Genomic DNA, 57,671 nt, shown 5'->3' with positions numbered 1-57,671 from the left:
CGGATCGCCATGAACGACCCTTCGAAAGTGGTCAGGCCGTAGAAGACTGCCGCCGCCATCATGAAGCGCAAAGTGGCGTCGTCGCGCACCTTGTGCCAGGCGCCGTTCAGCGTCGCGAGCGCGTTTCCCGCCGAGGCCCACGATGGCACCAGGAGGACCAGCGAAAACGTCATCCCCAGCGTTTGGACCCATTCGGGCAGGGCGGTGTAATGCAGGTGGTGTGACCCCGCCCACATATACATGAAGGTGATGCCCCAGAAGCTGATGATCGACAGCCGGTAGGAATAGATCGGCCGACCCGCCCGCTTGGGCAGGTAGTAGTACATCATCCCGAGAAAGCCTGAGGTGAGGAAGAATGCGACGGCGTTGTGGCCGTACCACCACTGCGTCATCGCGTCCTGGACGCCGGAGAAGGCCGAATAGCTTTTGGCATGGCCGAACGACACCGGCATGGCCAGATTGTTGACGATATGGAGGATCGCCACGACCAGGATGAAGGCCATGTAGTACCAGTTGGCGACGTAGATATGCGGCTCCTTGCGGCGAGCCAGCGTGCGAATGTAGATCGCGAAATACACCACCCAGACGATGACCAGCCAGATGTCGGCGTACCATTCCGGTTCCGCGTATTCCTTCGATTGCGTGACGCCCATGAAATAGCCGGTCGCGGCCAGGACGCAGAACAGGTTGTAGCCGAGCAGGACGAACCAGGGGCTGAACTGGTCTGGCAGCCGGGCGCGCGAGGTCCGCTGCAGGACATGGAAAGACGTGGCGATCAGTGCATTGCCGCCGAAGCCGAAGATCACTCCGCTCGTATGAACCGGCCGCAAGCGGCCAAAACTTGCCCAGGCCGCGTCGAAGGTCAGATCGGGCCATGCCAGCAGGCTCGCTACCCAGACGCCGAAGAACATGCCGACCATGGCCCAGATCATGGTCAGGATGACGCCCACCTTGCTCGGGTCGTCATAGTAGTGGTCCAGACGTTCGGCAGAGGGCTCGGGGGCATTGAGCGCCGAAAGCATGACGAAGATCATCGCAACGCTTGCTGCAAGCACGATAAAGCCATGCACCCCAATCGGATCGCCGCGACCAGCTGCCGCCATGGCCAGTCCGACCATTGCCATCAGGATCAGCACGACGATTGAAAGTTGGCGTTCGCCGGATGTCAGTTGAGCAAGCATGTGCGTCCACCGTCAGATGCCCGTCAGGGCGAAATCGTCCCTCGGGTTTCGCATGGCTGTGCGGCGGCTGATTTGATCTGGCGCAAAGACGAAGCTGATTGCACCCGACAAATGTCGTTTTCGAACATCCGCCCGGCGGGTGTTCGCCAGGCAAGGTCCGGCTTAGCCGTCCTCGGCTGTCGCACTGTCGGTTGCCGATGAATTGGGAACCGGAAGGCGAAAGAACATCGCCAGCTTCAGGCTTTTCGCAATGCGTTCGGCACGGTCGACAAAGACCGCAGTCGTTTCCGGGGCAAAGAGCGCCGCGGCGGTCTCGCCAAATATGGCTAGCCAGATGTCGAAATCGGCCTCGGTCACATCCTTGAGTTTCAGGTGCGCGGGCACCGGACGTCCGTGGTAGTCGCCGGTCTTGAGAATGACGGAACACCAGAAGTCGGTCATTTTCTCAAGGTGCGGCTCCCAGTCGCCGGTGATCTCGCGCGCAAAGATCGGCCCGAGCCGTTCGTTCTTCCGCAGTCTGGAGTAGAACTCGCGGACCAGCACGCCTATGCTCGCCCGGTCAACGCCCGGATCGGCCAACGGCCGCTCGGCGGTCGGTCGCGCCTGATCGATGGCAGATGAGTTCATGTTGATCCTTTCGGCGCTTGTGCCTTCTTCCGATCCTCGCCTGGAAACGCGGCATCCGCGCGTCAAGAGGACCCAAGACGCCGCAGGGCGGCTCGCACGAGGTGGAGACGTTCGCGGACAAGGCGGAAACCCAGATTGTCTGGCGGCGTTCCGACCGCGCAGCCGCCACTTTTCCCATCCCGGATGAAGTTGGACATGTATGTGCGGTGGAAGCCCTCCACGACATGCACTCCACAATTGTCGATCGAACTCACAATACTGGTGCCGTCGGCGGCTACCGCTGCATGAACGTAGCAGGTCGACGTCCATTCCCAGACATTGCCCGCGACGTCGGCCAGCCCTTTTGAGTTGAGGCCAAACGCTCCTTGAACCCGCGGCTCGGGATCGGATTTCCGTCCAAGCGAGGCCTCGGTGCGATACTGGACGAGCCAGCGCAGCGCCGGATTGTTGGGGTCGCCGGCGCCGCCTTCGATGTCGCCGCGAAACCGTTCGCTAGCGGCATAGGCCCATTCGGCGTCTGTCGGCAGCCGCCATGTCGCACCGGTCTGGGTCGAGAGCCACGCCGCATAGGCTTCGGCGTCCATGTGGCTTACGCCGGTGACCGGAAAATTACCGCTGTCCAGGGTGTCAGCCGCCTTGCAATTGCCGGCCGTCACGCACCGTCCGTATTCGGCTGCACTCACCTGGTATTTCATGATGCTCAGCGGAACATTGACCGTTGCCAGCGTCCGCGGCGCCGCGACAGGACGGCCGTCCCCGAGGAATTCACCTGGTTGAGGATGGTCGAATGATCCGGGCGCGAGGGTCACAAGTTCGGGGCCCGCCACCAGCGAACCGGCCAACCGATCAAACGCACTGGTCGCACTTACGGCGATCAGCGCGGCAATCGCGATACTTCCGAGGGCTACGATGGGGTTGAAAGACATGGCATTTCGTCCGGCGCGCACGCGACCTTGCGCAGAGTGCGCAAGGTCGCGTCGATCTTCAGGATCGGATACTCGTCACTACGACGTAATTGCCCTTGGGGCTTCGACCTGCTTCATCAAGTCGTCATCCCAGGTTCCGTCGACCGTAAAATGTGCGGTCGCGCCGAGTTCCACGGCCTCGATCAGATTGTGGTTCACGTAGGCGTAGATGCCCGGCTGCAGGAACGTATAGAGGGCCGAGCCAGCGGAGCCGCCGCGAATGAACCAGGTTTCCAGGTCCTTTGCCGGAGGGTTGGCGAACTTGCCCTGTTCCCAGACATAGTCGCCGTGGCCACCGATCAGATGCGGCCGCGTATCGCGATTGGCTTGCGAATGGACGATCAGGACAGTCTCGCCGACCTTCGCCTTCATCGCATTCTCGCCGGTCAGCGATCCTGCCTTGCCATTGAACACGACGTGGGTCGGAATCAACCCGCGCATGACCTTCATGGTGTCATCGAAATTATCGCCGGCCGTGTCGTATTTCTTGAATTTCCCCTGCTCGTCGCGAGGGATGTAGAAGTCGTTCTCGCCGATATAGTAGATGCGGTCGTAACGGACGGGTCTGCCCTTGTCGTCCCTGAGGCCGTCACGCGGCAGCACCATCACCGCACCGCTCATGCCCGATACGACGTGCCACGGGATCATCGGTCCGCCGGGCGCGCAGTGGTAGACGAACGTCCCCGTTCGCGTTGCCTTGAAGCGGAGCGTTACCTGCTCACCGGGGTTGATCAGCGTCAACCCGCCGCCGCCGAGCGCGCCGGTGGCAGCGTGGAAGTCGATGTTGTGCGCCAGCGTATTGGTGTCGGGATTGATGAGTGTCAACTCAAGATAGTCGCCCTCATGGACAACCATCAGCGGGCCGGGGATGGAGCCGTTGTAGGTCATCGCATTGAGCTGCGTCCCGTCCGCGTCGATCACAACTGGCTTTTCCTCGACAGTCATCGCGAACTCGACGACTTTCGGGCCGCCTTGGGCTACCTGGTCGTGAGCGTGGACGAACGGGGGCGCGACGAGGCTTACTTTTTCGCGCGGCAGTCCGGCCACTTCCTTCGCGTTTGCCACAGCCGGCATTGCGCCGACCGTTGCCACCGCGGTGGCGGCAAGGACAGATCCCAACAGAGCTTCACGTCGCGTAAGCATTTCAATCTCCTTGTGCGTCAACCACTTGATGACCCAAGAATAGCCTGCTTGTGGGGATCGTCTTTGCGCTGGCGCAAACCGCATTTATTTCCGGCGACTTTCGAGTTCGTGTTCCGGAGCGCTCCAAATGAAATAGGCCGGACTGGACCTTCCCCGTGGTCCGTCCGGCCGTTTCCCTCCGGCGATCGCCAAGCGGAGGGTATCTATGATGAAGGTGTCAGTTGGAGGCAGCCTTGGTCGCCTCGCCGAACAACTCGGCGAACACCGTTTTGGCCTTGCCGGTCTGTTTGACCGCTTCCGCCGCGTCGAGGTTCACAGGCTTGCCGACGACGATCAGCGCCACCATGCCCATGCCGTAATGCGGGGCGCACTTCACGCCATAGACGCCTTCCTGAGTCATGGTCACGGTTATCCCTTCGTTTGGCTTTCCCTTGAAAGCTTCAGCGCCGTCCGGCAGCATCCCCTTGACGGTTTCGGCATTGTGGGACTTGTCGGTGGGCACGAACTTGATGGTGTCTCCGGGTGCCGCCTTTACGTAGGCGGGCTGGAAGACCATCGAACCCTTCTCGCCCTTGTTGAGCATCTGCACGACGTGTTCTTCAGCGTTTGCTGCGCCGGCCAGAGTAAATAACGCAATGGCCGCGGCGATCAGGGGAGTTTTCATGGAATAGTCCTTTCCTAGGTTCAGCACGGCATCCACCGTTGCGGCTTTCTACTCCACGGGATGGCGCTGCGATTTGCGCTGGCGCAAACTGGCGCACGAAATATCTGGATATGACGTCGCGATCTGGCGCTCCTATGAGGAGCTCTGGCTTGCCTGCCTCGCACAGCGAGTGCTCTTTCTCATTCTGTTCGGCAACGAACGGAAAAAAGCGCTAAGTGACAGCCGTTCAGTTACGTTGGCTGAGCTTTGGCGGCATCCTTTCAGTTCAGCGGTAACAAATTTCATGCCAGCGCGGGACATTACCGGTATCAAAGGACGCTTCCTGCAGGCGGTGCTGTCTCGCCGTTTCGAAGGCCGCAAGGGCTATCTGCTGGCCATCTTCATGGTGGCGGTCGCTGTCCTGCTCCGATTTCTGCTGCAGGGAGTTCTCGAAGACAGGGCGACATTTACCCTCTTCACCCCAGCTATCCTCGTCGCGTCGATCGCTGGCGGCATCTGGCCTGGGTTGTTGTCCGTTGCGCTTTCCTTGGGTGGAGCGTTCTGGCTGGACAATCTTCAGTCAGATCGTGCCCAGAATCCGGTTGAACTCATTGTCTTCGCCCTTGTCGGCCTGGCGATCGCCTGGATGGGTGAAATGCTGCACCGCGCCAGCAAGGCAATTGATCGGGCCGAAAGCGCGCTCGACACGAGGGAGGCCCATCTTCGCTCCATTCTTGATACGGTCATCGACGCGACCGTCGTCATCGAAAAGGATGGCACGATCGTTTCGTTCAATGCAGCCGCGGTACGGCAGTTCGGCTACGCCGAAGCAGAGGTCGTCGGAGAGAATGTGCGCCTGCTGATGCCTGAGCCTTATCGCCACGAGCATGATGGCTATATGCACAGGTACCTGACCACGGGGGAGAAACGGATTATCGGAATCGATCGCGTTGTTGCCGGACGACGCAAGGATGGTTCGACGTTTCCGATGAAATTGGCGGTCGGCGAGATGAAGTCGGGCGGCAAGACCTTTTTTACCGGCTTCATCCGAGACCTTACGGAGCGTCAGGAATTGGCGGCACGTCTGCATGAGATCCAGGGCGAACTGGCGAGGTTGGCCCGCCTCAACGAGCTTGGCGAAATGGCCTCGACGCTCGCTCACGAGTTGAACCAGCCGCTGTCCGCGATCGCGAATTATGTTCAAGGCTGCGCCCGCCTGCTGCGCGACATGGATGACGCGGTGGCGGCAAAGATGAGGGCTGCACTGGAGGAAACCGCAAGGCAGTCGCTGCGTGCGGGACAGATCATCCGTCACCTTCGCGAATTCGTCACCAAAGGCGCCACCGAGAAAGCGCCGGAGAACATTCGCAGCCTGGTGGAGGAGGCAGGGGCCCTGGCGCTGGTGGGTTCGCGAGAGCGCGGGGTACGGACAGTGTTCGACTTCGCGCCGGGACCGGCAACCGTGATGGTCGACCGCATACAGATCCAGCAGGTGCTGACCAATCTGATGCGAAATGCCATGGATGCCATGCGCGACAGCGCGCGCCGCGAGCTGGTTGTGCGCACCCATGCCGCGCATGGTGGCGAAATCGCCGTCATCGTCGAAGATACCGGACCAGGTATTTCCGAGGAGATTTCCGCCCAGCTTTTCAAGCCCTTCGTGACGACAAAGCCCGGAGGCATGGGGGTTGGACTGTCTATCTCCAAGCGGATCGTCGAGGCGCACGGTGGAATGCTGACGGTGAGCCAGAACGCCGCCGGTGGCGCAACATTCAGGTTCACGCTCCCCACATTCAAGGAAGAGGACGCGCATGGAGACGGGTGACTACATCGTTCACATCGTCGATGACGAGGAACCGGTCAGGAAGTCGTTGGCTTTTCTGCTCACGATGTCCGGATTCGCGGTTAAGATGCACGACAGCGCAACCGACTTTCTGGCTGCGGCATCGGGCATAAGAAATGGCGTTCTGGTGACGGACCTGCGCATGCCTGACATGACCGGGGTTGAGCTTTTGCGAAATCTCGTGAAAGCAAATACGTCGCTTCCGGCCGTTGTCATCACCGGTCACGCCGATGTCCCCATGGCGGTTGAGGCGATGAAGGCCGGCGCCACGGATTTCATCGAAAAGCCGTTCGAGGACGTTGTCCTTATCGAAGCGATTGAGCGTGCGGCCGAACAACTTGTCGACAAACCGTCAGAACTCGACGATGTCGCTTCAATCCAGACAAGGCTCGGGCGATTGAGCGACCGCGAACGCCAGGTTCTCTCTGGTGTGGTGGCTGGATTGCCGAACAAGACGATTGCCTATGATCTCAACATCAGTCCGCGCACCGTCGAGGTGCACCGCGCCAGCGTGATGGCCAAGATGCAGGCAAAAAGCCTGCCGCAGCTTGTCCGGATGGCATTGGCCGCTGGTTTCGGCCCAGCCTGAATCTTTGCAGGGATTGATCTGGCGCAAGGCGTGAAGCGCCAGATTGCCGCTTGCTGTGAAATGACTGGCGGGATGACCTCGCTGGCATGTCCGGAAGCCGTGAATCCTTGTCCGCCGCCAAAACCATCCTAGTCGTGGCGCCCGACCCCGGGCTCAGGCGTTCGCTCGAGTTCGCGCTCGAGGTCGAAGGCTTCCCGGTCGAATCGCATGCGTTGCTTTCGACAGTCGAGGCTTCGCCCGCGGCAAATGCCGCTGCCTGCGTCATCGTCGATGAAAGCGCAATCCGGCTCAGTCCTGCCGGAGGCCAGCCGCTTGCCCGTTTCGCCGGGCGGGTGATTCTGCTTGTGGAAGGTATTGATCCATCCGCTGGCACCGAGGGGTTCGCGGTCGTGACCAAACCGGTCGAGGGGAATGACCTGATAGACATGGTGCAGGCTTTTTCAGCCCGCCATCTCCTCGCGGACTAGTGTTTGAGCATGATCTTTTCCGAAACCGGATTCCGCTTTTCGGGATCATGCCCTAAGTAAAACCCCTTAGGACATAACCGAATTTCGCAGGCCGGCATTCTGCGCGATTGCTGTTTCACCGAAATCTGGGAAACAGCCATGAATGCGATCGTCAACACTCGGGTGCCCTACGAGATCCTGAACGTCGCGGCCCAGCAACCAGACGTGTCAAATGATGGCCGGCCGGTGCCGCTCTCGTTCTTCCACGCAGGCTCGGAGATCTACGCGCAAGGCGAAAAGGTCGCTTCCCACTACCAGATCGAGTTCGGCGCGGTCCGCATCTATCGGCTCCTTGCCGACGGGCGCAGGCAGATTACGGCGTTCCATCTGGCCGGAGAGATATTTGGATTTGAAGCCGATCTTGCCCACCATTTCTTTGCCGAGGCCATCGTTACGACAGGGCTGCGGACATTCCGGCCGGTGGTTGGCCTGGACAGATCGCGCGAACTGCTGCCGCTTGCCCTTCGCTGCATGGTGAGGGCCCAGGAACATTTGCTGGTGGTCGGCCGGCAGACAGCGATCGAACGCCTCGCCGCCTTCCTGATCGACATGGCTGATCGCCAGGGGGAACTCGCTCAGATCGAACTGCCGATGTCCCGGCAGGATATCGGCGACTACCTCGGCCTCACCATCGAGACTGTATCGCGCGTGCTATCGAGATTGCGCGACAAGGGTGTGCTCAAGTTTCACGGACTTCGTACCCTGGAAATCCGCAAGCCTGAAACGCTCCGCTCCCTCTGCGAGTAATAGCGCGGCCGCAGGCGGCCTCCATTCGCATCAAAGAAGACTCGAGAACAGCACTTCTATCCAGGACCGAGCAACAGGAACGCGCAGATGCCCATGGTCGCGGCGATCACGGTTGCGACGGCCAGCGGCAACCAGAACCTGACCGGACCAGCAAATACTGCGAGTGACAGGCGGCCGATCGCGTTTGCTGCCAGCGCCGCGAGCACCGCCTGACCCACGGTCTCGACGGGCACCGCATGCTTGACCAGGCGCAGCGCGCCAAGCACCGAGACATCGACATCGAATGCGCCGGCGAGCATCGAACTGGCCAGCAAGCCGCGGCCGCCGAATTGCGCAGCCAGCCCGGCACTAGCGGTGGCCACGACCGCAAACAGCAGGGCGAAGAGCAGCAACGGGCCTAGCTCGAATGGATTACGTGCGATCGCGCCGGCTTCGTGATCCCCGCTATCCCGAGCCAGCAGCAACGCTCCGAAAGCGGCGAAGGAGAGCGCCGCGGCAATCGCCGGAATCCCGATCGAAGCGAAGACGCTTGGCTCGATGATCAGAACCACCGCGCAAACGCGTAGCACCGAAACCATCGCAGCCAGTGAGGCCGCGCCAGCGAGTGGCAGTGGATTGCCTGCCGAGGCGGCGTTGCGAGCCAGCGCAACGGTTACGGCGGTGGAAGAGACGATTGCACCAGCAAGCGAGCTGACGAGCAGACCGCGCGCGTTTCCCAGGACACGGACGGCGATATAGCCGGCGAAGGATATGGAGGCCATCAGCACCGTCAGGAACCAGACCTCCCACGGATTGAAACCGCCCCATGGGTCCATCGTCCGGTTTGGCAGCAGGGGCAGCACGATCGCCGTCATCACTGCCAGGATCAGCGCCGAACGAAGCTCAATCCAGGTCAGTCGCTTCAGGAGGCCGTGCAGGATCTCGCGACTGGCAAGGACCGCCGCGAGTGCTGCCCCTCCGGCAGCCGCGGCCTGGTAGTCACCGGCGACCGAGAGCGCACCGAGCGCGAACACGCCAAGGCCTGCTATCACGCTCGTAACGCTGAAATCCTCATCATGGGCCGCCTCGCGGGCCTTGTACCAGGCGAAGATTGCCGCAAAGGCGATGAAGCCGCCGACCAGCACGGATACCGCGCCGAGCGCGTTGGCCAGTGCCGCGAGAACGCCGCCGAGCAGGCCGGAAATACCGAATGTCCGAATGCCGGCCGTTCGACTGCGATCAGGTGCATCCCGCTCTTGCCAGCCACGCTCCAAACCGACGAGCAAACCTATTGCAAGGGCCAGTCCGAGCCGGGCGATGAGTGAGTCCATTGGCGCGGCTACTTTCAGTCGGCGATCGCCAGCAAGCGGTCGCGAACCCACCTGGCGATCTGGCCTGCCGTCATTGCGCCGGATGTGTGCGCTACCTCGCATCCGCCGAAGAGGATCATGGCAGGGATGCTGCGAATGCCAAGCCATATTTCGACGGCTCCGGGCAGGCTGCTGCGCGCGGTCTGATGATCGAAAGTCGCGACGGCGACGTCTTCAGGATGCACCGAAAAAAGCCTGGTCCCACACGCTCCGCATTTCGCCTCCATGGCATAGCGAGCCGGCGGCAGGCGGTTGACTCCACCGCATTTGTTGCAGAGGACCAGATTCTGCCGTGCCATGATGCTGTCCACCCGCTCATCGACATCATCATTCATGCGCATCCGAGATGTCCATCACCAAGTGCGCGCAACGCGTTGAGGATAACCGCTGCGTCGCAGCGGGCACTTCCGGTTTGCCAGACCGGTCGTTTGCCAACACTCCGCGCGATGCATAGAGCGGTCGAAAGCGGCCTAGTCGCTTGCTTCCCGGCCGGACACCTGCTCGACGAGGATCCGGAAGAATACGTGCGGTGTGCTGTCTGAAACGGGAGGTACGACCGGCTTGAGGGCGCCGGGCTCCCACCAGTCGGCGTGCTTGCTCAGCAACGTCCAGGCATGGTCGCGCTCGAGCTTGTGGCCTATCCGGTCGGGCAGTTCCTCATAGCGGCCATCGACAACCACGCTTTGCCAGCCTCGTCCTTCGCCGCGTTCGTCGACCTGGACAGACACCAGCGGGTTGGCCCGCATCCAGTCGATTTTCTTGCCCGGCATGGAAAACACGTAGAGATGATTGTCGGCATACGCATAGTGCATCGGAACGACATACGGCTGCCCGTCCTTGGCGCACGCCAGGCGGGCCACACGATTGGCCGTCAGTATTTTGGTGCATTCCAGGACGGAGAGTGTGCGGATCAGCATCGTGCAATCTTCTCTATTCGGCGTCAGTTCTTGCCGTCTTAGGGCCTAGGGAACGCTGTTCAGGTAGGGGCGCTATTCCCGCCGAGCGTCGTCAGCCAGGCCGCAGCGTGCCATCCAATGTTGCGAGCACCGAACCGGGTTCGATGACGGCGTTGACTGCCGCGATAATCGTTGCGCGCCCGTTTGCTGGCGCTATGATCTCGTGCAGCGCGTCTTCGATTCGAACTTCGGCTATCCGCTCGCCAACCTTGATCGTGGCACCGCTGGAGATGAACCATCGCTCTACAATGCCCTCCGGCAACATGCTGGATGCCCATAGGGCTTCATCGACCTTGATGTTCTGCATCGTGGTTCTCCTTCGAGTGGGAATCATAGTCCACTCACCAAGGCAATCTTTGATCACGATCAAGGAGTTGCTTCGCGTTCGCTGGCGGCGACGTGCATGCCTGTCAGGGTTTAGATGTCGCACGGGATTCGGAGCCGAGCTCCCGCCGTTGACAAGCCGACATCAGGCTCGATCGGAAACCGAGATTGCATCTCGCGGTCGGCGAGATCAGGCATTCGGGTGCGGTTTGAACACCGATCAGAAATGCTCTCCGGCCTTGAACGGGCCGATTCGGATTCCCGCAGCGATCAGATAGGCGGTCGACCAGCCAATGAGTAGAAATCCGTTCACGCCCTCCAGTGCGGCCAGCACGCGCCATGCGTGATCGGGTACGACGTCGCCATAGCCGACCGTTGAAAAGGTAATCGTCGAAAAGTACAGGGCGGTCTCGAAGTCGCCGAAGATATCAAGCAGCCGGTACAGCCCGGCCCAGAGCCATATCTCGGTGGTCATGACGGCGAAGAGGCCCATCACCACGCTGATCATTGCGACCGTGCGGCTGTGACGCCCGTGCATGCGAAACCGTGCCACAAGGAATCCCATCGCATGGGTAACGGCGATCAGGCCAAACGTGTGGATGAGCACCGTCAGACTGATGACGATGGTGCCGATGAGCAGATTGAGGATCATGAGCGCACCCTAGCGACTCAGGAGGCCCCTGGTCCTTGTGCGAGATCAATCCTGGTGCCGGCGAGCTACCATGGCGGGCTTGAAGGACCTGCTCGACCGGCACTTTTCCCTGGCCAACGAAGATTCGGACGAGATCGCCCGCGCCGGTGTGGCGCGGACGTTTGGAGGCGCGGCCACCGGATAACCTAGGCATATGCGGCTTCGGTCTTCCTCACGCTAGTCTCTATCGGCGCGGTGAGGTCAAGAACCGCGCGGCCCTCGATCTTGCCCGCCTTGAGCCGAGCGAGGACCGTGTTGATGTCGCTCAACGGCGCCTTGGTGATCTCGGCCCGCACCTTGCCCTCGGCCGCGAAGGCAATGGCCTCGTCAAGATCGCGTCGTGTACCGACGATTGATCCGCGCAAGGTAATGCGCTTCAGCACGACGTCGAAGATCGGAGTCGGGAATTCTCCCGCCGGAAGTCCGACCAGGGCGACCGTACCCTTGCGGCGCACCATGTGTATCGCCTGGGAGAAGGCCGGTGGCGAGACGGCCGTCACCAGAATGCCGTGGGCCCCGCCGCCCGTCGCCTTGAGGACGTCGGCCACCGCGTCCGGTGAGCGGGCATCGATGGCCACGTCCGCTCCGGTCGCACGCGCCAAAGCGAGCTTCTCCGGTGTGACGTCGAGCGCCACGACGTTGAAGCCCATCGCCTTGGCATACTGGATCGCCACATGGCCGAGGCCACCTATGCCTGAAATCGCCACCCATTCGCCCGGACGCGCCTCGGTCTCCTTCAATCCCTTGTAGGTCGTGACGCCAGCACACAGGATCGGGGCCATCTGGGCGAAATCGACACCCGTTGGAAGTCGCGCCGTGAAGGCAGCCGAAGCGATGACATATTCGGCGAAGCCGCCATCGCAGCTATAACCGGTATCGTGCTGATGCTCGCACAGCGTCTCCCAACCGGTCTCGCAGTATTCGCAGCTCAGGCAGGCGTCGTGCAGCCAGGCTACGCCGACCGGATCGCCCTCCTTGAAACCGGTCACGCCCGGCCCGAGTGCGGCAACGACGCCCGCCACTTCATGGCCAGGGATGAAGGGTGGTACAGGCTTCACCGGCCAGTCGCCGGAAGCGGCATGCAGGTCCGTATGGCACACACCGCAGGCGATGACCTTGACGAGCAGTTCACCTGGCCCCGGCACTGGCACCGGCACATCCTCGATCGTAAGCGGCTTGCCGAATGCCCGTACGACGGCGGCCTTCATCGTCTTGACCATGAATCCAACTCCTTTGTCGATGAACGCAGACTAGGCATTGGGTCAATAGGTGCTTTGACCGAGATCAATGAGCGTATCGGAGCAGGGCGCAAAGCTCGGATCTCTCCCATGGCTTTGGATGTTCCCGGTCCTACCGGAGGTTGCCTCGATCGCGGCCGAGGTCAGGCTTCTTCAGCGCGCCCTGCCTCGGTGGCTGCTTCAAATCTGGCTACATCGGTTTTTGTCTAACAGAGGCCGCGTAAACATGATTTTCCCAAGCGGGCGGACACCGGGCTTCGCGTCTTGGCTATTGTCACGCCGATATGGTATCGATAACATACCTTTATTCTGATTCCGATGGGTGTTTCATAAGCGATGCCGGACGCCAGATTTGATGTTTGCCATCAGCAGACCCACGCGGACAGCCGGTAAAGGGGCGTGATGGCCAAGGCAGCCTCATCGAGACCGGGCGAGAGCCACGCGCCGACGATGGTCGACGTGGCGCTGCGGGCGGGTGTGTCGACCATGACAGTCTCGCGGGCCTTGAAGGAAGGCAGCCGGGTGTCGAAGGCCACTCGGGAAAAGATTATGGTCGCGGTCAACGACCTCGGCTACGTGCTCGACCAGTCGGCCGGCAGCCTGTCCTCGCGCAAGACTGGATTTGTTGCTGCGATGGTTCCATCGCTCAACAATTCCAACTTCGCCGACACAGCGCGCGGTATTACGGATGAACTGGAAAGCACGGGACTCCAGCTTCTGCTCGGCTACACCGACTATACGGTCGAGAAGGAGGAAAAGCTCATCGAGGCCATGCTCCGTCGACGGCCTGAAGGCATCATTCTGACCGGCGGCGCCCATACGGAGCGCGCCCGCCGGCTTCTTGAAAACGCGGGCATTCCGGTAGTCGAAACCTGGGAGTTGCCGGCGAAACCAATCGACCAGGTGGTCGGATTCTCAAACGAAGAGGCGATGGGGCTTCTGGTCAAGACGCTGGCCAGGAAAGGCTACCGAAAATTCGGGTACATCGGTGGCACGACCTCGCGCGACACGCGCGGCAGCCAGCGGCGCGAAGGCTTCGTCCGCGCCATCGAGGAACTCGGCCTGCCGACCGGCCGGCTCGTCTCCTTCGGCGTGCCGCCGATCTCCATCGAACAAGGCGGCCAGGCGGTTGTCAGCATGCTGGAACGCTGGCCGGACACCGAGGCCGTGCTCTGCGTTTCCGATCTTTCGGCCTTTGGCGCGCTGATGGAATGCAAGCGTCGTGGACTGCGGGTCCCGCAGGACATCGCAATTGCCGGTTTTGGCGACTATGAGGTTGCCGCCTTTTGCCATCCCGGCATCACCACCGTGAACGTGGACTGCTTTGGCATCGGGCGACAGGCCGCCCGCAGGCTTATCCAGATCATCCGCGGCGGCGAGAAGAAGCATGAACAGGAAATCATCCTGACCGGTTATCGCGTCGTCGAGCGCGAAAGCACCTGAGTTCCTGCAGAAAATTCCAAGCGAAAGGCTGTTCCTATTGTGATGTTTCGAGAGACCATCAGCCTCACGCATGACGGCGCGTTGAAAGCCGTGGCCGCCGGAGCCGCACGAGCCGTCACGATGGGCGTGCCGCAATGTCTTGTGGTCGTCGATGCAAGCGGCGAGACACTCGCCAGCCTGCGCATGGACGGCGCACGGTTCCTGAGCTTGCGCACGGCGCAGGCAAAGGCGCGCACGGCGGCGTCGATCAACGCTGCCACCGGCGGCATGGCGTCCGAAGCGGCACTCTCCGCCGGGATAGCCTCGCAGGGCGCCGTGACCAATTTGCCTGGCGGCCTGCCGATCCGCTTCGGTGGCCGCCTGGCGGGCGGCATCGGTGTCGGTTCGGGGACCGGTGAGCAGGATTTCGACGTGGCACGCGCCGCGCTGACGGCGATCGGCGCCGACGCGGTTTGAGGCGATGTGCTGATGCGCTTCTAGCGCAACGAACGGATATTCAGAACGCGATCTGGACCTTCATCGATTTGTTGCGGTCACCGGCGATCTCGAAGGCCGCAACCGCCTCGTCGAGGGGATAGATCCCCGTCAGCAGCGGTTTGACATCCACCCGGCGGCGATTGATCAGATCGACGGCGAGCGCGAACTCGTCGTGGAATCGGAAGGTGCCGCGCATCTCGATCTCCTTGGCGACAATGAGGTTCTGCGGGATCGACAGATCGCCGCCGAGACCGAGTTGCATGAGCACGCCGCGCGGCTTCAGCACATCGAGCCCCGCACGCACGGCGCGCTCGTTGCCGGAGGCCTCGAACATCACATCGAAACTGCCCTTGTCGACATTGTAGGCGGCGAGCTTCTCGCCATTGGTCGCGACATTGATTGTACGGTCGGCGCCGATCTCCTCGGCCTTTGTCAGCACGCCATCCATGACATCGGTGGCGACGATTTCGCGCGCGCCGTGGGCTCGCGCGGCCAGGATGCAAAGCGCGCCGATCGGCCCGCAGCCGGTGACCAGAACGCGTTTGCCGAGCAGCGAGCCGGCGCGGTTCATCGCATGCAGCGTAACCGCGAAGGGCTCCGCAAAAGCGGCCTCGTTGATGGAGATATGGTCGGCGATTTTGTGACATTGCCACGCCTCTGCGATCAGGCGCTGGCGGAACGCCCCTTGTATATGCGGCATAGGCATGGCGCTGCCGTAGAAGCGCATGTTGAGGCACTGGTTCTGCATGCCTTGCAGGCAATAGCGGCAGGCATTGCAGGGCCGGCTGGGCGAGATCGCGACGCGGTCGCCGATAGCGAGAGCGGAAACGGCGCCACCCACGGCCTTCACCGTGCCGGCAACCTCGTGGCCAAGGATCATCGGTTCGCGAAGGCGGATCGCGCCGAAGCCGCCATGGTTATAGTAGTGCAGGTCCGAACCGCAGATGCCGCCGGCTTCGACGGCGATCTCGACCTGCCCGTCGCCAAGAACACCTAGATCTGTCTCTTCGATTCGAAGGTCCTTGGCCGCGTGAATAACGATCGACTTCATGAAGGGTGATCCTTTCTCAGGCGACCGGTGTCAGCAAGGCCTGCCCGCCGAAATGGGCGGCGAGATTGTCGCGAACCAACTGACCCATGGCCTTGCGGGTCTCTACGGTGCCGCTGCCATGATGAGGCTGCAGCACGACGTTGGAAAGCTTCGCGAAACGCTCGTCGATCGTCGGCTCGTTCCAGAACACGTCGAGCCCGGCGCCCTTGATCGCACCGGATTCCAACGCAGCGAGCAGCGCCGTCTCATCGACGGTGCTGCCGCGCGAGATGTTGATGAGGATGCCGTCAGGCCCGAGCGCTGCCAGAACCTCTGCGTTGACGATGTTCTTCGTTCCTTCGCCGCCGGCCAGCGTCACGATCAGGAACTCGCTTCGACGTGCCAGATCGACCAGATCGCCCACGAAGCCATAAGGCAGGTCGTCGTGTTTGTGGGTGCCGAAATAGGCGATCTCGCAGTCGAAGGCAGCCGCACGCCGGGCCACCGCCTTGCCGATGCGGCCCATGCCGACAATGCCGAGCCTTTTGCCGTAAACGCGCGTCACCAACGGCATGTTGGCCTTGCGCCAGTTTCCGGCGCGCACATAGGCGTCGGCCTGCGGAATCTCGCGCGCCACGGCGAGCAGCAGGCCGATGCCGATATCCGCCACATCCTCGGTCAGCACGTCCGGCGTGTTGGTGACGCGGATACCGTTCGCTCTCGCATAGGCAAGATCGATGGCGTCGGTGCCCATGCCGTAGCAGGAAACGATTTCGAGCTTCGGCAGCTTCGCCATCAGGGCGGCGCTGGCGCCGAGCTCGCCGCGCGTCGCGATGGCCCGGATGGCTCCGGAATGACGGGCGACCAGCGCGTCCTTGTCCTCGGCCTGCCACAGTTTGTGGACGCGATACTTGTCCTCGAGGTCCGCCATGTCCCAATCTGGATAGGGGCCGGTCATCAGTATGTCGGTCACTGCGTCGTCTCCTCAGGGAGTTCATTTTCCCTATTGACTATGTTATCGATAACATTCATGTCAATAGGTGCTGGCGATGGCGCGATGGAAATCGCATCCTCTTCAGAGACATCCTCGGGAGAAGCACGTGGACAGTTCGTTGTTCGATTTGACCGGAATGCGGGCGCTGGTCACCGGTTCAGGGCAGGGGATTGGCCTGGCGTTGGCGGAGGGGCTGGCTCAGCACGGTGCTGAAATCGTGCTCAACGGCCGCAGCGCCGAAAAAATCACGGCGGCGGTCGATGCGATCGCGGCCAAGGGACACAAGGCCCACAGCGCCGTCTTCGACGTCACCGATCATGCGGCGGTCGCCAGGGGTGTGGCCGAAGTCGAGGCCACGGTTGGCGCCATTGATATCCTGATAAACAATGCCGGCATGCAGTTCCGCGCACCACTCGAGGACTTCCCCGCCGACAAATGGGACGAGCTGTTGCGCACCAACATCTCCAGCGTTTTCTTCGTCGGGCAAGCGGTGGCGCGGCACATGATCCCGCGGCGGCGCGGCAAGATCATCAACATCGCTTCGGTGCAGAGCGAACTCGCCCGTCCCAACATCGCCCCCTACACGGCCACCAAAGGCGCCGTGCGCAACCTGACGCGCGGCATGTGCGCCGACTGGGCCAAGCACGGCCTGCAGATCAACGCCATCGCGCCGGGCTATTTCAAGACGCCGCTCAACCAGGCGCTGGTCGACAATCCCGAATTCTCGGCCTGGCTGACCAACCGCACGCCGGCCGGGCGCTGGGGCGATGTCGGCGAACTGATCGGCGCGGCGGTCTTCCTGGCCGGACCGGCCTCATCCTTTGTCAACGGACATACGCTTTATGTTGATGGCGGCATCACAACCTGCCTTTGAGTCCCGGCTCATCGTCGTGATGGGCGTCAGCGGCTGCGGCAAGACCAGAATCGGTATCGAGATCGCGGCGCGACTTGGGCTTGCCTTCGTCGAAGGCGACACGCTGCACCCGCGCGGCAATGTCGAGAAAATGTCAGCCGGCATCCCGCTCACCGACGATGATCGCTGGCCGTGGCTGGATCTGGTGGGTGCAGCCCTGCGTCAGGCGGATGAGGAGGGCCGTGGGCTTGTCGTAAGCTGCTCGGCGCTGAAGGAATCCTATCGTGATCGGCTTCGCCATGCGGTGGGTGGGTCGGTGGTTTTCATATTCCTGGAGGGGTCGCGCGCCCTGCTGCAAGCCAGGCTCGCCGAGCGCAGCGGCCATTTCTTTCCGCCGGCGCTGCTCGACAGCCAATTCGCGGCGCTGGAAAATCCTGATGGTGAGAGCCTGGTGGTCACCGTGGATATCAACGCTCCGGTCGACAGCATTGTCGGCGCGGCGTTGGAGGGGCTGAGCGCCCTCAGTGTCGCGCCCGCTGCCGGCACAAAGAAAGAGGCACGTTGACATGACAGAAGCGGCAAAAATCAGCATTGTCGGCGCCGGCATCATGGGATCGGCGATCGCCACCCGCCTGATCGAGGCAAGGTTGGCGGTCACCGTGTTCGATCTGGACAAGGCCAAGGTCGCCGTCCTGGCGGCGAAGGGCGCTGTCGCCGCCGCGTCGATTGCCGAGGCGACGCGCGCCAGTGACTTCGTCATCCTGAGCCTCAACCATGCCGACATCGTGCGTGCCGTGGTGTTTGGCGATAGCGGTGTCGCGGCGGCGGCGTCGCCCGAAAAACTGCTGATCGACATGTCGTCGATCGACCCGGCCGATACCGCGCAGATGGCCAAGAAACTGGCGGCCGAGACCGGCATGAAATGGCTCGACTGCCCGCTTTCGGGCGGCGTTCCCGGTGCGCTGGCCGGACGGCTGACCGTCATGGCGGGCGGCGAGGTGGCTGACTTCGAACACGCGCGTACGGTGATGCGGCATCTCTGCGCCAACTACACGCTGATGGGGCCGAGCGGGGCAGGGCAGACCACCAAACTGATCAACCAGCTTTTCTGCGCAGTGCTGTTCCAGGCTGTTGCCGAAGCCGTGAAACTCGCCGAAGCCGGCGGCGTCGATCCGAAGGCAATCCCGGCGGCACTCAAGGGCGGACGCGCCGATTCCAGCATCATGCAGGAGTTCATGGCGAAGTTTGCCGCTCGGGATTTTTCACCGACTGGCCGCATCGACAACATGTTGAAGGATCTGGATTCGCTGCAGTCCTTTGCTCTGAAGACAAAGACGCCGATGCCGATGACCGGGCAGGTCGTGGAGGTTCACCGCCTGCTTTGCGCGGCTGGTCTGGGGCCAAGGGATTCGGCCGAGATGATGCGCCTGCTCGACGGTAAGATGGGCTGATCGGCGGGCTCTGATTTTGTTGCTTGACGCCCAGAAATGTTATCGATAACATAATTTGGCGATCTTGGGAGGAACGCTCTGTGCCTGAGGAAAAACTGATCGAGTTCAAGTCGATTACGAAGGAGTTCGGCGGCACCCGTGCGCTCTCCGACGTGACGCTCGATCTGCACAAGGGCGAGATCCTGGCTCTGCTCGGCGAGAATGGCGCCGGCAAGTCAACGCTGATCAAGACGCTTGCCGGCATCTACAGGCCGGATGGCGGCAGCATCCTGTTTCGCGGCGAGCCCTATCATCATCGCCCGCCGCAGCCGAACCAGCGCCAGTCCGTCGCTTTCATTCACCAGGATCTTGGCCTGATCGAATGGATGACGGTTGGCGAGAATGTCGGCCTCGCTCAAGGGTTTTCGCTTCGCTCGGGCCTCATCGACTGGCGATCGACCGAGGCGAGGGCGCATGAGGCGCTGAAGCTGGTCGGCTGTGATTTTGACCCGACGACGCGTGTTCAGGATCTGACGCGCACCGAAAAATCGCTGGTCGCCATCGCCCGCGCTTTGGCCACCGAGGCCGATGTGCTTGTGCTCGACGAGCCGACCGCCAGCCTGCCTGCCGATGAGGTCGAGCGTCTGTTCGACGCAATCCGCCCGCTCAAGCAGCGCGGCGTCGGCATGATCTATGTCTCGCATCGGCTCGACGAGATATTCCGCATCGCCGACCGCGTCGCCGTGCTGCGCGACGGCAGGCTGGTGGGCCAGAAGAAGGTCGCCGATACCAGGCCGGACGAGCTGGTTGAGATGATCGTCGGCCGTCCGGTCAGCCAGGTCTTCACCAAAGCCGAGACTCAGGCCGGCGAGACGGTTTGCTCTGTCCGTGACCTGGTCTGCGCCGGCGCCGGGCCGGTGTCGTTCGACGTGCGGAAGGGCGAACTGCTCGGGCTGGTCGGCCTGCGCGGCGCCGGACAGGAACTGGTCGGCCGGGCGCTGTTCGGCTGTCAGCCATTTTCCGGCTCGGTGACGATCAATGGCGTTACGCCTGACCTGTCGAGCCCGATAGCGGCGATGTCGTCCGGTGTTGGGCTGATCGCCCGCGACCGGACCGAAGAGTCGATCGCGGCCTCCTTGTCGATCCGGGAGAACAGCTTCCTCAATCCCGGCGCCGGCAAGCGCGGCCTGTTCTCCTTCCTGGCGCCACACAAGGAGGCTGCCCTTGCGCAAGTGATCGGGGGCTCGGTCGGGCTGCGCCCCAACGATCCGAACCTGCCGATCGAGGCGTTGTCCGGTGGCAATCAGCAAAAAGTGGTTGTCGGGCGCTGGCTCCATACCGGCCGCACATTGCTGATCGCCGAAGATCCGACCGCCGGCGTCGATGTCGGCGCCAAGGCCGAGATCTACCGGCTGATCGGCCGCGCCCTCGAAGCCGGTCTCGCCGTCGTCGTGGTGTCGACCGATTTCGAGGAGATCGCCCATATCTGCCATCGCGCCTTGGTGTTCTCGCGGGGATGCATTGTTCGCGAACTCACTGGCAACGACCTGAACACATCCGCCGTGATCACCGCGGCATCGGCTTCCGAAGCCGCCTGACCTTTCCGGAGCAAAGCCATGCAATCGATCGAATCCAGCGCACTCGAACCGACCCGCGGCGAAATGGCGGGCTTGCCGCTGGGGCAGAAGATCATCCGGCTGTTGCCGGTCTACGGCCTGGTGATTCTCACCGTATTGCTGATCCTGTTGTTTTCGATCCTGCTGCCGAACACGTTTCCGACGCTGCTCAACCTGCGCTCGATCATCTCCGACAAGGCGATCATCGCGCTGTTGTCGCTGGCGGCGATGATTCCGATGGCGTCGGGTCGCATCGACCTCACCGTCGGCTACGGCATCGTGCTGTGGCACATCCTGGCCATCAGCCTGCAGACCATGTTCGGAATTCCGTGGCCGCTGGCGGTGATGATCGTGCTGCTTCTCGGCGCGGCAACCGGCTTCCTCAACGGCCTGCTGGTCGAAGTCGCCCGCATCGACTCTTTCATCGCCACGCTCGGCACCGGCACCGTGCTCTATGCGCTGGCGCTTTGGCACACTGGCGGCCGGCAGGTGGTCGGCGTGCTGCCCAATGGCTTCTACGCGCTGAATGGCACGATGGTGTTCGGGCTGCCGATCACCGGCCTCTACGTGCTCGCGATCGCCGTCGCCCTGTGGATCATCCTCGAATATCTGCCGATCGGCCGCTACGTCTATGCCATCGGCGCCAACCCGAAGGCCGCGGCGCTGAACGGCATTCCGGTGCGCCGCTTCGTTATCGGCGCCTTCGTCTCCTCGGGTTTCCTGACGGCGCTGACAGGTGTGCTGCTGGCCTCCAAGCTGCGCATCGGCCAGGCCAGTGTGGGGCTGGAATATCTTCTGCCGGCTCTCGTCGGCGCCTTTCTCGGCTCGACCACCATCAAGCCCGGACGCGTCAATGTCTGGGGCACGATGACTGGCGTCATCATCCTGGCGGTCGGCATTTCCGGCATTCAGCAGTTCGGCGGCTCGTTCTTCGTCGAGCCTCTGTTCAACGGCGTGACGCTGCTCGTTGCCATCGGCATTGCCGGCTACGCCCAGCGCAAGCGCGGCGCGGCCCACAGGGCCAAGACCAAGACTGTTACGCAATCCTCGAAGTGACCAGCCGAGACACCCCGGGGATCATGACATGAGCGAATACGAAATTCTGGACGACCGGTTTCGAAAGCTGACGATCGGGCATGCCAAGCTCGAACGGCTGTGGACCGGCAGCCGTTGGGCGGAAGGACCGGTGTACGTCCCGGCCGCAAGGCATTTGCTGTGGTCGGACATCCCCAACGATCGGCTGCTGCGCTACGACGAAGGCGACGGTTCCGTGAGCGTCTTCGAGACCCATTGCAACAACCAGAATGGCCACACGCTCGACCGCGAAGGCCGCGTCGTTGCCTGCGAGCATGGCGGGCGCCGTGTCTCCCGGCTCGATCATGACGGACGCTGGCAGACGCTTGTCGAAACCGTTGCGGGCAAGCGGTTCAATTCACCCAATGACGTGGTGGTCAGATCCGACGGCACGATCTGGTTCACCGACCCGGTTTACGGCATCGAAAGCCACTACGAGGGCAACATCGCCAGAGCGGAGATCGGCGGCTCCCATGTCTACCGGTTCGACGAGGTTTCGGGCGCGGTGAGCGCCATCATCACCGATATGGTGCAGCCGAACGGCCTGGCTTTCTCGCCTGACGAGACGATCCTCTATGTCTCGGACAGTGGCGCCAGCCATGTGCCCGGCCTGCCGCGCGCGATCAGGGCTTATGACCTTGCCGCCGACGGCCGGTCGGCGCGTGCACGCGGCATCTTTGCCGAATGCGGGGCAGGCCTGTTCGATGGCTTCCGCGTCGATCGCGACGGCAACATCTGGGCCTCCAGCGCCGACTCGGTGCGCGTCCACGCTCCGGACGGAACTCTGATTGGGCGGATCCTGGTTCCCGAGCTCGTTTCCAATGTCTGTTTCGGCGGACCCAAGCGCAACCGCCTCTACATCACCGCGCAGACATCCCTCTACGCCATCTACGTCAACGCACATCCGGCCGGCGTAGGCCCTGTGGCGGGCGATATCAGCCAGTGACACGACGCCAACGAAAGCCGAGTTCGAAAAGACCACGCAATTTCTTGAAACCAAGGGAGGTACCAACATGCAACGCAGAACATTCCTGAAATCATCCGTCGCCTTGATGGCGATGGCCATCGCCGCACCGGCTCTGTTCGCCGGGCAGGCACGGGCGGACGCGATGGCCGACGCCATGGCGGTCGTCGAAAAATATGCGCAGAAGGTTACCGCCTGGGATGGTCCGACCACCGGTCCCAAGGCGCAGCAAGGCAAGACGATCGTCGTGCTTGCCGGCGACCTCAAGAACGGCGGCATTCTGGGCGTCACCAACGGCGTCGAGGAAGCGGCCAAGGCGATCGGCTGGGAGGTCAAGGTGATCGACGGCGCCGGTTCGATTGGTGGCCGCACCGCTGCCTTCGGCCAGGCCATGGCGCTGAAGCCGAATGGTATCGTCATCAACGGCTTTGACGCGGTCGAGCAGGCGCCGGCGCTGGAACAGGCGAAGGCCGCGGGTATACCGTTGGTCTCCTGGCATGCCGGACCGGTGATCGGGCCCGACGAGAAGAGCGGCGTGTTCGCCAACGTGTCGACCGACGCCATGCAAGTCTCCACGGCCGCGGCCGACTGGGCCTATGCCGATGCCAAGGGCAAGCCCGGCGTCGTCATCTTCACCGATTCGACCTACGCCATTGCCATCGCCAAGGCCGACAAGATGAAGGCGGAGATCGAGCGGCTGGGCGGCAAGGTGCTCGAATATGTCGACACGCCGATCGCCGAGACCTCGCAGCGCATGCCGCAGCTCACCACTTCGCTCTTGCAGAAATACGGCGATGCCTGGACGCATTCGCTGGCGATCAACGACCTCTATTTCGACTTCATGGGACCCTCGCTTGCCGCCGCCGGCAAGGCCGGCACCGACGCGCCGATCAATGTTGCCGCCGGCGACGGTTCGGAATCGGCCTATCAGCGCATTCGCGCCGGCCAGTTCCAGAAGGTAACGGTCGCGGAACCGCTCAACTTGCAGGGCTGGCAATTGGTCGACGAGCTGAACCGCGCCATCGCCGGTGAAAAATGGTCGGGCTATTTGTCGCCGCTGCATGTGGTGACGGCCGACAATGTCGAGTTCGACGGTGGGCCGAAGAACACGTTCGACCCCGACAATGGCTACCGCGACGCATACAAGAAGATCTGGGGCAAGTAGGCATCCACCGGCGCGGGCGCATCATGCAATGCGCCCGCTCTGCCGGGCCCCTTCCACGCAGAACATCAGGACCCATCGCCATGATCATCCGCTATGCCCTCTTCGAAGGTGAGATTCACGCTGGACGCGAGGGCGAGTTCCGGCGCTTCGTCAGGGAACGGCTGGTGCCGCTGTGGACGCAGTTTCCCGGAGCCGAGGAGGTGCGCGTCCTCGACGGCACAGCGCGAGACGAGGGCGCACCAGTCTATGCCATGGCGCTCGCCATCCGCTATCCGGACATGGACAGCTGCAACCGGGCGCTTCAATCCGAGGTGAGATTTCAGAGCCGCGACGTCACCCGCGAACTGCTCGAAATGTTCACCGGCCGCGTGCATCACCACGTTTTCGAGGCCAACGAATACGCGCCTGCCTGAACGCAACTTCAAAGCAGCTGGCGAGCGGCGATCAGAGAAGTCTTTTCCCAGCCTCAATGCTTACCATGATGGTTCCGGCACACGAGAAGTCGATAAAATCATGGTCAACCACTGAGGCCATCACGGATGGCACAAAAATAGCGGTCGGTTCCGACCTGTCCGCCCTTCAGGGCAACCTCCAGCCCATCGACCGTCGCGACCCGCGAATGGGCGACGCATAGCGGTGAGCCGGGCGACGCCGGCAGCGGCATGCGCACGGTGAGCGCGTCGATGCCCATCTGGCCGAGTGCGTGGCTCGAGGTGTCGCCGCCGGCGATGACCACGCGCCGCAGTTTCTGTTCGATCGTCAGCGCGCGAAGCAGCTCGCCGAGGCCGCGGCCAAGCTTATGGCGGGCACCTTCCTGCCGGTCGATTTCGGCTCCTCTGTCGGCGGTGGGGCCAAGCGCGGTGTAGAGGATGACGCTGCGCCCGGCTTGCAGGCTGGCGCGGCCGCTTGCCGCCGCACCCGCGATCGCCAGCTCCGAAGCCTCCGATACCAGTTCGACAGGATCAACCTCGATGCCGTCGAAACCCTCGGTCAGGGCATGGCGGATCTGTCGTTCGGTGGTCGGCGAGCAACTGCCCGACACGACGGCGATCCGGTCGGCGGCGCCCGGCGGCGTGAAGCCTGGTCCAGCGCTGACGACGTCATTCGACGCCCATTCGGCCAGCAACGCATACTCGACCCCGGACGAGCCGACGACGAACGAACCGCCTGGCTTGCGGACGCGCCAGATCTCCTTGCCGGCCAGAGCCTGCGTTTCCAGATTGTCGACATCAACAAGCACGATAGCGGTGCCGTTTCCGGTCAGGCGATCGAATGCAGCCGATCGTGACGCGGACTGCAGCGTCGCCAGGTCGACCAGCCCGGAGCTCAGCGCCGTCTGTCGCGACAGATGAATCAGCAGGTCGGATTCATCCATCGGCGTCGTTGGGTGGCGGCTCATCACCGGATGGCGGTCGATGCGGAAATATTGGTTGCGATAGGCCGCGAAGAGATGGCCGAAGGCGGTGTAGCGCTTGAGCTGCGGTGCGCCGACCAGGAGCGGCACGCTGTCCTGCCCGAATACCGAGCGGCCGATCTCGATCGCCCGGCCTACGCTGCCTATCGTCGGGCTGGAATCGAAGGTCGAACAGACCTTGTAGTGGCAGATTGCGGCATTCAGCGCCTTCAGCCAGGCGAAGGCGCCGCGCAAATGCGTGTCCATCCACTGTGGCGTCTCGCTGCGGCTGGTGCCGGCCAGACCGATCGCCTGGCAATGCGCAAATCGCGAGAGCAAGGCCTCGTTCGGCTGGCGCATGAACAGCACCGTCGGCACGCCGCCAAGTTCGAGCGCCTCCATGACATCGGTCGAACCGGTGAGGTCGTCGCCATAGTAGCTGAGAAGCAGGTTCTGCATGACTTCAAGCCGCCTTGCCGTCACCGAATTTTTCGATCGATCGCGCCAGTTCGGAATGATTCAGGGCAAAGTCGGCCAGCGGAGTGCCGTCGACGGCCGCTTGCCAGGCTTGCTGCACGGCGCGCACGCCGGCGCCCGGCCCGTCCGGATGGCTGACGATGCCGCCGCCGCAGAGATAGAGAAGATCGACCGTCCGCCCGGTTCGCTGGTAGGTTTCGGGCGCCTGCCCGCCCCACTGGCCGGAGCCGGCGACCGGCAGGGCGCAATCATCAGGCGAAAAGATCGGCGTGGTCACCGCCTTGAAGGACTCGACGAAGGATGCATCCGGCTCCCAATATTTCGAAGCAATGCCGTTGATCTGGAACTGGTCGACGCCGAGCAGCCGCCAGAATTGCTGCCAGACCTTGAAATCCATGCCGAGGCCGGGATGGCGGGTGAGGATGTCCCAGCCATTGCGATGGGCGTGCAGCACCAGGCTGGAGCGTTTTCTCAGGAACGCCATGCCGCCAAAGCCGATCGAATTGATGTTGACCACCGCGCAATTGCCGCCGGCCTTCGCCACCAGATCGTGGTTGCGAATCATCTCGTCCGGGTCGGCGTGCGAGATGCCGAAGGCATACATCACCTTCTTGCCAGTCTTCTGCTCGTGGTCGAGGATGAGTGGCATGATCGCCTTCACCCGTTCCGCCAGGGGCGAATAGGCCGGGCTCATCAGCTTCTCGTCGTCCTTGATGAAGTCGACGCCGGCGGCGACCAGCTCGCCCACCATCGCCGCCGTCTCGTGCGGTCTCAGCCCAAGCGCCGGCTTGACGATGGTGCCGATGATCGGCCGGTCCCCGACCCCGGTCAGCCTGCGGCTGCCGGCGACGCCGAACTGTGGTCCCGGATGCGCGCCGCGATATTCTTCCGGCAGCTTCATGTCGACGACGCGGATGCCCGACAGGCCCTTGATCGAATAGGTGCCGCCGATGGCGATGGTCATCAGCGCTGCAAGGTCTGTGCCGATGGCATCGAAAGGAAACGCGATGTCGACATCGGCGCGCTTGAACGGTCCATCGCCGGCTTCCGGAATGGAGGGCCGCTCGGCGTCGGGCAGGGGCCGTATCGCCAGCACGCGCGCCGCCACCCTGGCCTTCAGCTCCTCGGTCTCGCCGGGCAGCGCGACGAAGGTGCCGGTCGACTGGTCGCTGGCGATCTTGGCGGCCAGTGCCTCGATGCTTTCAGACGTTTCGATGCGATAGGTGAGGGTGATCATGGTTCGCTGTCTCAAGCCCTAGCCTTCGAAAAAGGTTCACCGGTGCTCGAAATCTGGTATAATGAGTACATAAGTATTGCAAGACATATCCGGCTGGAAGTTTTGGGCGGGTCGACCGACGGCAATTTCCGGGAATTCTAGCGGCAGTGTTAGATAGGGCCGGGTCAAGGGAGTGATTCGCGACGATGAACCGTTCGGAACCGATTGTCCGGCGCAAGCTTTCCGACGAGGTCTTCTTGCGGCTGAAGCGGCTGATCACCAGCGGCGAATTGATGCCGGGCGACGACATGCCCTCGGAGCGCGAGTTGATGGAGCGTTTCGAGGTCGGCCGGCCGGCGATCCGCGAGGCGATGCAGGCACTGAGCAATATGGGGCTGGTGGCGATCTCGCATGGCGAGCGCGCCAAGGTGCTGCAACTGACCGCCAAGTCGATCATCAAACAGGTCGACGGCGCGGCCAAGATCATCCTGTCGTCATCGAAGGACACGCTGGAGCATCTCAAGACCGCGCGCATCTTCTTCGAGCGCGGCATGGTCAGGGAAGCAGCCGAAAAGGCTACCGCCGAGGATGTGCAGCGGCTCAGGGCCACTGTTGCCGAACAGCGCAGCTTTCGCGGCGACTCCGAAGCCTTCATCTCGGCCGACATGAAGTTCCACACCCAGATCGCGGCGATCTCCGGCAACCCGATCTATGTCGCCGTCAGCGAGGCGATGCTCGGCTGGCTGAAGGAATATCACACCGAAATGCTGATCTGGACCGGCAAGGAAAAGTTCACGCTGACCGAGCACGAGGAGATCATCGGGCGCATCGAGAAGAAGGATGCGGACGGCGCCGAGAAGGCGATGATCAAGCATCTCGAGCGCTCGCGCGCCCTCTATGTGATGAATTCCGAAAAGTGACGGTTCAGCCGATCCGGACGATCGCGTAAGGCGTCATCATGAACTGGTCTTGGCAAAGCGCTGACAAGTCGACCGGTACGTCGTTCGCTGTCAGGTTCGTCAGCCACGCCACGGTGTGGCCCGAGGCGGAGCGGCCGGCCAGCGCCAGCACCTTGGTCTCATCGCTCGTCCTTGCCGCCACATGTGCGAGACCGGCCATTTCGCAAAGCCCCTTGATAGCCCTGTAGATCGGCCGGGGTGTTCCTTCTGCGACGGGTTCTCCAGATGACGCCAGCACGCCGAACGGCCCTGTGAAACCGGAGAGGGTGAGCATCTCCAGTCCGGTCGGTGCGACGCGTGCGGCATAGCCGATCGTCCATGCGGCGCCGAACAGGCCGGCGTGGCGCGGATCACGATCGGCCATGGCGATACGCTGTCCGCTTGGATTGGGCTTGGTCGCGCCGCCATAGGGGTTCTGGCGCATGGGGATCGTCGACGGGCCGATGCGGTAGGGCGTTGCCCCGAAGATCGCCCGCGTCGATTGGGTGATGAACGGCAGCGCCTCCAGCGATTGCATGATGCTGAGATCGTCGGCGGCATGCACGATCGGGCAGGTGCAATGGGTGATGAAGTCGAGCCGGTCGGCGGGAACGCGTTTGCGGTTGAGCTCGGTGAAATAGCTGAACATGCCGCCACCGAGGCGGATGTCGGGGAAGGCAAGGCGGGCGGCGGCATAGACCTCTTCGAGAGGCGGGCATTCCGGCCATGCGCTGCCCGGCGGCGTCGACTGCCGGTCGACCGAAGGCGAGACGGCAATGGCCGAGAGTTTTAGCCCTGCCTGGCGCACCATGACGGCGACGGCTGAAAGTTCAGCGTCGAGATCGCCCACGCCGGCAGCCACGCATTCAAGCGTCGTCTGGGCTGGGTAAGCCGCCGCGAGCCGGGCAAAGGAGCGCAAGGCGTCGAGTCCATGGCCGCGCGTTGGATCGTAGTGGAGGATCAGCTGTTGCGGGCCAAGCGCCGACAGCGTCGACAGCCGTGCCAGTGCCGTCTCGACCTCATCGGGGTAGATGATGACGCCGATATCCGGCAGCTTCGGTCCGGCTTCGCCGAGTTCGATGCGGATCGGCTCGGCGGTTGCAACGGCAGCCGGCATGCTGGCGTTGCCGGTGATACGCAGGCTGATCGTCTGGCGATTGGGTTGACCTGCCGGCAACATATAGGGCCACGGCAAAGCGAGCGGCCGCACGTAGGTCTTGTAGGAGGCGTCGGACCAGTTGCGCTGGTCTTCCATTTCGAACACGTCGCCTTCCATCCGGCATTCGGCACTGACGCCGGGCCGGACCTCATGGGTGATGGCGCGCAAATCCTTGAACGGCTGCCAGGGGTCGATCAGCAATGGAAGCTTTGTCGCCACCACGCTGCCATCGGTGTGTTCGACCGACACCGGGCTGCCGGCGAGGCCGGCGATCGGATGCAGGATGCAGAAGCCGCAGCGGTTGGTTTCGAAATCGCTCTCGGGCAACGCACTGACGTCGAAGACCAGATGGCCATCGGCGGAGCCTTTGATGGTGGCGCGGAAGCCGAGCCGGCTTGCGTCCGGCCCGGTGCAGCTTGCCGAATAGCTGATCGAGAAAGTGCCTGCGCCCTGGTCAATGACAAGGTTGGTCAGTTCCGGCTCGTAGGTGCCCCAGTCGCGATCGCGGACGATGTAGACGATAGCCCGCAGCACTTCGGTGCCGCCATGGCGGATGGTGCGCAGATTGCCGTTGACGAAGTCGGCGCTGAGCAGGCCGGCACTCAGCCTGACCGGCTCGACCTCGACGGCACGCGTACCATGGAGGAGGAAGGCGTCGGCGGTCATTTCAGCAAGGCGTCGAGCTGCACCGGCTCGCGGCTTGCGGCACCTGCATAGGCGGCCTCGACCAGTGCGAAGGTCTTGAGATTGTCGGTGCCCGAGGTGGCGGGCTCGGTACCCGTCGTCAGGCAGTCGACCCAGTGCTGCTGGATGGCGACCACGCTTTCCTGGATGTTGTGCCAGGGACGCGATGCCCAGGAGAGCAGCGGCGGCGAGACGTCGCTGACCGTTGTGCCGCTCTTGCCGGTGACCGTAAGCTGGTATCCCTGTGCCAGCCGGATCGTGCCATCGCTGCCGTCGATCTCGATCAGCGTTTCGGGAAACGGCTCCACGGCGAGCTTGCTCGCATAGCTGCAGTCGACCACCGACGTGGCGCCGCTGGCATGGTCTATCAGCATCGTCGCCACGTCCTCGCCGGCGATCGCCTGGTTGATGCGAGCCGTCCTCGCGGTGATCGTCGACACGTCGCCCAGCAGGAAGCGGGCGATGTCGAGGATGTGGATGCCGAGATCCTCAATGATGAAGCGCTTTCCGGTCGCCAGATAGGGCTGCCCGGAAAACACGTCATAGGCGGAGCGGAAGGAGATTCGGCCGAAGAAGGGTGTTCCGATCTCGCCCCTGTCGATCACCGCGCGCACCGCCTGGATCGGCGACTGCCAGCGAAAATTCTCATGCACCATCAGCGGCACGCCGGCGTCGGCACAAGCCTTCACCATCGCCTTGGCGTCGGCTAGTGTCGGTGCGAACGGCTTTTGGCAGATCGCCGGAACGCGGTGCCGCGCCGCCATCTCGACAAGCGGGCGATGGCTGGGTGCTGTGGTGGCGATATCGACGAAGTCCAGCGTTTCGCCTTCGAACAAAGCGGCCGCATCGCCATAGCGTTTCGCAATGCCGAACTGGTCGCCGACGATCTGCAGCCGTTCCGGGTCGCGGTCGCAGATGGCGACGATCGAGGCTCCGGCGATGTCGCGCCAGCCATGCATCTGGTTGACGGCAAAGAAGCCGCAGCCGATCAGCGCTCCACGCAACTCCGCCATGCTCAGCCCGCCTTCGCCATCTGCATCAACGTCACGCGGCTCTGCAGGCGGCGCTGCGCCTGGTCGACGACGACTGCGACGATGATGACCAGGCCCTTGATCACCATCTGCCAGAACGAACTCACACCCATCATCACCAACCCGTCCGAAAGAATGCCGATGACGAAGGCGCCGACGATGGTACCGCCGATCGTGCCACGGCCGCCCGACATCGAGGTGCCACCGAGCACCGCTGCTGCGATGGCGTTCAGCTCAAAACTTTCGCCCGTTGCCGGATGCGAGGCCATCAGCTCGGACGAGATGATCAGGCCGACGATTGCTGCGCAGAAACCGGAGAACATGTAGACGAACATCTTCACCATGTTGACACGGACGCCGGAAATTCGCGACGCCCGTTCATTGCCGCCGACGGCAAAGATGTGGCGGCCGAGCGGCGTGTATTTGGCGAGATAGGCCGCCGCCAGTGCAACCACGATCAGGATCCAGATCGCGACCGGCAGGCCGAGCAGGCGGCCGGCGCCGAGGAAGCCGAACCCGGTGGTGCCGAGCTCCGGCTTGCCGACGAGGTTGGGAAAGGTGCGGCCATCCGACGACAGCAGCGCCAGGCCTCGCGCGACATAGAGCACGCCGAGCGTGGCGATGAACGGCGCGACGTTCAGCCTGGTGATCAGCAATCCGTTGACCGCGCCGATCAGGATGCCGACCGCCAGCGTGATCAGGGTGATCTCGAAGACGTTGAAATAGATCGTATAGCCGATCTGCAGGTCGATGCCGTTGAGCACGAGATAGCCGGCCACCATGCCGCACAGGCCGACAATCGAGCCGACCGACAGGTCGATACCGCCGGTGATGATGACGAAGGTCATGCCCATGGCGAGGAAGGCGTTGAGCGCCACATGCTTCGACATCAGGATCAGGTTGGCGGTCGACAGGAAGTTCGGCGCCGCGATCGAGAAGAAGACGAGCACGGCGATCAGCGCGATGAAGGTCCTCGCCTTCATCAGCGTCAACAGCACCGAGCCGCCGGAAGCGGAGGGGGCAGCCGCCTTGGCCGGAATGTCAGTCATGGGCGATTGTCTCCGTATGCGGGGCCGGTCCGTGGCCAAGCGCCGAGGCAGCGATGAGTGCCGCCTCCGTCGCCTCGGCGCGATCGAACATGCCGGTCAGTTTTCCGTTGCTCATCACCGCGATCCGGTCGGACAGCGCCATCACCTCGTCGAGATCGGAGGTGGCGAAGAGAATCCCCAGTCCGTCGCGTGATAGTTTGCGCATGGTGCGGAAGACGTCGGCCTTGGCGCCGACATCGATGCCGCGGCTGGGCTCATCCATCAGCAGCACCTTCGGCCCGGTGAGCAGCGCCTTGCCTATCACCACCTTCTGCTGGTTGCCGCCAGACAGGGACGAGACTTCCTGGGCCGGGTCGGCGACCTTGATCGCCAGCTCGCGCACCATTTGCGTCACCGCCTGCTTCTCCTCGGTGCCACGGATGTGGAACAGGCGCACGAAGCGCGACAGGCTGGCCAGCGTCAGGTTGCTGGCAACCGAAAGGATCGAGACCAGCCCCTCGCGCTGGCGGTCTTCGGGGATCAGCGCCAGGCCGCGCCGGATGCGCCGTGTCGTGTCGCGCTCCTTGACCTGTTTGCCGGCGATGAAGATCGTTCCGGTGGCCTGGCTATGGCGACCCATGATGCAATCGAACAACTCGCTGCGCCCGGCCCCCATCAGGCCGTAGATGCCCAAGATCTCGCCGGCGCGCAGCGACAGCGAGACATGGTCGACGGCAAGCCCGCCGGTGGCGCGCGGCAGGCAGATGTCCTCGGCGCGGAATATCTCTTCTCCGGGAAGATGGCCGTCGGCCTTGGCGAAGTCCTTGGCGTCGGAGCCGATCATCTGCCGCACGATCCACTGCGTGTCGACGTTTTTCATTTCTTCCTGGCCGGTGATGCGGCCGTCGCGCAGCACGGTGATGTAGTCGCCGATGCGGATCAACTCCTCGAGCCGATGCGAGATGTAGACGATCGCCACGCCGCGTGCCTTGAGGTCGGCAATCACCTTGAACAGGATCTCGACCTCCGCCGCGCTCAGTGCCGACGTCGGCTCGTCCATGATCAGGATGCGCGCGTCGAGCGAAACCGCCTTGGCGATCTCGACCAGCTGCTGCTGGCCGATGCGCAGGTCTTCGACCAGCATGTCCGGGCGGATACCGGCTTCCAGCCGCTCGAGGAATTGCGCCGCGCGGCGCTCCTGTTGCTTGCGGTCGATCTTGCCGAGACGGTTGGTAATTTCGCGGGTGGCGAAAATGTTCTCGGCGACGCTCATGTTGCCGAACAGGTTCAGCTCCTGGAACACCATGCCGATGCCGCGGTTCACCGCATCCGCGGATGACGAGAAGGAAACCTCTTCACCCTCCAGCAGGATGCGGCCGGCAGTCGGCTGCTCGACACCGGCGATGATCTTCATCAGCGTCGATTTGCCGGCGCCGTTTTCGCCGACCAGCACATTGACCGCGCCCTTGCGCACCTCGAAATTGGCGCGCTTGACCGCGACGGTGCCGGAATAGACCTTGGAGACGTCCTCCAGCTTCAGGATGACATCGCGCTCCGCGGGCGTGCTCATGGCTTCGGCCCGATCTCTGCCTCCGCCGGCGTCACCAGCGGCAGATCCTGGCCGCTGCCCAGCGTATAGGCGCCCAGCACCTTGGCGCTGCGGCCTTCGAGTGCTTCGCGCGGCAGCTTGGACAGCATCGTCTTGTCGGCGTAACTGTTGAACGCCTTGCCGAACTGGGCGAAGTCGATCTGATTGGTGAAGTCGTTGAACTGGATGAAGTCCAGGCTGTCGCGCAGCGCGGTACCGCGCACCGCCGGTCCGATCTGCACCCGCGCATCGGCCTTGCCGTCGCCGTCGACATCGACGTCGACCGTCGCCGCGCGCGATTGCGTATTTGCCGCGACGATCTTGCCTTCCAGGCGAACCGCGAAGGTCCAGGGCGAATTCGCCTGCTTGTTCGGATTGCCATATTTGGCGCCGGCAGCCGCCGGGTCGGCTTTCGCCAGGGTGTGAACCTCAGCAAACGGTCCGGCCTTCTGCTGGAGATAGGGCACGACCTTCGCCGCCCACATCTCATCGACCATCTTGTCCGGATTGAAGGCGGGAGCATTGCCGCTGTCTGCCGATTTCGTCGGCAGAATCTTGCAGGCGGTCAGGCTGATGCCGATCATCGCGGCGAGGATCGGCCAGTTCGGCTTGTTGTTCAGCATGGCGGCCTGTTGTTCAGCATGATGGTCGGCCATGGAAAATGGCGGCGAGGGACGAACCCGGGGTTCGCCCCTCGCTATTCCATCCCACGCGGGCTCAGTTCGTCAGCGCGAAGGTCTCCAGCTTGGCGGCATTGTCGCCATTGACCAGAACGCAGTCCATCAGCTGCTTTTCCTTGGCCGGCGACTTCTTGTTCTTGATGTAGTCGTTGGCCTGCTCGACCGCCATTTGCGCCTGCGCAAAGGCCGGCTGCAGGACAGTCGCCTTGATGCCGCCGGAGCTGATGGAGTCGCGCACGTCATTCGATCCGTCGAAGCCGACGACGATGACGTCCTTGCGGTTCGCGGCGGCAAGCGCGGCATAGGCGCCCATTGCCATCGTGTCGTTGCCGGAGATCACCCCCTTGATGTCGGGGTTGGCCTGCAGGATCGATTCCATCTTGGAATAGGCTTCCGTCTGGCTCCAGTTCGCCGACTGCTGGGCAACCATCTTCAGGTCCGGATAGTCGTCGATTACGTCGTGATAACCCTTGGAGCGAATGCCGGCATTGGTGTCGGATTCCTTGCCGACCAGTTCGACGAAATTGCCCTTCTCGCCCATCAGCTTGACGAATTCCTGTGCGCCGAGCTGGGCCCCCTGGTAATTGTTGGAGACGATCTGCGCGACGGCGACGCCGGTGGCGTTGATCTCGCGGTCGATCAGGAAGGACGGAACGCCTGCGTCCTTGGCCTTCTGCACGGCGGCGACGGTGGCGTCGGCGCCGGCATTGTCGAGGATGATCGCCTTGGCGCCGCGGCCGATCGCGGTGTCGATCAGCTCGGACTGCTTGTTGGCGTCGTCGTCATGGACGAGCACCAAGGCCTCGTAGCCGAGCTCCTTGGCCTTGGCTTCGGCACCGACGGCTTCCGCCTTGAAGAACGGATTGTCGTGCGAAGGCGTGATGATGGCGATGAGATCCGCCGCATAGGCGGGCGCTGCGGTGCCGAGCGCCAGCACGCCGGCGAAAGCCGCAAGCGTCATTCTGCGTGTGAGTTTCATGAAGTCCTCCCATTTGAAAATTGCCTTGATCGACCAAGGCCTCTGTCTGCATCCGAATTCGTCAGGCAGCGCGGACCGCGGACCGTTTCGGGCTAAAAGCCGTTTGCCGGCTTGCCCTCGACGGATCGTTGCTCCCCCAGCCGTCCTCCACTCGTCCAGGCTTCGAACTCCCTGCGAAACCCTATCGATCCGAGCCATGAACAGCTAAGCCAACTGGTATGATGAGTCAATCACAAATTCAGATGATATGTACCTGATGAGCGGCAAAAGCCGAGCGTCGGCAATGGTGCGCCGGCGCATCGAAGCACTCCGGGCCAGCGCCTGTGTTGGCCTCATTCAGGTGATGCGCTGAATGCTGGCGGCGATCTCGTCCGGCTCGAACACGCGTTTCCAGTCGTCACGCATCAGCACCGGCTTGCCGAATTCGATCGCCTTGTTGCAGGCGTCCGAGAAAACGCCCTTGGTCTCTCCGAAGATGACGGCGCCGAGCACGTTCATATGACCGAGCAGGAAGTCGAGCGCCGCCTGCTTGTCGACGCCGCGTGCCACGACCTCATCGACGGCTTCCTTCATGACCACCAACAGCGAGGCGCATACCGTCTCCGAAAGGCCGGGCTCCAGCAGCGCCATCTGTTCGACCGTGACGCGGTGCGAGCGCATCACCGGCGCCCAGATGATTTTCGCGATCGCCTCGCCCTTGGCGTAATCCTCTTCCGGTCCCTGCATCAGGGCGCTGACCATATGCTGCTTGGCCTTGACGCCGCCGAAATAGTCCTTCTTGGCAGCCATGTCGGTCTCGTCGTTGAAGATCGGAGGATGGCAGGGATGGGTGACGAAATAGGTCAGGTCCGGCCGCTTCGGCAGATGACCGGCGAATGGGGCAGCGGCGTCGAGCACCACCACCATCGTGCCTGGGGCGAGCTTGCTCTCGATGCTGGAAGCCACCTTGCCGATATGCGTGTCCGGAACGGCCAGGATCACCACATCGGCGCCCTTGAGCGCCTCGTCGGCGCTGACCGTATCGAAGCCCAGCCCGGTCTTCAGCCGTTCGCGGCCGGCATCACTAACCTCGACATGACGTATCGTGTAGGGCGATCCGCGAAAATTGGTGGATAGGCGGTAACCCATTTTTCCGCCGGCACCGAACAGCGCAATCGTTGTCATCTGGTCACTACTCCTGATCTCCACCGACGGCATCGTCCGTCGTCAACTTATCAACTGGTATAATCACGCTACCAGATTTTGGCAATCCGGTAATGGTGAATGCCGTGCACGTCATGACTGCTGTCCGCCCGTCGGGACGGTGGCAGCGTCGTCGTTGCCGGAGGGATCGGCTGCTGATCGCCGCACCATCGCCTGCCGTCCGGCAAGGGCGAGCACGAAGATGACGACGATGCCTTGCACGATGTCCTGGACGCCCGGCGGCAGGCCGATGATCTGCATGGTCGTGACGATCAGGATGAGCAGGATGCTGGCGAAAAGGGTGCCGAGCGCGGTCGCCGAGCCGCCGAAGATCAGTGTTCCGCCGAGCACCACCGCGGCAATCGACTGCAACAGATAGGGCTGGCCCATTTCGAGGAAGGCGCCGCCGATATAGGCGCCCAGCAGCAGCCCGTCGAGCGACGCCAGCACCGACGAGATGATGAACGCGGATGCGATCACCGGGCCGTTCCTGATGCCTGCGAGCCGCGCGGCAGTGCGGTTCTGGCCAACCGCCGACAAAAGCTGCCCGAACACCGTGTAGCGCAGCACGAAGGACGCCGCCGCCACGCCGAGGATGGCGATGATGGCCATGACAGGCACGCCGACAACGCGCCCGGATGCCAGGTATTTCAGAGCCGGGCTGACGGCGAAGCCCGCTATCGCCCGGTTCGACAGCAGCGTCGCGGTCGCCAGCACGTAGCCGGTCGCCAGTGTCGCGATGATAGCCGGTATGCCCAGCCCGACGACCAGCAACGAATTCAGCACGCCAATGGCAAGGCCGAGCAGGATCGCGGCGGCGACGCCGATGGCGAGATTGGCATCCTGGCCCTTGATGGTGAGCAGCGCGACGAAGGCGCTGAGCGTGATCACCGAGGCAACCGAGAGGTCGATGTTGCCGCGTCCGGTCGTCACCACGAACATCTGGCCGATGCCGACCACCGTCAGGAAGGACGCCGACAGTATGATCCCCGAGAGGCTGGACAGGCTGAAGCGGTTGGTGACCACCGACAGCACCAGCCACAACAGCAGCACACCAATCGCCGCCCAGATCCAGCGGTTCCTCTGCGCCCAGAGGCTGAAGGCGATCAGAGCGTTCATTGTTCGCTCCTGCGGTCGGCGGTCAGGCTGCGCAGCGTCAGCAGTGCGATCAGGATCAGGCCTTGTGTCGCGGCGTTGAAATCGCTGCTGACATTCAGCGTGCCGAGAAGGGCGCCGATCAGCGACAGCGTTACCGCACCGGCGACGGCGCCGACCGGCGAAATGATGCCGCCGAGAAGCGAGCAGCCGCCCATCACCACGGCGGCGACGCTGAGCAGGGTGAACGAGTTACCCGAATTGATGTCGCTCGCCGTATTGATCGCCGTCAGCGACAGGCCGGCGGCGGCCGCAAACAGCCCGGCGATGAGATAGCGCACCAGCGCATAGCGCGTCGGCGACCAGCCGGAGCGCATCATCGCGGTTGGATTGTTGCCGAAGCCGCGCAGCACCACGCCGAGCGGCAGCCGGTCGATGACGAAGACGATCAGCGCGACGGCGGCGATGAGGATGACGGAGGTCGGCACCATGCCGAGCGACCAGTTGAAGAGCGCCGACAGCCATTCCGGGCTGGCGCCGCCTGGCGTCGGCTGCAGCGCATAGCCCAGCCCGACCCAGATGAAGGAGGCACCGAGGGTGACGACGATGGCCGGGATCTTGCGTGCCTGGATCAGCCCGCCAAGCCCCGCATAGGCAGCGAGCGCCGCCCCCAGCGCCAACGCGCCGAGCCACGGCTGGTCATAGAGCAGCGTGGCACTGAGCACGCTGACGAGGCCGGCGAAGGCGCCGACGCCGAGGTCGATCTCGCTGCCGCCGACGATGAACATCTGTGCCGCAGTCACCAGCACCAGCGACAGCGCCGGCATCAGCAGCAGGTCGAGGCCGAAGATCGAGGCGACGGCGGGATTGGCCGAGATCATCACGGCGAGCACTGCTGCAAGGCCGATGAACGGCGCCGCATTCACCAGCCTGCGGCTAAGCCCGGCCGTCGCGGCATCCTTCTGCCCGGCGCCGGCAAGCTTGTCCGCCGGCTGCACGAAAGAGGCGCCGACAACGGCCGATTCGGTGATTGCGTCGCCCGTCAGCTCTCTGACGATCCGCCCGCCGGCAAAGACCAGCACGCGGTCGCAGGCCAGTAGTTCGGCCTCCTCGGTCGTATGCCAGACCAGTGCGCGTCCGCTGCGCGCAATCTCGTTGCACAGCCGGTAGAAATCCTGCTTGGTGGCGATATCCACGCCTCGCGTCGGGTCGTCGAGCAGGATGATCGGGGTGTCGGCAACCAGCGCCCGGGCGACCAGGGCCTTTTGCTGGTTGCCGCCGCTGAGCTCGGTGATGTTGGACTGGAAGCGACTGTCGTCCAGCCGCAGCCGGCCGGCGGCATCGGCGGCCGTCTCGCGGTTGGCGCGGTCGGAAACCAGGCTGAGCACCGGCCGGCGGGCAAGTGCACCGATGCTGATGTTTCCCAGCACGCTCCACAGCGGGAACACGCCTTCCTTTTGCCGGTCTCCGGCGATGAATCCGGCTTGCGCATGTCTCGTGACCGCCGCGTTTTGCTTGCGGTCGGGGCTGAAGATCGCATGCAGCAGCTCCTTCTGGCCGCTGCCTTCGAGGCCGGCCAGGCCGACGATTTCGCTGCGCACGATATCGATGTCGCGGCCGAGTTCGCCCGTCAGCGGCCCGGAGAGCCGCACCAGCACGTCCTGGGCGGAAGCTGCGGTGACGGCGTGCTGATGCACCGGATTGGCATCGCCGCCCATCAGCTGCACCAACTTGCCGATCGAGGCGTCCGCGACATGGCCCTGCCATGCCGTGCGTCCGTTGCGCAGCACCACGATCTCGCTGGCGATGTCGATGATCTCCTGCAGCTTGTGGCTGATGAAGATGAAGGCTAGCCCGGCCTTCGCCCGCTCGCGGATGAAGCCTCTGAGCTGTTTGGAGCGGTCGAGATCGAGCGACGAGGTCGGCTCGTCGAGCACGATCAGCCTGACGCCGGGCGTCGCGGCGGCGCGGGCGATCTCGACCATCTGCCGTTCGGCGATGGAGAGGTGACCGACCTCGGCGCCGGCATCGATGCCGTTGCCGGGAAAGACGGCGTCGAGCGCCTCGCGGGCGCGGGCCCGATAGAGCGCCCGCCAGCCGGGCCGGTTTGACGCGTCGCCAGGGATTTCCAGAAAGAAGTTCTCGGCGACCGAGAGGTTGCCGCAGAGCGACAACTCCTGATGCACCATGCGGATGCCGCGTCGCTGCGCTTCGCCGGTGCCGTAGTCGGCGAACCCGATCTCTTCGCCGGCGAAGGAGATGGAGCCGAGCGTCGGCCACATCGCGCCGCACAGGATGCGCATCAGCGTCGATTTTCCGGCGCCATTGCCGCCGACCAGTCCGATCACGTCGCCGGCAGCTACCGAGAGGTCGATCCCGGCATTGGCGAGCGTCGGTCCAAAGCTCTTGGTTATCCCGGTGAGCGAGACGACGCTTTGCCGGATAGGGGCCGGCCGCGCCGTGGAGACGGCACTGTCCTGTTCGGCAACGGCAAGCTGGGACATTCGTCCTCCGATTCTTCGAGATCGGGCGCGGCTGTCCGCTGCGCCCGATCGAGGGGGGAGCCGTCCTGTTATTTGCTCAGCAGGTTCTGCTTTACCCAGTCCAGCGAGTAGCTCGGGCTGATGATCTGGCCGCCCGGCAGCTTGGCGTACTCCTTGAGGTTGCCGGCGTCGACCGTCGCCACCGGCATGATCATCAGCTTGGGCGCCTTGGCGCCCTTCAGCAGCGACAGGCCAAGCCAGAAGGCGGCGCCGCCGATGCCCGGCGTGGTGTTCATCGACACGGTCTGGTAGCCATTCTTGGCATTCTCGCCGGCCCACCATTTGACGAAGTCGGTGCCGCCGCCACCCTCGATGACCGGCATCTTGCCCTGATAATCGCCGCCATACTGGACGAAGGCCTGTGCGATGCCGACATCGTCGCTGCCGCCCTGGCCGAGCACGGCGTCTACATGCGGCAGCGAGGGCAGCACATTGGCGATCGCCGCCTGCGCTACCGAAGCGGTCGCCTGGCCATAGACGGTCGCAACCACCTTGATGTCAGGGTATTTCGCCAGCACCGACTGCTGCGCATTGAACATGTCGTTGTCTGGCGCCGAGCCTTTCACGCCGCGCACCTGGATGACGTTGCCCTTGCCGCCGAGCATCTTGAAGACCGCCTCGGCCTGGGTCGCCTTGTAGCCCTTGAAGTCAAAATTGAGCTGGTAGTTGCAGGGCGCCGAGGCCACGGAATCGAAAGAGATGACGATGATGCCGGCTTTGCAGGCTTTTTCGATGATGCCATTGACCGCGGTTTCCGAGGCGGCGTCGACGGCGAGCACATCGACCTTCTTGAGGATCAGCTCGGCGATCTGGCTGTTTTGCTGCGCGACCGAACCATCGCCGTTCATGACGATGTAATCGGCGATCTGTCCGGCGGCCTTGGCTTCCTTGGCCGAGGCTTCGAACGCTTCCACCATCTGATGGCGCCAGGTGTTGCCGTAATAGGCGTTGGCGAGAGCGATGACCGGCGCATCCGAGGACGCCATTGCCGGCATTGCGGTAGCGCCCACCATTACGGCGCCGGCGAGCGCCGCCACAGTTGCAAATCTCATGGTATTTCCTCCCAAAAACACGATCGGCTTTGCTGCCACACGAGCACAGCGTAACCTTTGGGGCACGCTATGTCAGGTACATATTATACCAGCATACCAAATAGGCAAGATATCAGCATACCAAACAGGCAGGTGCTCGCGATGGCATTCGGTGGGCCTGGGTGAGCCTGCACACCTGTGCGCCGCCAGCGATCTCGCGTAGACAGTCCTGGCGAAATCCGGCCCTGCAACGCGAGAAATCGATGCGAATACTGCTGCATACCCTCTTCCTCGGCCTCGCCGTCGCCGGTCCGTCGCCCGCCTGGACCGCGGCCGGCGATTGCGGCGATGTTGTCGCCCTCGTGCAGCAGGCCTATCCCAAGGCTCGGAAGAGCAGCGACGGCGCCGCCTTGACGCTCGAACCCCATATCAGCATCCCGCTGACGCTTCCGGACGGCGAAACGCCATTTGGCCTGGTCTGCAAGACCTGGCCTGCCCATGACGGCCTGCTGCTGGTCGCAGTGCCGCTGATCGACAGCGTCAAATCCAGCGACGGCGGGCATGTCGGTGATATCGAGCTTCTGGTTGTCGACAGGAAGAGCCGGCAGGTGCGCCAGCGCCTGCTCCAGCCCGGGCTAGCGAACGATGACGCCATCGCCATCCGCAAGATCGAATTCGATACCGGCCGCTACACGCTGTCGCCGGCGGTCACCGCCTTCGGCCTGCGCATCGAATTGGCAACCCATTCGCAGGCCACTCCCTTCGCCGAAACCGGCCTGCGGCTCTATGCCCTCGCCGGTGATGCCCTGCGGTTGGTGCTCGGCGGCCTTGCCGTGGCCGGCAATGGCGGCGAGGGCGACGCCAATTGCGCCGGGTCCTTTCATACCAACCAGGTCAGCCTGGCGATGAGCCCGGCGAGCCATCATGGCTACCACGACATCATCGCGGTCGAGCGGGCGGACACCGACGAACCGTCGCCCGACAAGAATGGCGAGTGCCAGTCCCATCCCGGCAGGTCCGTGAAGCGGACTTACCGGTTGCGCTATGACGGCAGCCGCTATCCAGTTCCGGCGGCGCTCAAGGCAATGGAGCCGTGAGAACGCCGCTCGCGTCCCTGCCGCAGAGGTTCGGGAAATAGTCTCCACTCGAACGTCGTGTGCGTGACGACGTCACCGCTTTTTTGGGACGGGGTGGCGACCTGATTGATCCCCCTCGGTGCCTCACATGCGCCCGCGCGCGCCTTCCGGGTCATAGGGAGAGTCGGAGATCACCCTTGCCGGGCGGCGCTCGCAGAGAATTGAAACCTCCAGCGCGGTGCCGCGGGCTCCGAGTTCCGGCGGCAGCAGCGCGAGTGCTATGTCGTGGCCAAAAGTATAGGAGTAGCCCGCCGAGGTGACGTGGCCGACAAGCTTGCCGTCGCGGTAGACGCCCTCACAGGCAAAGGCGCTCGCACCATCCGTATCGATGGACAGCGTGACGATCCGGCGCGCTGTGCCCTGCTTTTGCTTCGCGGCCAGCGCCGCGCTGCCGATGAAGTCGCCCTTGTCGAGCCTTATGAAGCGGTCGAGACCGCTTTCCCAGGCTGACAGTTCGAGATTCATATCGCGGTACATGGCGCGGTAGGACTTGTCGAGACGCAGTGATTCCAGCGCCTGCAGCCCGACCAGCCTCAGCCCGTGCGCCTGTCCGGATGCCAGAAGCGCGTCCAGCAAGTGCCGCTGATAGCAAAGCGGATGGTAAAGCTCCCAGCCGAGCTCGCCCGAGTAGTTGACGCGCATCAGACGCACGTCGCTGGCCAGGCCGACGGTGGCCGACTGCACGCTGAACCAGGGGAAAGCCTCGTTGGACAGGTCGATCTCGGTCAGCGGCTGCAGCACGTCGCGCGCCTTTGGCCCGACCACGGTGAAGCTGCCGCGATCGTTGGTGACGTTGCGCAGGTGCACACTGCCGTCCTTCGGCAGCAGTCGGCTGAGGTCGTCGTAGTTCCAGCGCTCGGCGCGCGGCGTCGAGACGAGGTAGAAGAGGTCGCTCTGTAGCCGTGCCACCACATATTCGGCCTGCACGCCCCCGGCCGGCGTAAGATGATGCGCGAGAGCGACGCGACCGGAGCGAGGCAACCGGTTGGCGAGGATCCCGTCGAGCCAGTCCTCGGCGCCCGCGCCGCTGACCTCGAACTTGGTCATTGGCGTCATTTCGACCAGGCCGACGGTGTTGCGGACGGCGTGAACCTCCTCGCCGACATAGTTGCCCTTGGCGGTCCAGCGCCAGCTGTACACGTTGCGCGCTTCGACACCCGAGGGTGCGAACCAACTCGGCATCTCCCAGCCGTTCAACACGTCCCACACCGCGCCGAGCTGGCTGAGGCGATCGTAGGACGGAGCCGTTTTCTGCGGCCGGGCCGCCGGCATGTCCTGGCCGGGATATTGCTGTGCCGCATGGGTGCCCCACGCTTCCCTTACCTTCTCCCGGGTCCAGCTCTTGTTGGCATATTCGCCGAAGCGCCGCGGATCCAGTTCCGCCGTGTCGAGGCTGTTGCCGCCCTCGACAATCCGCTCGGAAAGATAGTGGCCGATCGCTCCGCCCCACAGGATGCCACCCGGTACGCCTTCGGCGAGCCAGACATTCTCGAGCCCCCAGGCCCGGCCCATCAGCGGCAGCTCATCGGCCGTCATCTGGAAAGGTCCACGCACATTCCTCTTGATGCCGGCGCGCCCGAGCGCGGGCACCAGTTCGCTCGCCCGCTCCCAATTCCAGGAAACGGCGTCGAAATCCTCATCGAGCAGGTCGGCACCGAACCATTCCGGCACCCCGTTCTCGGCGAACAGCTTGAGCTGTTCGGTGCGCTCGTAGGGGCCGAACATCAGCCCGTCCCCCTCTTCGCGCAGGTAACCCTCGTAACCCTCGTCCCTGAGGATCGGCATCTCCGGAAGGCCCAGCCGCTTGCGTTCCACGATTTCGGGCACCGCGTCGGTGACCCAGTACTGGTGCACGATCGGGATTGCGGGAATGTCGAGGCCCAGCATGGCGCCGGTCTGGCGTGCATAATTGCCCGTGGCGAGGATGACATGCTCGCAGACGATGTCGCCACGGGAGGTTCTGACCTTCCAGTCGCCGTCCGGCATCCGCTCGAAACCCGTTACTTCGGTACCGAGATGGATCTTGGCGCCGAGGTCGCGCGCGCCCTTGGCCATGGCCTGGGTCACGTCCGCAGGCGCGATGTGGCCGTCATCGGGATGATACAGGGCGCCCAGCATGCCGCTGTTGTTGAGGAGCGGCCAGATCTCGCGCGCCTCGGCCGGCGATGCGATCCGCGCCCGCACGCCCTGGACCTCCGCGACGTCCATGTAGCTGCGATATTCGTCGAGCCGGTCGCGTGTGTTGGCGATGCGCAGCTGGCCGCATTTGTGCCAACCAACCTTCTGACCGGTCTCGGCCTCGAGGCCTTCATAGATCTCGATGGATTTGGCGATCATGCGGCCGACGTTGAGACTGCGCGCATAGGAGGGTATGAGCCCGGCCGCATGCCAGGTCGAACCGGCGGTAAGCTGCGTTCGCTCCAGCAACGCGACATCGCTCCAGCCGCGCTTCGCCAGGCCGTAAAGAATGCCTGCGCCGACACAGCCGCCACCAACGACCACGGCACGAACGTGAGTCAACATATACGATGCCCCCGGATGGAATTATCATGAGCTATATAGAGGGTGATCGCCCAGAGGAAAACCAACGAGATCGCAACGCAGCGAAGTGCGCGTCGCCAGGCCACCTAAAGCCTGCCCGCGCAATGTAGCCACGCGGTTGATACGCGGCTATTTATTAGGGCCACTGTTCGGCCTATCAGGGGCCATCCGGCCCTGGGGAGGGAATGGAACTTTCTGCCGGTCGGCGGGCTTTCGGATATGTCAGTCGGAGGACGATGTGGAGAATTCGATGCGGAACACGATGCTGGCCCTCGCGGCAGTTGCGCTCGCCGCATGCCAATCGGCTCCTGAAGCGCCGCAATCCGCCGCTCCCGAACCTGCGTTGGGTCCAGCCACCATTCCTTCCCAGCCCGCCTTGGGTCCTGCCGCTGTTTCCCCTGGCTCGGCAGTCATGGATCAATCCGTGACAATCACTCCCCCAGCGAAAGGCGTTCCAACAAGGTACGCTGCGTTTTCGGGCATGTGGGCTGGACGATTGGAGGGAATGTATGAAGGCAAACTCGCCGTGCAGACGATTTCTTCGAAGGGAGGGGTGACGGTCACCTATGCGTGGGGAATTCTGGGCGACAACAATCCGGGAGAGGCCGCCGGCGAAGGAAGAATTGTAGGGACTACGTTGAAGCTTGGGCGCCTCCCGAATGGCGCGGACGTCAGTTTTATGATGCTGCCCGACGCGACCCTGGCCGCAACCTATGCGCTTGCCGGCCAGACCTACACGGGCGTGTTCACCAGGCAATGATCAAGGAAGATTCGGTCGCGATCCCGCGGTCTTGATCCGCGTGATCGCGCAATTGGACAATCTGCCCATAATGAAGCTTGCCTGATCGCCGATACCTAAAACACACCACCAATGCCGATGCCCGCACCAATGTCTGGCGGCGGGGCTGCTGGGCGTTGCGGGGCGGCCTGTGAGCGTTTCGCAGCCCTGCGGCCGGAACTGGTTCGCGAGGGGTCGGCATCCGACGCAACTTTGGCCGGCTTGGCCTTGACGATGACCGGCTGCTTGCAGATTCTGCCGGAGCGCAGAAAGAGATCGCCGAGCAGTCCGACGGTCGGCTCGGTTGTCGATGCGACTTGCTTGGTGTTTTTGTAATAGTCGGTGAGGGCGCGGATGGAGCCCGTGCCCCAGTCGCCATCAACCTGCATCCGGTAGCAACCCAGGCGACGAAGTTCAGTCTGGATGCTGCGCGCAAGATCGCCCGCCTTGTCCTTATCCGCTTCGCCCGCCGATGCGCCGACAATGAGGGTTTCGAGGCCGGAGACGACGCTTTGGCGAGCATCTTCAACACTTTCAGTTGCAGACAGATTGGCGACCTGGGTGCCAACCGGCGCCGGTAAATCGGCCGGCGGTGCCGGAATTTCGACCGACCGCAAAGTCTGCCCAACGACAAGCACGGCAGTTTGCAAGTCGTTGGAGGCAAGCTCGACCTGCAATCTCTTCTTTGCGATGGGGTCCGCCAGAATTCGCGAAAGGCTTGCGCTCAACTGTGCCGGATCGAGTGCCTGCTGCTCCGTGAAATAGAACTGCTCGCGCAGGTTCGATTGATCCCACGGCACTTGACGGCCAACCGTCAACGCTTCGGTTTCGTTGCGGACGCGGATCATCATGTCCGAGACGCTGAGCCCGGGAATCTCGAGATTCTTCAGCAACGCAATGGTAAACGGGCTGTTTTCGCCGCCGCCGTCGGCTGTGACATTGCCGGGCTGAGTGGCAAAGGCAATGAACGTGTTTTCACCGACGTCAACTTGTGCCAGACCATCGCCCGCGCCGGCGCCGGGACCGAGCGGATTGTTGCGGCAGGCGTCCAGGAATATGAATGTCTGGCGGTCCCGGCGCGCGAACCTGGCGATCACATCATTCAGCTTGATGGCGCTGGCCGTCAGTTTTTCCAGGCTTTCAGGATCGGGCGTGTCGACCGGGAGCAGGTAGTTCTCGCCATGCAACTGCACGCCATGGCCGGCATAGAAAATCAAGACGGCACTGGTTGTCGGCAATTTTGCATCAGCGTCTCGAAGCAGTTTGGCGAAACCCTCTGTCGAAAGATCGGTTCCCGTCAGCACTTCGAAATTCAGCCGCTTCAGACTCTCTGAAAGCCTTGTGGCGTCGTTTGCCGCATTGGGGAGATGCTCGAGCCGGGAGCTTTGATAGTTCGAATTGCCGATGACGATCGCCAGCCGATTGCGTGGCTGCGGCGACGGGTTCTGCTCGACCGCGGCGCGCGCGCCAGCCGAGCCAAGAAGCACGAGAAGCAGAAGCAGGGGAATGCGAAGCAGGAGTCTATGGCAATGGGTCATATCAACATGCCCGTTCCGGTCTGCGTCGATCCTGGTCTTGCAACCTTCGAAGCGCACCACGACGCAACACAATCATGCCTAACCGTATGGACCCCGTGCCGCCGAAGGCCAGCAAAAAATTTATACCAAGAATCATGTCAAAGATAGGGAAAAGGGATTTGTATGGACTCACACTGGACTGTGGGAGGACACGATGCCGATCAAGATCAACCTTGCGCTGCCGGTTTATGGAGCGGCCTACAAAAGCGTCTTCGTTCGCAGCCTCTTCGCGGCCCTGACCCACAAGAGCCTGTCCGGCTACGCCTTCACGCTGTCGGAAATCGAATACACGGATATCCCGTTTTCCCGGAACTATCTGCTGACGAATTTCTACTACAAGAAGCCGGATTGCAGTCACATCCTGATGATCGACAGCGACATGGGCTTTTCCCCCGATCTCATCGCGGCGATGCTGGCGCTGGACAAGCCGGTGGTCGGCACTTTGTATCCCCGGCGCACGGTCGATCTCCAAAAACTCCACTCACTGTCGGCGCTGCCCTTCGACAAGGCCTTCGCACAAAGCCTGGAGTTTATTGGAACCATTGTCGAACCCCGGCAAAAGTTAGGAGGCTTTGTCCGGGTATCGTTATGTGGCACGGGTATCTTTCTTGTCTCCCGCGACTGCGTGACGACGATAATCGAGAAGTTGCCTGAGACAGTGGATCGGTCTCGTTACCGAAAGAACAAGTACACCACTCAGTTCGAGAATTTCCTGACGCCGTTCGCCAAGATCGTGACGCCGGAACTGGATCTGCCTACCGATTTTTCTTTCTGCCACCGCTGGGCGCAGCAGTGTGGCGGTGAAATATGGGCAAGCTACGACCGCAAGATTGCACATGCCGGAAACTTGACCGTGTCGGCAGCGTATTCTGATCTATAAAATATACCCTTTGAACTGTGGGCCTGGGGGTGAACAGCTCATTTCGAGCTTTTCTATAGTGACCTTCTCGCCACAGATGGCCTGATAGTCGCCGAGGGCGAACGGCCAAACCATTGCCGTAGAGCAACTCGCCGCGTACAGTCTCGGCCAGGCGGATTGACAACAAGTCCCGATCAGATGGGTCGATGGTCCGATATCAATCTGCCTTAGTGCCGGTATCGATTTCTCGTAAGGCGAGGTCGAATGAAAGTGCCGTGCGAAGCCTATCAGTTGGCGGGCGTCTCGTTGCTTGCGTTAGCGGCAGCATCCACGTTCGAAATATCTGGCGCTGCAGCCTGCTCCGCCGTTGCAAGCGGCGCAGGCAATCCGTTTGACACGACGTCAGTAACCGTGGAGTGCAGGACGACCGGGGATTTTCAGGACGTCGATGGCGTGTTCACGACTCGGTTCACCGGGTACGAAGGGCTCGACTTGAGTTCGTCACTAGTCATCGTCAACGACTATGATGGCAATGGCGACGACATCGTAAACATTTTTGGCGGCACCCTGACCGACGACGCGGCGACAACGCCCGCCGTAACCGGCCTGCCGCCGGTAGGGTCGACCTCCTTGCAACCGGCGGATGGAACCATCGAACTCCTGGATGGCAACGACCAGCTTGAGATGTCCTATGGGGATTTCGACGGCGAGCCATTCGCCCCCAACGTCAGGGCCAATCTCAATACCGGGGCGGGCGATGACAAGGTCGTCATCCAGGCCGGCAGCATTCAGGACATCGACCTTGGCGAAGGCAATAATTCGCTGGAGATGATCGGCGGTGAAATCGACGGTTCAGTCATCGGCGGAGATGGCATCGACACCATCACCTTAGGCAACGATACAAGCGTCACCGATGGCAATAGCGGCGTTGTCACCGGATCTGTTTTCACCAATGGCGGCGCCGATATCGTCACCATCAAGAACGGCGCCATAGTTTACGGCGATTCGGAAGGAGGAGATGCCATCGGGCTTGGCGACGGCGACGACCATTTCACGATGACCGGTGGCATCCTCGACGGTAGTCTGAGTGGTGACGGTGGCAACGACACGCTGGTTGTCAGCGGGGGCGCGATCCGCAGCTACGTGACCGGAAACGCAGGCGACGACCAGATCACCATTAACGGCAATGCCGCGGTCGATCTCTATGTCGATGGAGATATCGGAAACGACACGATAACGGTCGGCGGCAAGGCCACCATCGGCGGTAGCATATTCGGCAACGAAGGCGACGACACCGTCAACATCAATGGCGGTACCATCGGGATGACCGCGGCTCCGGGCATCGTCGACCTCGGCGACGGCGCCGATATTTTCACCATGACGGCGGGCCGTGTGACCGGTTCGGTTTTCGGCCAAGGCGGCGGCAACACCTTTGACGTGAGCGGCGGCAGGATTGACGGTTCGATTTTCGCCGGCAGCCAGAACGACAAGGTCACGATCTCAGGCAACGCCAGTATCGGCATCGACCTTGGTGAGGGTGGGAACGGCATCGATTCTGTCGGCCTCGAAGATGGCGACGACAGCTTCCTGATGACCGGCGGCACGCTCGGCGGCGCGGTGAGCGGCGGCGCCGGCAACGACACGATCGATTTCCGTGGCGGTTCGATCACCGGTTTCATCGAAGGCAATGACGGCAACGACCGGATTTTCATCGCTGGCGGCAACCTGACCGGCGAGGTCATCGGCGATCTCGGCGACGATCTGATCGTGATCAGCAGCGGTACGGTCAGCGGGCCGGTCTCGGCGAACGACGGCAACGATACGCTCAACATGACCGGCGGCACCGTCGGCAGCTCGGTCAGCGGTGGCGACGGCAATGACACGCTGAATATCGGCGGCGGCACGATCGGCGGCAGTCTTACCGGCGATAACGGCGATGACGTGATCACGGTTTCCGGCGGCGCCGTCGCCGGCAACGTCACCGGCGGCGCCGGCTTCGACAATGTCTCGGTCGTTGGCGGCAGCATCACCGGCGGCATCGACGCAGAGCACGTTCATCTGTCGGGCGGCACGATCGGCGGCGACGTCACCGGTATCGGCCCCAACACCCTGATCATCGACAATGTGGGCGCGGTCGATCCACTCAATTTGCGCGATGGCGTGCTTTTCAGTGGAACGAATGCCAATGGCACCGTCACCGACACCGACCTTGCTGTCGGCGGCAAGAGCCAGAATTTCACCGGCTTCGACAATTTCTCGGCCGACAATTCCACGCTCCGCTTCAGCGGTGGGACACAAGGCATCAACCAGCTCAACCTGGGCAACGGCTCGACGCTGTTCATCAACGGCAACGTCACCATGCCGGGTTCGATCATCGCGACGAATTCTCTGATCAACATGACGGACGGTATCGCCGACGACGTGTTGACGCTCGGCGGCCTCACACTCAACGGCGCCAGCATCAGCCTCGACATCAACCAGCAGACGGTGCAGTCGGATCAACTTGTTGCCAGCGCGTTTTCGGCCACCGGCGCCAACACCATCATCGTCAATCTGCTGGGCACGCCGCAATTCGCCCAGGCGACCGATATCCCTCTCATCGTCTCGACTAGCGGGCCGATTGCCGGGACCTTCAGTGTCGTGGGCATTCCCGGCACGCCGGGGTCACTTTTCACCTATGAAATCGTAGCTGGCCCGAATGGCTTGTTCCTGCGTGCCACGCCGGCCAATTTCGGTATTGCGGCGGCGCCCACCAGCGCCACCAACGCCGGCGCGGTCGCGGTGGCAATCGACGCTCTCTACGGCATAAACCGTGACGCGCTCGAGTCCGACCTCAACCTCTCGCCCGCAACCGGGGGTGCAATGGTGCCGGTTTCGTCCAGCTTCGGCGTGTTCGCCTCCGGCCAGTTCGCTCATACCGAACATGACGGCTACGACATCAGTGGCGGTGGTTTGAATGGCCCCGGCCCGAGCTTCGATGCCAATGATTTTTCGGCCGCCATCAGCTTGGATTTCAATGCCGCCAAACACTTCCAGTTCGACAATGAGTATGGCCTGAACATCGGCGTTTTCACCGGCTATGCCTCGACCGATGTCAACCTCGGCGGGTTCCGGGGATTTGATGCCATCGGCGAAGGCACCAACAAGGCCGGCATGTTCGGCGGCTACGCGCTGTTCCGAAAGAACTACGACTACGCGCTGGTTTCCGCTTCCGGCTTCATCGGCGGAAGCGACGTGACCAACGGCGTGCTCGGCACCACAGGCAGCTACGACACCAAGGGCTTTGCCGTCACCGGGACGGTCGGCCATATCTTCAAGCTGGGCGACCGCGCCCGGTTCGACCTGCGCGGCGGCTTGCTCGGCGTTTCCTTCCGCGGCGATTCCTATACGGACAGCGGCGGCAACGAGTTCGGCAAGAGCCGCTTGTCCTTCGGGGCGGTCAAGTTCGAACCGGGCATCTATGCGGACTATCCGCTGGAAAACAGCATGGTGTTCAGCCCCTACGCACGGACGGAGTTTCAACAGCGCTTCAACTACAAGAACACGACGGATATCGACACCAGGGAGATCGACTTCGATGATGCCGATTTCTCGGTTGCGCTGTCGACCGGTTTCAATCTGAAAGTGTCGCAAACCAAGACAGTGAGCGGCGAGGTCCGCGGCAAGTGGTCGGCGGACAGTTCGAATGTCGGCGGCAAGCTGGGGCTGAAGATTTCCTTCTAGCTGGAGGCTGCGAGCGGGTGCGCCGTCCTACTGGGTCGCTGGTGGAGCGATCGGCGAGGGAGCAGGGGGATCGGATGCTGCTCCCACATAGCCGCGAATAGCTGCTGCACCTGGCCATCGCTATGGGCTGTTCAGTATTTCGATATGGAATTCCTGTATCCTTGGATGTCTTGAAGGCGATTTGCGATCACCTTGCCGACCACCTCGGGGCTGTGCACCGCAGCCATGTAGGTCCGAGCGCGCTCGCCGACCGAAGTGACGGTCTCGATATTGTCCGCAAGTTGCGCCATGACCCGGGCAGCTTCATCTATGTCGGGATCGGCCCATTTCTGCCCTTCGATGAAATAGGGGTATTGATCGGGCTCCACGCTGATCAATCGGTATGGAATCGGAAAACCGGTTTGCGTGCTGACGAAGTCTTTGCTTCCCGAAAAATCCGTTGAAATAACTGCCTTGCCCATGGCCATGGCTTCGGCAATTCCCAATCCAAAGCCTTCCGAGCGATGCAACGAGACGAAGACATCGCAGGATTTTGTCAGGCAATATGTTTCGGTTCGAGTCAGAACCTCGTCAATCAAGACAACCCGCTTGTCGGTCTGCGCCAGACCACGAATTGAATTCAGAATTGCGCGTTTGTGCGGGCTGTTGCCCATTGTCTTGATCACCAAGGAAATCCGTCGATTGCGTTCCTGTCCGAATGCGCGAAGATAGGCCTGCAACACGGCATCCGGGTTCTTGCGGTCCGGGTAGGACGAGAAGTCGAATGCAAACAAAAATGCGGTGGAATCCTTTGGAATCTGAAAACGCTCCCGGTTCGGCTCAATGTCGGGCGGGACGGATATAGCCACCGGGATGTGCGTAACCGGACGGTTCGTACCGGCTATGAAGGCGTCACGGACGAAGGCCGTCGGCGCCCAAATTTCGTCGACATCTTGCAAGCTATCCAACCATTGCGGATAGATCAGAGGCAGTTCCCAGAAAGGCCTGACGATATTGTATCTGTTCTTCAGAATGCCGACGCCGACTCCATGAATGGTCGACCCCAGCATGTCGGCGTTGACGCAGAAAACGTTCACCATTTTGGAAGGTCGCGCGGCGATACGGTGCGTCAGGGCTCTGTCCCTGTGCGACGAAAGAACCTGCTCGTCAAAATTCGTGACATCGTAATTGATGCCCGCACTCTCAATTGATCGGGCCAGCGAGCGCATTGCTTCACCGACGCCCGTTTCTGAAAAAGGGTAACCGATGAGGGATAGCCCGGGCGCAAGCGTAGTCTGGGTTGCTGTATCGACACTTGCGGGCCAGGCACGCCTGAACATCGCATCGAGAAATTGCTTTCGCCTGGCCGGCGGCACCATTCTATAGAGCCAGCGAATGTGAGGTTGAGCTCTTAGGAGAGTTCGATAGGCACGGCGTGCGACACGAGTTGCAATGACCGAGGTTTTGGCCGAAACGTCTGTTGTTCCATTCGGGCCGGTCCGCGAAGCGTCAAGTTGCCTAATTCTTTTGGCGACCGTTTTCGTGAACCTGGAAGGAATCCCGGCCGACTTTGCGCCACCGGAGATATACCAGTCGGCGTAGTTTATCTGGGATCGCCCCTCTTGGAGGGGGAAGTAGGATTGCAGATCGCGTCTCGTCGCCCAGAGCGCGTGCGCGAGCTGCGTGACCACACCACCGGGGTTTGGATTGATGTCGGCTGGACGGTCGAGAATATCGGGCATCAGGGCGAAGGGATCGCCCTCGAAAGGCTCAAGCTTCTCGCGATAGACAATTCGCGCCAGGTTCGGAATATCGATGCCGTCAGAAAACGTCCCGAAGCCATAGGGCACTATGGAAAACCTGCTTGCTCCGAAATCTTCCAATCGGTCATGATAATCGACCAACAGGCCTCCTAACGCCTCGTTAGACGTTGGCTTCCACCGCTGCTGGTGCTTTGATAGGACGCTCCGGTCGCCGGGTGTGATCCCGCTGAAGTGAAAGAAAGCGAGTGGAAAGCCGTTGATCTCGTATCTCTCGCTCGTCTTTTTGATCGTTCGGGTGTCCAGGTTCCAGTACGCTACGTTGTAAGACGGATCGCGCAGGATGTGCGTGCCGGAGCAATAGGCGGGCCACAGGTCCATGAACTTCTGGTCAACGAAAATCCCGTCGCTCACGCGATTTGAGACGCACTCGTTTCGCAGGCGCGTCTCCCACCACTCCAGCAGAGCTGACGTCTCGTCCGTCTTGGCGAGGGCCAGAAATCCCAGATTGTATATTCCCGATCGCATGAAGGTCAGGTCGTTTGGACTTTCGGAATGGAGATTTGGCGCAAGAGCGTGCGGCGTCAGGACGGACGTCGCCCCCTCATCCAACGCCTGCAAGATCTCGTCGAAACGGCGATAGGCAAGGATGTCTGGATCGAGGTAAATGACGCGATCAAAACCTTCGGCGAATAGTTGCCGAAATACTGTCGGCTTGATCGCCGTATTCAGCTCCATGACATCGTAGCGAAAACTGAAGGCGCGATGATCTGGCAGAGCGAGATCGTCGAAGAAAATATGAGCGTCGAACTCGGGAAAGACGTCGCTTCCCAAATCCTCCCGACGTGTGTCGGCGATGGCAAGTATGCATGAAAAGTCTGGATGGTGACGGGCAAACGAAGACGCAAGCGCCCGGGAATAGTGGAGATAATTCCAGGATGAAATCGTAAAAAACGCATTCCTCATGCTTTGCCCGAATCCCTTTGCCTTCACCCCAAAACATTGCCATAGCGCACGACAAGGGGAATCCACAATTCGCGCGCGCGAAGGGGCAACAGGCTGTGGCAAACAAGACCGCATTCATAACGGGCATCACCGGTCAGGATGGAGCCTATCTATCGAAGCTGCTGCTCGACAAGGGATACCGTGTGGTCGGCTCCATGCGCCGTACGTCGGGCATTGGCACATGGCGCCTGCAAAGTCTACAGGTTCTGGACGATATCGAATTCGCGTCGATGGAGCTGACCGAAGACTCAAACGTGCGTGCAGTGCTGGAGAAAATCAAACCCGACGAAATATACAACCTCGCGGCTCAGAGCTTTGTCGGCGATTCTTTTACGCAGCCCATCTACACAACTCAGGTGACCGGGGTCGGCGCCTTGAGATTGCTTGAAGGCGTCAGAACCGTCGTCCCGACGGCAAAATTTTATCAGGCTTCAACGTCCGAAATGTTCGGCAAAGTGCAACAGGTTCCGCAGACTGAAACGACCCCCTTTTACCCGCGCAGTCCCTATGGCATCGCCAAATTGTTCGCGCATTGGACCGTTGTAAACTACAGGGAAGCATACGGGTTGCATTGCTGCAGCGGTATCCTCTTCAATCACGAGTCACCGTTGCGGGGCGTGGAGTTTCTCCCTCGAAAAGTGACGCTTGGCATGGCCAAATACGCGGTGAAGGGCGAGGGACCCCTGCGGGTCGGAAATCTGGAGGCGAAAAGAGATTGGGGCCACGCCAGGGACTACGTCGACGCCATGTGGAGGATGCTGCAAACGGCGCCTGTGATGGATTTTGTCGTGGCGACCGGCAGAACGCATACCGTTCGTGATTTCGTCGAAATGTCCGCGAGCGCCTGCGGCATCTCCCTGGATTGGCAAGGAACGGGGCACAACGAGCTAGGCATCGACCGAGCTACCGGGAACATCGTTGTATCTGTTGACCCAGCTTTCTACAGACCATCGGAGGTTGACCTGCTTGTCGGCGACCCCTCTCTTGCGAAAGAGGTACTAGACTGGAGTCCCACGGTTCAACTGGAGGATCTGGTCGCCGAGATGGTTGAGGCCGATATGCAGCGGGTCTCCTCAAACCATGTCTCTGGGTTTTAGCACTGGCAGACTAGAGCCTGTTCCATCCCGATGGAATCGCTCTATCTCTGCGTTTGAGCATGATCACCAGAGAAAACCGGATTCCACTTTTCGGGATCATGCACTAGTATCCCCATAGCTCAACCAGATCGCGACCGATCAGGTCGCTGGCTGTGGAAACCTCGGCCGCGAACAGCTTTTTCAAATCGCCTGCTACGTCGTCGGCGATTTCCGTTTCGAAGCCTTCCGCGCGATTGTCCCAGTACTGCTGGTTCACCCCGACGCCTAGAAATCGCTGTAATTGTTGCTCCCATGCCCCCTTCGCGCACAAAGGCTGCGAATGGATCAGGTCCTCATAAATCAAGACCAGTATTTGTTTTCGGGGAAAGGATTGATAATAACGCCGCAAATGCCTGCCGTAGAAAGAGTGAACGATGTTCGTAGATGCAGAATACCAGGAATTATCCTGCGCTCTATGACTGCTGATCTCAATCAAGCCATTCTTTATGTACGAATTTATGTCCAGGCTTAGGTCCGGACCCAGCGATGCGTCGATCTTGCCCTTCATGTGCCGGTACTGTGAAATCACACGGCTGACCGGATCCCTGAGAGTCGCTATGATTTTTGCTTCCGGATTGTAAGATCTAATACGCTCCGCCACCTGCGCACTTGAGAGATAGACGGGCGAGATGTCGGCGAGATAGCGGTGGTCGATCGCTGCCCCGGTGAAGTGCATATCGTAGCGGGCGTCGGTGACGTCATCGTCGATGCCGAAGCCATTAACTTCTTTCTCTTCGGGTACAAAGACGTCTCGTGTAGCGCTCAGCATCCTTGCCAGGCTGCTCGTCGCAGTCCGTGGCGCACCGATCCCAATCAGATTTGCCCGCCTTGAGGTGGGCGTCTTCAATGCTGGCAAATTTGCCTCCCGGGAAAGCCGGCGACCAAGCGTGGCTTCAATATTCCTAATGTTCCTGTTGACGCGCCAAGGCGATCATTGTCGAGCGCCGCGCGCGCCACTATGAGCTTCGATAGAAAGTATGGAATGGGAAAATTATAGGTGACCGCGGCAATTACGGCGCAAGTCCCGGCAGTATCGGAGCCGGCTTTTCGGCGCATTCGCGCTCGCGATTTTGCAATGGCTTTGCTCCTTGGGCTCCTCTCCTTCCTGATCTACAACGCAAACCTGCGTTCGATAACCGCGGCCGACAGCTATGCGGCGCGCTACCTGCCCTTTTCGATCTGGCAGAATCACAGCCTGACCTTGAATCCAATTCTAACCATGGTGGCTCAGGGGCGAAAACCTCCAGCCACGCAGGATAAGGGTGACACCGCACACTGGGTTCTGAAGGTGCGGGGAGACCAATATGTATCGAAATTTCCCATTGTCGTTCCCGTCATCCTCTCCCCATTCTATTTGCCGGCAGTCATTTATCTGAACCACCATGGTTCCGACCCGCTGCTGTTCGACGAAGTCGCCCGGATCATGGAAAAGCTTTGCGCTTCTTCGTTGGCGGCGGTGTCCGTCGGTCTGCTCTATTTGCTCCTGCGACGACGGACGGATGAAGGGTGGGCCGCCATCCTGAGCCTGCTCTACGCATTTGGCACGACGACATGGGTCATCAGCAGCCAAGCCCTCTGGATGCATGGGCTCGCCCAGTTGCTGGTCGTGGCCGCCATGCTTTTGCTCACGGGACCAAGCACGGCATTGCGGGTCGTCCTGGCAGGACTGCTTTGCGGGCTTATCGCGGCGAACCGCCAGCCCGATGCCATACTGGCGGCGGGTCTGGGTATTTATGGCCTGTGGTGGGCCGGCCGCATAAGATCGTTATTCGTTTTGTCGGGCATGGTTCCCGTCGCATTGACCCTCGCCTACAATATCATGCTCGTCGGCAATGTTGCAGGGGCCTATGCGGTTCATGTTCGGCCCGAAAATTTCAACGACAGCATAATGGGCGGTATTGCAGGCCTTCTTATCAGTCCGACCCGGGGCCTCTTCGTCTTCTCACCGTTCCTGCTGTTCGTTCCCTTGTTTTTTCGTCGCGTCGCTGTCGAGCGCTCAGGACGAGGACTGACGGTAGCCGTTGGTTGCGCCATGATCGTGCAATTGCTTCTCTACGCCATGATCGATTGGAGGCAGGGCGTGTCCTGGGGGCCTCGATGGCTCACCGACATGCTGCCTATGCTGATGTGGATGCTTCCACCTGTCGTGAAGGCTCTATCTCGGAAAGGGCGTGTTGCATTCGGGCTTGCATCACTTGTGGCGATCTCGATGCAGACGATCGGTGCCTTCTGGTACACCGGCATCGCCGACACCCCCATCGTCACCGCCGACGGACCTGACAGAATGCGACCTGCCTGGGACATC

The 57,671-nt window shown here is 62.1% G+C and carries 50 protein-coding genes (2 of these 50 running past the window's edge); 21 read left to right on the top strand and 29 right to left on the bottom strand.

The genetic code is table 11. The annotated features are described in order from the left end of the window. The 5 genes from ccoN to AC1RZR_RS30315 all read right to left on the bottom strand — a co-directional run. Positions 1–1,181: the 5' portion of a cytochrome-c oxidase, cbb3-type subunit I gene (gene ccoN / locus AC1RZR_RS30335; protein ID WP_477273223.1), read on the bottom strand. It extends 472 nt beyond the left edge of the window; 1,181 of the gene's 1,653 nt are visible here — the first part of the coding sequence; the start codon lies at positions 1,179–1,181; its stop codon lies beyond the left edge, outside the window. 162 nt (positions 1,182–1,343) lie between these two features. After that, positions 1,344–1,808 carry a group III truncated hemoglobin gene (locus AC1RZR_RS30330; protein WP_481826922.1) on the bottom strand — a complete coding sequence of 155 codons (465 nt, stop codon included), beginning with the start codon at positions 1,806–1,808 and terminating at the stop codon, positions 1,344–1,346. Between the two features lie 62 nt (positions 1,809–1,870). Beyond that, on the bottom strand, positions 1,871–2,734 hold the full coding sequence (locus tag AC1RZR_RS30325; protein WP_481826921.1) for an SUMF1/EgtB/PvdO family nonheme iron enzyme: 864 nt from the start codon (positions 2,732–2,734) through the stop codon (positions 1,871–1,873). Between the two features lie 78 nt (positions 2,735–2,812). Further along, entirely contained in the window at positions 2,813–3,916 is a 1,104-nt protein-coding gene (gene nirK, locus AC1RZR_RS30320) for a copper-containing nitrite reductase (protein ID WP_481826920.1), read from the bottom strand. Positions 3,917–4,133: 217 nt separating this feature from the next. Next, on the bottom strand, positions 4,134–4,580 hold the full coding sequence (locus tag AC1RZR_RS30315) for a pseudoazurin (RefSeq protein WP_481826919.1): 447 nt from the start codon (positions 4,578–4,580) through the stop codon (positions 4,134–4,136). A gap of 283 nt (positions 4,581–4,863) precedes the next feature. On the opposite strand from AC1RZR_RS30315, the gene AC1RZR_RS30310 reads away from it, so the two are divergent. The 4 genes from AC1RZR_RS30310 (at position 4,864) to AC1RZR_RS30295 (ending at position 8,244) form a co-directional block, all read left to right on the top strand. Further along, the gene (locus AC1RZR_RS30310) at positions 4,864–6,384 is read left to right on the top strand and encodes a PAS domain S-box protein (RefSeq protein WP_481829151.1); all 1,521 of its coding nucleotides are present in this window, start codon (positions 4,864–4,866) and stop codon (positions 6,382–6,384) included. Next, entirely contained in the window at positions 6,371–6,991 is a 621-nt protein-coding gene (gene fixJ, locus AC1RZR_RS30305; protein WP_477273233.1) for a response regulator FixJ, read from the top strand. Before AC1RZR_RS30310 ends, fixJ begins: the two co-directional genes overlap by 14 nt. A 107-nt stretch (positions 6,992–7,098) precedes the next feature. Further along, positions 7,099–7,458, top strand: a complete 360-nt coding sequence (locus tag AC1RZR_RS30300) for a response regulator transcription factor (RefSeq protein WP_481826918.1) — start codon at positions 7,099–7,101, stop codon at positions 7,456–7,458. Between the two features lie 138 nt (positions 7,459–7,596). Further along, complete coding sequence (locus AC1RZR_RS30295; RefSeq protein WP_477273237.1) at positions 7,597–8,244, top strand: helix-turn-helix domain-containing protein; 648 nt, start codon at positions 7,597–7,599, stop codon at positions 8,242–8,244. A gap of 56 nt (positions 8,245–8,300) precedes the next feature. Here the strand turns inward: AC1RZR_RS30295 and AC1RZR_RS30290 are convergent, their stop codons facing one another. The 6 genes from AC1RZR_RS30290 to adhP form a co-directional block, all read right to left on the bottom strand. Beyond that, entirely contained in the window at positions 8,301–9,554 is a 1,254-nt protein-coding gene (locus AC1RZR_RS30290) for an MgtC/SapB family protein (RefSeq protein WP_481826917.1), read from the bottom strand. 14 nt (positions 9,555–9,568) lie between these two features. After that, positions 9,569–9,928, bottom strand: coding sequence for a thiol reductase thioredoxin (locus tag AC1RZR_RS30285; RefSeq protein WP_481826916.1), 360 nt, complete (start codon positions 9,926–9,928; stop codon positions 9,569–9,571). A gap of 135 nt (positions 9,929–10,063) precedes the next feature. Further along, the gene (locus AC1RZR_RS30280; RefSeq protein WP_481826915.1) at positions 10,064–10,510 is read right to left on the bottom strand and encodes a pyridoxamine 5'-phosphate oxidase family protein; all 447 of its coding nucleotides are present in this window, start codon (positions 10,508–10,510) and stop codon (positions 10,064–10,066) included. A gap of 91 nt (positions 10,511–10,601) precedes the next feature. After that, positions 10,602–10,856 (bottom strand): biotin/lipoyl-containing protein, encoded by a 255-nt coding sequence (locus AC1RZR_RS30275; protein WP_477273243.1) that lies wholly within the window; start codon positions 10,854–10,856, stop codon positions 10,602–10,604. Between the two features lie 237 nt (positions 10,857–11,093). Beyond that, entirely contained in the window at positions 11,094–11,525 is a 432-nt protein-coding gene (locus AC1RZR_RS30270) for a potassium channel family protein (RefSeq protein WP_477273245.1), read from the bottom strand. A 185-nt stretch (positions 11,526–11,710) separates the two neighbouring features. Next, complete coding sequence (adhP, locus tag AC1RZR_RS30265; protein ID WP_481826914.1) at positions 11,711–12,784, bottom strand: alcohol dehydrogenase AdhP; 1,074 nt, start codon at positions 12,782–12,784, stop codon at positions 11,711–11,713. A 420-nt stretch (positions 12,785–13,204) separates the two neighbouring features. Here adhP and AC1RZR_RS30260 point away from each other — a divergent pair, with 420 nt between their 5' ends. Continuing rightward, positions 13,205–14,245 (top strand): LacI family DNA-binding transcriptional regulator, encoded by a 1,041-nt coding sequence (locus AC1RZR_RS30260; protein ID WP_481826913.1) that lies wholly within the window; start codon positions 13,205–13,207, stop codon positions 14,243–14,245. A 36-nt stretch (positions 14,246–14,281) separates the two neighbouring features. Continuing rightward, positions 14,282–14,701: a GlcG/HbpS family heme-binding protein gene (locus AC1RZR_RS30255; protein WP_477274099.1), complete on the top strand. Its 420-nt coding sequence runs from the start codon at positions 14,282–14,284 to the stop codon at positions 14,699–14,701. A gap of 40 nt (positions 14,702–14,741) precedes the next feature. Here AC1RZR_RS30255 and AC1RZR_RS30250 read toward each other — a convergent pair whose 3' ends face one another. Further along, positions 14,742–15,773, bottom strand: a complete 1,032-nt coding sequence (locus AC1RZR_RS30250) for an L-idonate 5-dehydrogenase (RefSeq protein WP_477273249.1) — start codon at positions 15,771–15,773, stop codon at positions 14,742–14,744. Between the two features lie 16 nt (positions 15,774–15,789). Continuing rightward, positions 15,790–16,710 (bottom strand): 2-hydroxyacid dehydrogenase, encoded by a 921-nt coding sequence (locus AC1RZR_RS30245; RefSeq protein WP_481829150.1) that lies wholly within the window; start codon positions 16,708–16,710, stop codon positions 15,790–15,792. A gap of 172 nt (positions 16,711–16,882) precedes the next feature. Here AC1RZR_RS30245 and AC1RZR_RS30240 point away from each other — a divergent pair, with 172 nt between their 5' ends. The 8 genes from AC1RZR_RS30240 to AC1RZR_RS30205 all read left to right on the top strand — a co-directional run bounded on the left by AC1RZR_RS30240 (position 16,883) and on the right by AC1RZR_RS30205 (position 24,261). Continuing rightward, complete coding sequence (locus tag AC1RZR_RS30240; protein WP_481829149.1) at positions 16,883–17,620, top strand: SDR family oxidoreductase; 738 nt, start codon at positions 16,883–16,885, stop codon at positions 17,618–17,620. Next, positions 17,589–18,164 carry a gluconokinase gene (locus AC1RZR_RS30235; protein ID WP_481826912.1) on the top strand — a complete coding sequence of 192 codons (576 nt, stop codon included), beginning with the start codon at positions 17,589–17,591 and terminating at the stop codon, positions 18,162–18,164. The genes AC1RZR_RS30240 and AC1RZR_RS30235 overlap by 32 nt, the downstream gene beginning before the upstream one ends. Before the next feature lies 1 nt (position 18,165). Continuing rightward, the gene (locus tag AC1RZR_RS30230) at positions 18,166–19,050 is read left to right on the top strand and encodes an NAD(P)-dependent oxidoreductase (RefSeq protein ID WP_481826911.1); all 885 of its coding nucleotides are present in this window, start codon (positions 18,166–18,168) and stop codon (positions 19,048–19,050) included. Positions 19,051–19,130: 80 nt separating this feature from the next. Continuing rightward, positions 19,131–20,627: a sugar ABC transporter ATP-binding protein gene (locus AC1RZR_RS30225; protein ID WP_481826910.1), complete on the top strand. Its 1,497-nt coding sequence runs from the start codon at positions 19,131–19,133 to the stop codon at positions 20,625–20,627. Between the two features lie 18 nt (positions 20,628–20,645). Then, positions 20,646–21,701, top strand: coding sequence for an ABC transporter permease (locus tag AC1RZR_RS30220; RefSeq protein ID WP_379092613.1), 1,056 nt, complete (start codon positions 20,646–20,648; stop codon positions 21,699–21,701). Positions 21,702–21,729: 28 nt separating this feature from the next. Then, on the top strand, positions 21,730–22,665 hold the full coding sequence (locus tag AC1RZR_RS30215) for an SMP-30/gluconolactonase/LRE family protein (protein WP_481826909.1): 936 nt from the start codon (positions 21,730–21,732) through the stop codon (positions 22,663–22,665). A 67-nt stretch (positions 22,666–22,732) separates the two neighbouring features. Then, on the top strand, positions 22,733–23,848 hold the full coding sequence (locus tag AC1RZR_RS30210; RefSeq protein ID WP_477273262.1) for an ABC transporter substrate-binding protein: 1,116 nt from the start codon (positions 22,733–22,735) through the stop codon (positions 23,846–23,848). Between the two features lie 80 nt (positions 23,849–23,928). Then, positions 23,929–24,261, top strand: a complete 333-nt coding sequence (locus AC1RZR_RS30205; protein ID WP_477273264.1) for a hypothetical protein — start codon at positions 23,929–23,931, stop codon at positions 24,259–24,261. A 104-nt stretch (positions 24,262–24,365) separates the two neighbouring features. Here the strand turns inward: AC1RZR_RS30205 and AC1RZR_RS30200 are convergent, their stop codons facing one another. Next, positions 24,366–25,700, bottom strand: coding sequence for a four-carbon acid sugar kinase family protein (locus AC1RZR_RS30200; RefSeq protein ID WP_481826908.1), 1,335 nt, complete (start codon positions 25,698–25,700; stop codon positions 24,366–24,368). A gap of 4 nt (positions 25,701–25,704) precedes the next feature. Continuing rightward, positions 25,705–26,955: a 3-oxo-isoapionate-4-phosphate decarboxylase OiaX gene (gene oiaX / locus AC1RZR_RS30195; protein ID WP_481826907.1), complete on the bottom strand. Its 1,251-nt coding sequence runs from the start codon at positions 26,953–26,955 to the stop codon at positions 25,705–25,707. Positions 26,956–27,140: 185 nt separating this feature from the next. Here oiaX and AC1RZR_RS30190 point away from each other — a divergent pair, with 185 nt between their 5' ends. Beyond that, a complete protein-coding gene (locus tag AC1RZR_RS30190; protein ID WP_481826906.1) occupies positions 27,141–27,854 on the top strand; it encodes a transcriptional regulator NanR in 714 nt (237 codons plus the stop codon). A gap of 4 nt (positions 27,855–27,858) precedes the next feature. Here AC1RZR_RS30190 and apnL read toward each other — a convergent pair whose 3' ends face one another. From apnL to AC1RZR_RS30140, 10 genes are all read right to left on the bottom strand, one after another. Then, positions 27,859–29,697: a D-apionate lactonase gene (gene apnL, locus AC1RZR_RS30185; protein WP_481826905.1), complete on the bottom strand. Its 1,839-nt coding sequence runs from the start codon at positions 29,695–29,697 to the stop codon at positions 27,859–27,861. After that, positions 29,694–30,728: a Gfo/Idh/MocA family protein gene (locus tag AC1RZR_RS30180; protein ID WP_481826904.1), complete on the bottom strand. Its 1,035-nt coding sequence runs from the start codon at positions 30,726–30,728 to the stop codon at positions 29,694–29,696. Before AC1RZR_RS30180 ends, apnL begins: the two co-directional genes overlap by 4 nt. A gap of 2 nt (positions 30,729–30,730) precedes the next feature. Beyond that, a complete protein-coding gene (locus AC1RZR_RS30175; protein ID WP_477273276.1) occupies positions 30,731–31,795 on the bottom strand; it encodes an ABC transporter permease in 1,065 nt (354 codons plus the stop codon). Continuing rightward, entirely contained in the window at positions 31,788–33,344 is a 1,557-nt protein-coding gene (locus AC1RZR_RS30170) for a sugar ABC transporter ATP-binding protein (RefSeq protein ID WP_481826903.1), read from the bottom strand. The genes AC1RZR_RS30175 and AC1RZR_RS30170 overlap by 8 nt, the downstream gene beginning before the upstream one ends. Further along, a complete protein-coding gene (locus tag AC1RZR_RS30165) occupies positions 33,341–33,985 on the bottom strand; it encodes a DUF2291 family protein (RefSeq protein WP_481829148.1) in 645 nt (214 codons plus the stop codon). Before AC1RZR_RS30165 ends, AC1RZR_RS30170 begins: the two co-directional genes overlap by 4 nt. Before the next feature lie 94 nt (positions 33,986–34,079). Beyond that, positions 34,080–35,021 carry a D-ribose ABC transporter substrate-binding protein gene (locus AC1RZR_RS30160; protein ID WP_481826902.1) on the bottom strand — a complete coding sequence of 314 codons (942 nt, stop codon included), beginning with the start codon at positions 35,019–35,021 and terminating at the stop codon, positions 34,080–34,082. Positions 35,022–35,357: 336 nt separating this feature from the next. After that, entirely contained in the window at positions 35,358–36,185 is an 828-nt protein-coding gene (locus AC1RZR_RS30155) for a phosphogluconate dehydrogenase C-terminal domain-containing protein (protein ID WP_477273284.1), read from the bottom strand. Positions 36,186–36,296: 111 nt separating this feature from the next. Then, positions 36,297–37,322: an ABC transporter permease gene (locus AC1RZR_RS30150; RefSeq protein WP_477273286.1), complete on the bottom strand. Its 1,026-nt coding sequence runs from the start codon at positions 37,320–37,322 to the stop codon at positions 36,297–36,299. Then, positions 37,319–39,802 carry an ATP-binding cassette domain-containing protein gene (locus AC1RZR_RS30145; RefSeq protein WP_481826901.1) on the bottom strand — a complete coding sequence of 828 codons (2,484 nt, stop codon included), beginning with the start codon at positions 39,800–39,802 and terminating at the stop codon, positions 37,319–37,321. Before AC1RZR_RS30145 ends, AC1RZR_RS30150 begins: the two co-directional genes overlap by 4 nt. A gap of 68 nt (positions 39,803–39,870) precedes the next feature. Then, a complete protein-coding gene (locus tag AC1RZR_RS30140; protein WP_481826900.1) occupies positions 39,871–40,893 on the bottom strand; it encodes an ABC transporter substrate-binding protein in 1,023 nt (340 codons plus the stop codon). A gap of 242 nt (positions 40,894–41,135) precedes the next feature. On the opposite strand from AC1RZR_RS30140, the gene AC1RZR_RS30135 reads away from it, so the two are divergent. Continuing rightward, positions 41,136–41,969: a PA3715 family protein gene (locus AC1RZR_RS30135; protein ID WP_481826899.1), complete on the top strand. Its 834-nt coding sequence runs from the start codon at positions 41,136–41,138 to the stop codon at positions 41,967–41,969. 123 nt (positions 41,970–42,092) lie between these two features. On the opposite strand, the gene AC1RZR_RS30130 is transcribed toward AC1RZR_RS30135, so the two are convergent. After that, positions 42,093–44,531, bottom strand: a complete 2,439-nt coding sequence (locus AC1RZR_RS30130; RefSeq protein ID WP_481826898.1) for a GcvT family protein — start codon at positions 44,529–44,531, stop codon at positions 42,093–42,095. Positions 44,532–45,054: 523 nt separating this feature from the next. Between AC1RZR_RS30130 and AC1RZR_RS30125 the strand changes: the two genes are divergently transcribed. After that, the gene (locus AC1RZR_RS30125) at positions 45,055–45,309 is read left to right on the top strand and encodes a hypothetical protein (protein WP_481826897.1); all 255 of its coding nucleotides are present in this window, start codon (positions 45,055–45,057) and stop codon (positions 45,307–45,309) included. Between the two features lie 95 nt (positions 45,310–45,404). On the opposite strand, the gene AC1RZR_RS30120 is transcribed toward AC1RZR_RS30125, so the two are convergent. Then, the gene (locus AC1RZR_RS30120; protein WP_481826896.1) at positions 45,405–46,925 is read right to left on the bottom strand and encodes a caspase family protein; all 1,521 of its coding nucleotides are present in this window, start codon (positions 46,923–46,925) and stop codon (positions 45,405–45,407) included. A 133-nt stretch (positions 46,926–47,058) separates the two neighbouring features. Between AC1RZR_RS30120 and AC1RZR_RS30115 the strand changes: the two genes are divergently transcribed. After that, positions 47,059–47,784: a hypothetical protein gene (locus AC1RZR_RS30115; protein ID WP_477273300.1), complete on the top strand. Its 726-nt coding sequence runs from the start codon at positions 47,059–47,061 to the stop codon at positions 47,782–47,784. Between the two features lie 471 nt (positions 47,785–48,255). Then, complete coding sequence (locus tag AC1RZR_RS30110) at positions 48,256–51,486, top strand: autotransporter (protein ID WP_481826895.1); 3,231 nt, start codon at positions 48,256–48,258, stop codon at positions 51,484–51,486. A 131-nt stretch (positions 51,487–51,617) separates the two neighbouring features. Here AC1RZR_RS30110 and AC1RZR_RS30105 read toward each other — a convergent pair whose 3' ends face one another. Further along, positions 51,618–54,191 carry a glycosyltransferase gene (locus tag AC1RZR_RS30105; protein ID WP_481826894.1) on the bottom strand — a complete coding sequence of 858 codons (2,574 nt, stop codon included), beginning with the start codon at positions 54,189–54,191 and terminating at the stop codon, positions 51,618–51,620. Between the two features lie 95 nt (positions 54,192–54,286). On the opposite strand from AC1RZR_RS30105, the gene gmd reads away from it, so the two are divergent. Then, entirely contained in the window at positions 54,287–55,327 is a 1,041-nt protein-coding gene (gene gmd / locus AC1RZR_RS30100; RefSeq protein WP_481826893.1) for a GDP-mannose 4,6-dehydratase, read from the top strand. A 103-nt stretch (positions 55,328–55,430) separates the two neighbouring features. Here the strand turns inward: gmd and AC1RZR_RS30095 are convergent, their stop codons facing one another. Further along, positions 55,431–56,222, bottom strand: a complete 792-nt coding sequence (locus tag AC1RZR_RS30095; protein WP_477273309.1) for a sulfotransferase family protein — start codon at positions 56,220–56,222, stop codon at positions 55,431–55,433. A 141-nt stretch (positions 56,223–56,363) separates the two neighbouring features. Here AC1RZR_RS30095 and AC1RZR_RS30090 point away from each other — a divergent pair, with 141 nt between their 5' ends. Then, positions 56,364–57,671, top strand: partial view of a hypothetical protein gene (locus tag AC1RZR_RS30090; RefSeq protein WP_481826892.1) — the beginning only. It continues 1,431 nt past the right edge of the window; only the first 1,308 of its 2,739 coding nucleotides appear in the window; the start codon lies at positions 56,364–56,366; the stop codon falls past the right edge of the window.

Source organism: Mesorhizobium bavaricum (assembly GCF_056781655.1).
This window is presented reverse-complemented; position numbering and strand designations above follow the sequence as displayed.

Excerpts from the sequence above, each read along its gene's own strand:
- AC1RZR_RS30270 (WP_477273245.1), bottom strand. The coding sequence starts at position 11,525 with ATGATCCTCAATCTGCTCATCGGCACCATCGTCATCAGTCTGACGGTG.
- AC1RZR_RS30325 (WP_481826921.1), bottom strand. The coding sequence starts at position 2,734 with ATGTCTTTCAACCCCATCGTAGCCCTCGGAAGTATCGCGATTGCCGCG.
- AC1RZR_RS30230 (WP_481826911.1), top strand. The coding sequence starts at position 18,166 with ATGACAGAAGCGGCAAAAATCAGCATTGTCGGCGCCGGCATCATGGGA.
- AC1RZR_RS30155 (WP_477273284.1), bottom strand. The coding sequence starts at position 36,185 with ATGACAACGATTGCGCTGTTCGGTGCCGGCGGAAAAATGGGTTACCGC.
- AC1RZR_RS30295 (WP_477273237.1), top strand. The coding sequence starts at position 7,597 with ATGAATGCGATCGTCAACACTCGGGTGCCCTACGAGATCCTGAACGTC.
- nirK (WP_481826920.1), bottom strand. The coding sequence starts at position 3,916 with ATGCTTACGCGACGTGAAGCTCTGTTGGGATCTGTCCTTGCCGCCACC.
- AC1RZR_RS30330 (WP_481826922.1), bottom strand. The coding sequence starts at position 1,808 with ATGAACTCATCTGCCATCGATCAGGCGCGACCGACCGCCGAGCGGCCG.
- apnL (WP_481826905.1), bottom strand. The coding sequence starts at position 29,697 with ATGACCGCCGACGCCTTCCTCCTCCATGGTACGCGTGCCGTCGAGGTC.
- AC1RZR_RS30220 (WP_379092613.1), top strand. The coding sequence starts at position 20,646 with ATGCAATCGATCGAATCCAGCGCACTCGAACCGACCCGCGGCGAAATG.
- AC1RZR_RS30240 (WP_481829149.1), top strand. The coding sequence starts at position 16,883 with ATGCGGGCGCTGGTCACCGGTTCAGGGCAGGGGATTGGCCTGGCGTTG.
- AC1RZR_RS30315 (WP_481826919.1), bottom strand. The coding sequence starts at position 4,580 with ATGAAAACTCCCCTGATCGCCGCGGCCATTGCGTTATTTACTCTGGCC.
- AC1RZR_RS30290 (WP_481826917.1), bottom strand. The coding sequence starts at position 9,554 with ATGGACTCACTCATCGCCCGGCTCGGACTGGCCCTTGCAATAGGTTTG.
- AC1RZR_RS30205 (WP_477273264.1), top strand. The coding sequence starts at position 23,929 with ATGATCATCCGCTATGCCCTCTTCGAAGGTGAGATTCACGCTGGACGC.
- AC1RZR_RS30105 (WP_481826894.1), bottom strand. The coding sequence starts at position 54,191 with ATGAGGAATGCGTTTTTTACGATTTCATCCTGGAATTATCTCCACTAT.
- AC1RZR_RS30250 (WP_477273249.1), bottom strand. The coding sequence starts at position 15,773 with ATGAAGTCGATCGTTATTCACGCGGCCAAGGACCTTCGAATCGAAGAG.
- AC1RZR_RS30150 (WP_477273286.1), bottom strand. The coding sequence starts at position 37,322 with ATGAACGCTCTGATCGCCTTCAGCCTCTGGGCGCAGAGGAACCGCTGG.
- AC1RZR_RS30165 (WP_481829148.1), bottom strand. The coding sequence starts at position 33,985 with ATGCTGAACAACAAGCCGAACTGGCCGATCCTCGCCGCGATGATCGGC.
- oiaX (WP_481826907.1), bottom strand. The coding sequence starts at position 26,955 with ATGATCACCCTCACCTATCGCATCGAAACGTCTGAAAGCATCGAGGCA.
- AC1RZR_RS30310 (WP_481829151.1), top strand. The coding sequence starts at position 4,864 with ATGCCAGCGCGGGACATTACCGGTATCAAAGGACGCTTCCTGCAGGCG.
- AC1RZR_RS30175 (WP_477273276.1), bottom strand. The coding sequence starts at position 31,795 with ATGACTGACATTCCGGCCAAGGCGGCTGCCCCCTCCGCTTCCGGCGGC.
- fixJ (WP_477273233.1), top strand. The coding sequence starts at position 6,371 with ATGGAGACGGGTGACTACATCGTTCACATCGTCGATGACGAGGAACCG.
- AC1RZR_RS30260 (WP_481826913.1), top strand. The coding sequence starts at position 13,205 with ATGGCCAAGGCAGCCTCATCGAGACCGGGCGAGAGCCACGCGCCGACG.
- AC1RZR_RS30280 (WP_481826915.1), bottom strand. The coding sequence starts at position 10,510 with ATGCTGATCCGCACACTCTCCGTCCTGGAATGCACCAAAATACTGACG.
- AC1RZR_RS30160 (WP_481826902.1), bottom strand. The coding sequence starts at position 35,021 with ATGAAACTCACACGCAGAATGACGCTTGCGGCTTTCGCCGGCGTGCTG.
- AC1RZR_RS30285 (WP_481826916.1), bottom strand. The coding sequence starts at position 9,928 with ATGAATGATGATGTCGATGAGCGGGTGGACAGCATCATGGCACGGCAG.
- AC1RZR_RS30135 (WP_481826899.1), top strand. The coding sequence starts at position 41,136 with ATGCGAATACTGCTGCATACCCTCTTCCTCGGCCTCGCCGTCGCCGGT.
- AC1RZR_RS30170 (WP_481826903.1), bottom strand. The coding sequence starts at position 33,344 with ATGAGCACGCCCGCGGAGCGCGATGTCATCCTGAAGCTGGAGGACGTC.
- AC1RZR_RS30245 (WP_481829150.1), bottom strand. The coding sequence starts at position 16,710 with ATGACCGGCCCCTATCCAGATTGGGACATGGCGGACCTCGAGGACAAG.
- AC1RZR_RS30140 (WP_481826900.1), bottom strand. The coding sequence starts at position 40,893 with ATGAGATTTGCAACTGTGGCGGCGCTCGCCGGCGCCGTAATGGTGGGC.
- AC1RZR_RS30235 (WP_481826912.1), top strand. The coding sequence starts at position 17,589 with ATGTTGATGGCGGCATCACAACCTGCCTTTGAGTCCCGGCTCATCGTC.
- AC1RZR_RS30275 (WP_477273243.1), bottom strand. The coding sequence starts at position 10,856 with ATGCAGAACATCAAGGTCGATGAAGCCCTATGGGCATCCAGCATGTTG.
- AC1RZR_RS30215 (WP_481826909.1), top strand. The coding sequence starts at position 21,730 with ATGAGCGAATACGAAATTCTGGACGACCGGTTTCGAAAGCTGACGATC.
- AC1RZR_RS30115 (WP_477273300.1), top strand. The coding sequence starts at position 47,059 with ATGCCGATCAAGATCAACCTTGCGCTGCCGGTTTATGGAGCGGCCTAC.
- AC1RZR_RS30190 (WP_481826906.1), top strand. The coding sequence starts at position 27,141 with ATGAACCGTTCGGAACCGATTGTCCGGCGCAAGCTTTCCGACGAGGTC.
- AC1RZR_RS30130 (WP_481826898.1), bottom strand. The coding sequence starts at position 44,531 with ATGTTGACTCACGTTCGTGCCGTGGTCGTTGGTGGCGGCTGTGTCGGC.
- AC1RZR_RS30180 (WP_481826904.1), bottom strand. The coding sequence starts at position 30,728 with ATGGCGGAGTTGCGTGGAGCGCTGATCGGCTGCGGCTTCTTTGCCGTC.
- AC1RZR_RS30210 (WP_477273262.1), top strand. The coding sequence starts at position 22,733 with ATGCAACGCAGAACATTCCTGAAATCATCCGTCGCCTTGATGGCGATG.
- AC1RZR_RS30125 (WP_481826897.1), top strand. The coding sequence starts at position 45,055 with ATGTATGAAGGCAAACTCGCCGTGCAGACGATTTCTTCGAAGGGAGGG.
- AC1RZR_RS30200 (WP_481826908.1), bottom strand. The coding sequence starts at position 25,700 with ATGCAGAACCTGCTTCTCAGCTACTATGGCGACGACCTCACCGGTTCG.
- AC1RZR_RS30145 (WP_481826901.1), bottom strand. The coding sequence starts at position 39,802 with ATGTCCCAGCTTGCCGTTGCCGAACAGGACAGTGCCGTCTCCACGGCG.
- adhP (WP_481826914.1), bottom strand. The coding sequence starts at position 12,784 with ATGGTCAAGACGATGAAGGCCGCCGTCGTACGGGCATTCGGCAAGCCG.